55 protein-coding genes (2 of these 55 only partly in view) are annotated in these 57,065 nt (G+C 62.9%); 41 read left to right on the top strand and 14 right to left on the bottom strand.

Going from position 1 to position 57,065, the window contains the following annotated elements:
• From RIN56_08570 to RIN56_08540, 7 genes are all read left to right on the top strand, one after another.
• Window positions 1-648, top strand: partial view of a rhomboid family intramembrane serine protease gene (locus RIN56_08570; GenBank protein ID MDR7866862.1) — the final stretch only. The gene continues 816 nt to the left of window position 1, outside the view; the window shows 648 of its 1,464 coding nt (coding positions 817-1,464); its start codon lies beyond the left edge, outside the window; it ends in the stop codon at window positions 646-648.
• A 103-nt stretch (window positions 649-751) separates the two neighbouring features.
• Complete coding sequence (locus tag RIN56_08565; GenBank protein MDR7866861.1) at window positions 752-1,696, top strand: alcohol dehydrogenase catalytic domain-containing protein; 945 nt, start codon at window positions 752-754, stop codon at window positions 1,694-1,696.
• A 386-nt stretch (window positions 1,697-2,082) separates the two neighbouring features.
• Window positions 2,083-3,201, top strand: coding sequence for an alanine racemase (locus RIN56_08560; protein ID MDR7866860.1), 1,119 nt, complete (start codon window positions 2,083-2,085; stop codon window positions 3,199-3,201).
• A gap of 67 nt (window positions 3,202-3,268) precedes the next feature.
• Window positions 3,269-3,709: a hypothetical protein gene (locus RIN56_08555; protein MDR7866859.1), complete on the top strand. Its 441-nt coding sequence runs from the start codon at window positions 3,269-3,271 to the stop codon at window positions 3,707-3,709.
• Window positions 3,710-3,721: 12 nt separating this feature from the next.
• Window positions 3,722-4,054, top strand: a complete 333-nt coding sequence (locus RIN56_08550) for a hypothetical protein (GenBank protein MDR7866858.1) — start codon at window positions 3,722-3,724, stop codon at window positions 4,052-4,054.
• Window positions 4,054-5,286: a glutathionylspermidine synthase family protein gene (locus tag RIN56_08545; GenBank protein ID MDR7866857.1), complete on the top strand. Its 1,233-nt coding sequence runs from the start codon at window positions 4,054-4,056 to the stop codon at window positions 5,284-5,286. Before RIN56_08550 ends, RIN56_08545 begins: the two co-directional genes overlap by 1 nt.
• 31 nt (window positions 5,287-5,317) lie before the next feature.
• Window positions 5,318-5,752, top strand: coding sequence for a DUF350 domain-containing protein (locus RIN56_08540; GenBank protein ID MDR7866856.1), 435 nt, complete (start codon window positions 5,318-5,320; stop codon window positions 5,750-5,752).
• A 68-nt stretch (window positions 5,753-5,820) separates the two neighbouring features.
• Here the strand turns inward: RIN56_08540 and RIN56_08535 are convergent, their stop codons facing one another.
• Window positions 5,821-7,365 (bottom strand): DUF4127 family protein, encoded by a 1,545-nt coding sequence (locus RIN56_08535; GenBank protein ID MDR7866855.1) that lies wholly within the window; start codon window positions 7,363-7,365, stop codon window positions 5,821-5,823.
• A gap of 167 nt (window positions 7,366-7,532) precedes the next feature.
• Here RIN56_08535 and RIN56_08530 point away from each other — a divergent pair, with 167 nt between their 5' ends.
• The 7 genes from RIN56_08530 (at window position 7,533) to RIN56_08500 (ending at window position 13,377) form a co-directional block, all read left to right on the top strand.
• A complete protein-coding gene (locus RIN56_08530) occupies window positions 7,533-8,105 on the top strand; it encodes an Ada metal-binding domain-containing protein (GenBank protein ID MDR7866854.1) in 573 nt (190 codons plus the stop codon).
• Window positions 8,093-8,587, top strand: coding sequence for a methylated-DNA--[protein]-cysteine S-methyltransferase (locus RIN56_08525; GenBank protein ID MDR7866853.1), 495 nt, complete (start codon window positions 8,093-8,095; stop codon window positions 8,585-8,587). Before RIN56_08530 ends, RIN56_08525 begins: the two co-directional genes overlap by 13 nt.
• A gap of 123 nt (window positions 8,588-8,710) precedes the next feature.
• Window positions 8,711-9,838 carry an iron-containing alcohol dehydrogenase gene (locus RIN56_08520; protein ID MDR7866852.1) on the top strand — a complete coding sequence of 376 codons (1,128 nt, stop codon included), beginning with the start codon at window positions 8,711-8,713 and terminating at the stop codon, window positions 9,836-9,838.
• A complete protein-coding gene (locus tag RIN56_08515) occupies window positions 9,835-10,305 on the top strand; it encodes a DUF523 domain-containing protein (protein MDR7866851.1) in 471 nt (156 codons plus the stop codon). Before RIN56_08520 ends, RIN56_08515 begins: the two co-directional genes overlap by 4 nt.
• A 156-nt stretch (window positions 10,306-10,461) precedes the next feature.
• Window positions 10,462-11,592 (top strand): VIT1/CCC1 transporter family protein, encoded by a 1,131-nt coding sequence (locus tag RIN56_08510; GenBank protein MDR7866850.1) that lies wholly within the window; start codon window positions 10,462-10,464, stop codon window positions 11,590-11,592.
• Between the two features lie 34 nt (window positions 11,593-11,626).
• Entirely contained in the window at window positions 11,627-12,202 is a 576-nt protein-coding gene (locus tag RIN56_08505; protein ID MDR7866849.1) for a flavodoxin family protein, read from the top strand.
• 413 nt (window positions 12,203-12,615) lie between these two features.
• On the top strand, window positions 12,616-13,377 hold the full coding sequence (locus tag RIN56_08500) for a metal-dependent hydrolase (protein ID MDR7866848.1): 762 nt from the start codon (window positions 12,616-12,618) through the stop codon (window positions 13,375-13,377).
• A 96-nt stretch (window positions 13,378-13,473) separates the two neighbouring features.
• Here the strand turns inward: RIN56_08500 and RIN56_08495 are convergent, their stop codons facing one another.
• Window positions 13,474-13,734, bottom strand: coding sequence for a hypothetical protein (locus tag RIN56_08495; GenBank protein ID MDR7866847.1), 261 nt, complete (start codon window positions 13,732-13,734; stop codon window positions 13,474-13,476).
• 95 nt (window positions 13,735-13,829) lie between these two features.
• On the opposite strand from RIN56_08495, the gene RIN56_08490 reads away from it, so the two are divergent.
• Entirely contained in the window at window positions 13,830-14,528 is a 699-nt protein-coding gene (locus RIN56_08490; GenBank protein MDR7866846.1) for an HD-GYP domain-containing protein, read from the top strand.
• Between the two features lie 188 nt (window positions 14,529-14,716).
• Here RIN56_08490 and RIN56_08485 read toward each other — a convergent pair whose 3' ends face one another.
• The gene (locus tag RIN56_08485) at window positions 14,717-17,062 is read right to left on the bottom strand and encodes a PAS domain S-box protein (protein ID MDR7866845.1); all 2,346 of its coding nucleotides are present in this window, start codon (window positions 17,060-17,062) and stop codon (window positions 14,717-14,719) included.
• 339 nt (window positions 17,063-17,401) lie between these two features.
• Between RIN56_08485 and RIN56_08480 the strand changes: the two genes are divergently transcribed.
• From RIN56_08480 to RIN56_08445, 8 genes are all read left to right on the top strand, one after another.
• The gene (locus RIN56_08480; GenBank protein MDR7866844.1) at window positions 17,402-18,436 is read left to right on the top strand and encodes an AbrB family transcriptional regulator; all 1,035 of its coding nucleotides are present in this window, start codon (window positions 17,402-17,404) and stop codon (window positions 18,434-18,436) included.
• Between the two features lie 46 nt (window positions 18,437-18,482).
• Window positions 18,483-18,887 (top strand): VOC family protein, encoded by a 405-nt coding sequence (locus tag RIN56_08475; GenBank protein MDR7866843.1) that lies wholly within the window; start codon window positions 18,483-18,485, stop codon window positions 18,885-18,887.
• Window positions 18,871-20,067: a UxaA family hydrolase gene (locus RIN56_08470; GenBank protein ID MDR7866842.1), complete on the top strand. Its 1,197-nt coding sequence runs from the start codon at window positions 18,871-18,873 to the stop codon at window positions 20,065-20,067. The genes RIN56_08475 and RIN56_08470 overlap by 17 nt, the downstream gene beginning before the upstream one ends.
• 17 nt (window positions 20,068-20,084) lie before the next feature.
• Complete coding sequence (locus RIN56_08465) at window positions 20,085-20,366, top strand: UxaA family hydrolase (GenBank protein ID MDR7866841.1); 282 nt, start codon at window positions 20,085-20,087, stop codon at window positions 20,364-20,366.
• Between the two features lie 154 nt (window positions 20,367-20,520).
• Window positions 20,521-21,792, top strand: a complete 1,272-nt coding sequence (locus RIN56_08460; GenBank protein MDR7866840.1) for a four-carbon acid sugar kinase family protein — start codon at window positions 20,521-20,523, stop codon at window positions 21,790-21,792.
• A 30-nt stretch (window positions 21,793-21,822) separates the two neighbouring features.
• The gene (locus tag RIN56_08455; GenBank protein MDR7866839.1) at window positions 21,823-22,584 is read left to right on the top strand and encodes an SDR family oxidoreductase; all 762 of its coding nucleotides are present in this window, start codon (window positions 21,823-21,825) and stop codon (window positions 22,582-22,584) included.
• 34 nt (window positions 22,585-22,618) lie between these two features.
• A complete protein-coding gene (locus tag RIN56_08450) occupies window positions 22,619-22,966 on the top strand; it encodes a Smr/MutS family protein (GenBank protein ID MDR7866838.1) in 348 nt (115 codons plus the stop codon).
• 39 nt (window positions 22,967-23,005) lie between these two features.
• On the top strand, window positions 23,006-23,326 hold the full coding sequence (locus RIN56_08445; GenBank protein ID MDR7866837.1) for a hypothetical protein: 321 nt from the start codon (window positions 23,006-23,008) through the stop codon (window positions 23,324-23,326).
• 16 nt (window positions 23,327-23,342) lie between these two features.
• Here the strand turns inward: RIN56_08445 and RIN56_08440 are convergent, their stop codons facing one another.
• The gene (locus RIN56_08440; protein MDR7866836.1) at window positions 23,343-24,434 is read right to left on the bottom strand and encodes a mechanosensitive ion channel family protein; all 1,092 of its coding nucleotides are present in this window, start codon (window positions 24,432-24,434) and stop codon (window positions 23,343-23,345) included.
• A gap of 222 nt (window positions 24,435-24,656) precedes the next feature.
• Between RIN56_08440 and RIN56_08435 the strand changes: the two genes are divergently transcribed.
• The gene (locus RIN56_08435; protein MDR7866835.1) at window positions 24,657-25,799 is read left to right on the top strand and encodes a CDP-glycerol glycerophosphotransferase family protein; all 1,143 of its coding nucleotides are present in this window, start codon (window positions 24,657-24,659) and stop codon (window positions 25,797-25,799) included.
• Window positions 25,800-25,888: 89 nt separating this feature from the next.
• On the opposite strand, the gene RIN56_08430 is transcribed toward RIN56_08435, so the two are convergent.
• Window positions 25,889-26,209, bottom strand: a complete 321-nt coding sequence (locus RIN56_08430) for a DUF898 family protein (GenBank protein ID MDR7866834.1) — start codon at window positions 26,207-26,209, stop codon at window positions 25,889-25,891.
• 35 nt (window positions 26,210-26,244) lie between these two features.
• Entirely contained in the window at window positions 26,245-26,439 is a 195-nt protein-coding gene (locus RIN56_08425; GenBank protein MDR7866833.1) for a hypothetical protein, read from the bottom strand.
• Here RIN56_08425 and RIN56_08420 point away from each other — a divergent pair.
• From RIN56_08420 to RIN56_08400, 5 genes are all read left to right on the top strand, one after another.
• Window positions 26,432-26,812, top strand: coding sequence for a hypothetical protein (locus RIN56_08420; protein ID MDR7866832.1), 381 nt, complete (start codon window positions 26,432-26,434; stop codon window positions 26,810-26,812). The two genes, RIN56_08425 and RIN56_08420, sit on opposite strands and share 8 nt — an antisense overlap.
• A gap of 569 nt (window positions 26,813-27,381) precedes the next feature.
• The gene (locus RIN56_08415; protein MDR7866831.1) at window positions 27,382-28,545 is read left to right on the top strand and encodes a DNA cytosine methyltransferase; all 1,164 of its coding nucleotides are present in this window, start codon (window positions 27,382-27,384) and stop codon (window positions 28,543-28,545) included.
• Entirely contained in the window at window positions 28,538-29,260 is a 723-nt protein-coding gene (locus tag RIN56_08410) for a PmeII family type II restriction endonuclease (protein MDR7866830.1), read from the top strand. Before RIN56_08415 ends, RIN56_08410 begins: the two co-directional genes overlap by 8 nt.
• Before the next feature lie 633 nt (window positions 29,261-29,893).
• Complete coding sequence (locus tag RIN56_08405; GenBank protein ID MDR7866829.1) at window positions 29,894-33,121, top strand: S8 family serine peptidase; 3,228 nt, start codon at window positions 29,894-29,896, stop codon at window positions 33,119-33,121.
• Between the two features lie 129 nt (window positions 33,122-33,250).
• On the top strand, window positions 33,251-33,415 hold the full coding sequence (locus RIN56_08400) for a hypothetical protein (GenBank protein ID MDR7866828.1): 165 nt from the start codon (window positions 33,251-33,253) through the stop codon (window positions 33,413-33,415).
• Between the two features lie 216 nt (window positions 33,416-33,631).
• Here the strand turns inward: RIN56_08400 and RIN56_08395 are convergent, their stop codons facing one another.
• Genes RIN56_08395 through RIN56_08380 form a run of 4 tightly spaced genes read right to left on the bottom strand, consistent with a single transcriptional unit; the run spans window position 33,632 to window position 36,801 of the window.
• Window positions 33,632-34,186: a hypothetical protein gene (locus tag RIN56_08395; protein MDR7866827.1), complete on the bottom strand. Its 555-nt coding sequence runs from the start codon at window positions 34,184-34,186 to the stop codon at window positions 33,632-33,634.
• Between the two features lie 25 nt (window positions 34,187-34,211).
• On the bottom strand, window positions 34,212-34,646 hold the full coding sequence (locus RIN56_08390) for a PaaI family thioesterase (protein MDR7866826.1): 435 nt from the start codon (window positions 34,644-34,646) through the stop codon (window positions 34,212-34,214).
• Window positions 34,647-34,658: 12 nt separating this feature from the next.
• A complete protein-coding gene (gene feoB / locus RIN56_08385) occupies window positions 34,659-36,560 on the bottom strand; it encodes a ferrous iron transport protein B (protein MDR7866825.1) in 1,902 nt (633 codons plus the stop codon).
• A gap of 1 nt (window position 36,561) precedes the next feature.
• Window positions 36,562-36,801 (bottom strand): FeoA family protein, encoded by a 240-nt coding sequence (locus RIN56_08380; protein MDR7866824.1) that lies wholly within the window; start codon window positions 36,799-36,801, stop codon window positions 36,562-36,564.
• 417 nt (window positions 36,802-37,218) lie between these two features.
• Here RIN56_08380 and RIN56_08375 point away from each other — a divergent pair, with 417 nt between their 5' ends.
• Together RIN56_08375 and RIN56_08370 are read left to right on the top strand one after the other, a co-directional pair.
• Complete coding sequence (locus tag RIN56_08375) at window positions 37,219-38,121, top strand: DMT family transporter (protein ID MDR7866823.1); 903 nt, start codon at window positions 37,219-37,221, stop codon at window positions 38,119-38,121.
• 15 nt (window positions 38,122-38,136) lie between these two features.
• Window positions 38,137-38,910, top strand: coding sequence for a histidinol phosphate phosphatase (locus RIN56_08370; protein ID MDR7866822.1), 774 nt, complete (start codon window positions 38,137-38,139; stop codon window positions 38,908-38,910).
• 179 nt (window positions 38,911-39,089) lie between these two features.
• Here the strand turns inward: RIN56_08370 and RIN56_08365 are convergent, their stop codons facing one another.
• Complete coding sequence (locus tag RIN56_08365) at window positions 39,090-39,443, bottom strand: DUF4870 domain-containing protein (protein ID MDR7866821.1); 354 nt, start codon at window positions 39,441-39,443, stop codon at window positions 39,090-39,092.
• A gap of 444 nt (window positions 39,444-39,887) precedes the next feature.
• On the opposite strand from RIN56_08365, the gene RIN56_08360 reads away from it, so the two are divergent.
• Window positions 39,888-40,460: a nitroreductase family protein gene (locus RIN56_08360; GenBank protein MDR7866820.1), complete on the top strand. Its 573-nt coding sequence runs from the start codon at window positions 39,888-39,890 to the stop codon at window positions 40,458-40,460.
• Between the two features lie 48 nt (window positions 40,461-40,508).
• Here RIN56_08360 and RIN56_08355 read toward each other — a convergent pair whose 3' ends face one another.
• Both RIN56_08355 and RIN56_08350 read right to left on the bottom strand, forming a co-directional pair.
• Window positions 40,509-41,684 carry a cyclic nucleotide-binding domain-containing protein gene (locus RIN56_08355; protein ID MDR7866819.1) on the bottom strand — a complete coding sequence of 392 codons (1,176 nt, stop codon included), beginning with the start codon at window positions 41,682-41,684 and terminating at the stop codon, window positions 40,509-40,511.
• A gap of 257 nt (window positions 41,685-41,941) precedes the next feature.
• Window positions 41,942-43,594, bottom strand: coding sequence for a PAS domain S-box protein (locus RIN56_08350; protein ID MDR7866818.1), 1,653 nt, complete (start codon window positions 43,592-43,594; stop codon window positions 41,942-41,944).
• Window positions 43,595-43,778: 184 nt separating this feature from the next.
• On the opposite strand from RIN56_08350, the gene RIN56_08345 reads away from it, so the two are divergent.
• From RIN56_08345 to RIN56_08315, 7 genes are all read left to right on the top strand, one after another.
• Entirely contained in the window at window positions 43,779-44,582 is an 804-nt protein-coding gene (locus tag RIN56_08345) for a ThiF family adenylyltransferase (GenBank protein ID MDR7866817.1), read from the top strand.
• 122 nt (window positions 44,583-44,704) lie between these two features.
• Window positions 44,705-46,120 carry an FAD-binding oxidoreductase gene (locus RIN56_08340; protein MDR7866816.1) on the top strand — a complete coding sequence of 472 codons (1,416 nt, stop codon included), beginning with the start codon at window positions 44,705-44,707 and terminating at the stop codon, window positions 46,118-46,120.
• Between the two features lie 114 nt (window positions 46,121-46,234).
• Window positions 46,235-46,864, top strand: a complete 630-nt coding sequence (locus RIN56_08335) for a hypothetical protein (protein MDR7866815.1) — start codon at window positions 46,235-46,237, stop codon at window positions 46,862-46,864.
• Between the two features lie 82 nt (window positions 46,865-46,946).
• Window positions 46,947-50,729, top strand: coding sequence for a phosphoribosylformylglycinamidine synthase (locus tag RIN56_08330; protein ID MDR7866814.1), 3,783 nt, complete (start codon window positions 46,947-46,949; stop codon window positions 50,727-50,729).
• 149 nt (window positions 50,730-50,878) lie between these two features.
• The gene (locus tag RIN56_08325) at window positions 50,879-52,351 is read left to right on the top strand and encodes an amidase family protein (GenBank protein MDR7866813.1); all 1,473 of its coding nucleotides are present in this window, start codon (window positions 50,879-50,881) and stop codon (window positions 52,349-52,351) included.
• Window positions 52,352-52,599: 248 nt separating this feature from the next.
• Window positions 52,600-53,004, top strand: a complete 405-nt coding sequence (locus RIN56_08320; GenBank protein MDR7866812.1) for a hypothetical protein — start codon at window positions 52,600-52,602, stop codon at window positions 53,002-53,004.
• Window positions 53,001-53,603, top strand: coding sequence for a cytochrome b/b6 domain-containing protein (locus RIN56_08315; protein MDR7866811.1), 603 nt, complete (start codon window positions 53,001-53,003; stop codon window positions 53,601-53,603). The genes RIN56_08320 and RIN56_08315 overlap by 4 nt, the downstream gene beginning before the upstream one ends.
• A gap of 14 nt (window positions 53,604-53,617) precedes the next feature.
• Here RIN56_08315 and murE read toward each other — a convergent pair whose 3' ends face one another.
• A complete protein-coding gene (gene murE, locus RIN56_08310; GenBank protein ID MDR7866810.1) occupies window positions 53,618-55,090 on the bottom strand; it encodes a UDP-N-acetylmuramyl-tripeptide synthetase in 1,473 nt (490 codons plus the stop codon).
• Window positions 55,091-55,211: 121 nt separating this feature from the next.
• Here murE and RIN56_08305 point away from each other — a divergent pair, with 121 nt between their 5' ends.
• Window positions 55,212-56,030 carry a VanW family protein gene (locus RIN56_08305; protein MDR7866809.1) on the top strand — a complete coding sequence of 273 codons (819 nt, stop codon included), beginning with the start codon at window positions 55,212-55,214 and terminating at the stop codon, window positions 56,028-56,030.
• 40 nt (window positions 56,031-56,070) lie between these two features.
• Window positions 56,071-57,065, top strand: partial view of a SpoIID/LytB domain-containing protein gene (locus tag RIN56_08300; GenBank protein ID MDR7866808.1) — the 5' portion only. It continues 22 nt past the right edge of the window; the window shows 995 of its 1,017 coding nt (coding positions 1-995); its start codon is at window positions 56,071-56,073; the stop codon falls past the right edge of the window.

Below are 57,065 nucleotides of genomic sequence, written 5' to 3'. Positions count from 1 at the left end.
CTCGGCAATAAACAGGACGCCGTCGCCGCCGCCACCGACGCTCTCGCAAGGAACCCCGCCAACAGCCACATGTACTACCTGCGGGGCACCGTCCTCCTCGACGCCGGCCAGCCCGACGCCGGTCTCCGCGACCTCGCCCGCTACCTCGAAACAAACGGCAACAGCCACCGGGCGTGGTTCGCCGTAGGCCACGCCTACTACGAGCGCGGCCAGTACCCCGAAGCCCTCGCCCACTACAGCCGCGCCGTCGACCTCGCCCCCGACGACGTCCACTACCTCAACAGCCGCGGCTACGCCAACATCCTCGCCGGCCGCTACGCCGCCGCCCGCGCCGACTTCACCGCCATACTCGAAATCGACGACAAATTCGCCCCCGCCTGGGGCAACCTCGGCCTCGTCCACGCCTACGAAGGCGAATACTCCATCGCCATCGGCAAGCTAGAGCAGGCCTACCGCCTGGACAAATCCCAGGCGGCGCTCAAATACCTCATCGCCGGCCTCCGCGCCGAACTGCTCGGCCAGCGTCCCCAAGCCATCGAAAACTACGGCCGCTTCACCGGCGAAGTCGCCCAAGAACGCGCTAACTGGCTCGCCGAAATCACCTTCGCCGAAACCCGCGCCCGCACCCTCCGCAGCCTCGGGAAATAGCGTCGATCTCCGTCGCCTCCGCGGCGCGAGAACCTAAAGCCGGAGAAAAGCCGCCAATGAAGCCGAGATATTAAAGTTAAACGACTCAAAGGAGGTCCTCCCCATGCGCTGCCTCTACTTCGACGGCCAGCTCAAATACCGCGACGACTGCCCCGTTCCGACGCCCGCCCCCGGCGAAGCCCTCGTCAGGGTGCTCTACGCCGGCGTCTGCAACACCGACCGCGAAATCCTCGCCGGCTACAAAGGCTTCACCGGCATCCTCGGCCACGAATTCGTCGGCGTAGTGGAAGCAGGGGAGGGGTGGGCAGGCAAAAGAGTCGTCGCCGACATCAACCTCGGCTGCGGCGTCTGCCCCCGCTGCCGCGAAGGTCTCGCCAACCACTGCCTCAGCCGCCGCGTCCTCGGCATCACCGCCAAAGACGGCGCCTTCGCCGAATACCTCACCCTGCCGGTCGCCAACCTCCACGAGGTGCCGCTCGGCGTGAGCGACCTCGCCGCCGTCTTCGCCGAGCCGCTGGCCGCCGCCCTCGAAATCTGCGACCAGTGCCACATCAGGCCGTCCGAGCGCGTCGCCGTCCTCGGCGACGGCAAACTCGGCCAACTGATCGCCCAGGTGCTCAGCCTCACCGGCTGCGACCTTACCGTCATCGGCAAGCACCCCGCCAAGCTCGCCCTCCTCGCCGGCCGGGCGGCCACGGTCACGGCGGACGAGGCCGCCGCCCTCGCCCCCTTCGACACCGTCGTCGAATGCACCGGCAGCCCCGGCGGCCTCGCCTGCGCCCAGGCTGTCGTCAAGCCCCGCGGCCGCATCGTCCTCAAAAGCACCTTCGCCGCCGCCGCCCTCCTGTCGTCCACGCTGTGGGTCGTCAAAGAATTCACCCTCGTCGGCTCCCGCTGCGGGCCGACGGCCGCCGCCCTCCGCCTGCTGGCCAGGCGCCTCGTCGACGTCGAGCCGCTCGTCGGCGGCATCTTCCGCCTGGCCGACGGTTCGGCCGCTTTCGCCCCTCCGGGCGGCCTGAAAGCCATTTTCGACTGCCGCGCCACCTGAGAGCCTCTCAAAGGCATCGAAAATCGCCGTTGAGGGATTCGTTCTCAGACACACATATTCGCCCTTCCTGGGGCCTTCCAGACGGCCGGAAAAATCGGCCGCCCGGAAGGCCTGCCGCATTTTTCCGGGCATTTTTGCACGATAGCCGGCGGCAGGAGGGGAGAGGGGAGGGAGTACGACCGTCGGCCGATGGCAAAAACCGTCCAACTCACCACAGTCCGCCGCAAAAGTGAAGTTATATTATAATAATTGTAATTACAATATATACAATAATAAAGAAAATATCGTATTATGCGGCGTTAAAAAGCGCCATCCTAAAGGTGAACAGGCAGGCTATGTGGAATTTATCTCCAATTAACAGCCCATAATAATGTGAGGTGCCGTCCATGAACATCAACGACCTCGCCACCCCGAGTTTTCTGCTCGACCTCGACGCCTTCGAGGCCAACCTCCGCGCCATGGCCGCCATGTGTGAACAGACGGGGGTTCAGCTTTGGCCGATGGTCAAAACCCATAAAAGCACCGCCATCGCCCGCCGCCAGAAGGACGCGGGCGCGGCCGGCTTCCTGACCGGCACGCTCGACGAAGCCGAGCAGCTTGCCGCCGCCGGCTTCACCGACCTCATGCTCGCCTACCCGGTCGCCGGGCGCGCGAACGTAGGCCGCGCGCTCGCCCTGGCCCGCCAGGCCCGCGTCACCTTCAGCCTCGACGGCGTCGCCGCCGCCCGCGCCCTGGCGGCCGCCCAGCCCGCCGACGGCCCCTACCTCGACTACCTCATCATCATCGACAGCGGCCTGCACCGCTTCGGCGTGCCGCCCGCGCAGGCGGCCGAACTCGCCGCCGCCCTGTCCGGCTATAAAAAGCTCAGGCTGAGAGGCGTGGCCACCCATCCCGGCCAGGTATACGGCGCCAACGGCAGAGACGGCGTCGCCGCTGCCGCCGCGGACGAAATCGCCGCCCTCACCCAGGCCAGGGATGTCCTCCTCTCCCACGGCTATCCCGTAGACATCGTCGCCACCGGCAGCACCCCGACCGCTTCCCTGGCCGCCGCCAGCGGCGTCGTCACCGCCCTCCGGCCCGGCAACTACGTCTTCTACGACAACACCCAGGTCGCGCTCGGCGTCGTCCCCCAAGAGCGCTGCGCCCTCGCCGTCCTCGCCACTATCCTGTCGCGGCCCCGTCCCGACACCTTCATCATCGACGCCGGCAGCAAATGCCTCGGCCTCGACAAAGGAGCCCACGGCAGCTCGCTGCTTGCCGGCTTCGGCCTCGTCGCCGGCCACCCCGGACTCACCGTCGCCGGCCTGTCGGAGGAAGTCGGCCGCGTCGCCATAACCGGCGACACCAGCCTTGCCGTCGGCGACAAAATCGCCGTTATCCCCAACCACGCCTGCGCCGCCGCCAACATGACAAGCTGGCTCGTCGGCCACCGGCAGGGTCAAACGGAATGCGCCCTCGCGGTCGACATGCGCGGCAACGTCCGCCTGCGGCCGCCCCTGGCGTAAAAAACCATCGCCGTAAGCACCTTCTCCGTGGTAAAATAGCACCACAACGGGGCATAGGAGGATAACATTGGCCAACCTCGAATACCGGCTGCTCGACGAGCCCGCCGACTTTCCCGTCCTCTTCTCCTACGACGCCATCGGCGGCGGCGAAATCGCCGCCCGTTTCCTGTGCGACAAACTCATCAAAGACGGCAAAGTGTACGAACGCACCTCGACCGCCAGCGAACCCCTGACCTACGTCATCTACCTCCGGGAGGAAGGACCGGCCGCCCCCGCGGCCGCCGCCCCGCCGCCCGGCGACCGCGGCGTGAGAGTGGAGATCCGCCGGGACGCGCACAGCGATACTCCCGGCCTGCTCATTGAAGCGCGCCAGTTCACCGACCCCGTTGACGTCGTCCTGTGCCTCGGCAGCGACTACTTCTACTGGCTGGGCGACGAATGGCAGAAAACAATGACCGTCCTCGACGAGGACCGTAAGGTTTATATCTATTACGCCCACAAGATGTAAGGAGGGACAGCCGTGGAACGCACCGACAAAACCGCAAAACTGCTCGGCCTCTTCATGGCCGCCCTCCTCACCGTCACCGCCGGCTGCTCCGCCGGCAGCCAGGACCGCCCCGGCCACACCCACATCGACCGCAACAACGACGGCTACTGCGACGAAGACGGCGAGCAGATGCCGGCCCGCGCCGGCGGCGGCCACTTTTACGGCTTACCCTTCTTCTTCGGCGGCACCCGCACTGGCGTCGCCACGCCCGGCCAAACCGCCCCTTCCACCGGCCAAGGCGCCACCATAACAAGCGGCAAAGCCCGCGGCGGTATCGGCAGCAGCGGCATCGGCGGCGGCGGCTGATGGACTACGCGGCCGTCCGGGAAGAAATCTACCGGCCCCTCAGGGCCGAGGGCATTTTCACCTGGGACTGGCTCTACGGCCAGGAATACGCCCTCGCCGTGCCCTACGCCATCGGCGACCGCGAACTGGCCGACCTCCGCGCCGCCACCGCCGTCCTCGGGCGCGTTTTCGCCCGCACCGTCGGCGTCGTCCAGGCCGGCCCGGCCGAACTGCTCGCCGAGCTCGGCATCCCCGTAGCCGCCCATGACGCCGTGCGCCTGGCCGTCCTCCCCGACGCCGCCACCCTCATCGGCCGGTTCGACTTCGCCCGCACCCCGGCCGGCTGGAAACTGCTCGAATTCAACAGCGACACCCCCGGCGGCGTCGTCGAAGCCTTCCACGTCAACGGCCGCGTCTGCGCCCGCCACAACGCCGCCGACCCCAACGCCGGCCTCGCAGCCATGCTGCCCGCCGCCTTCCGCGCGGCGGCCGACACCTACCGCGCCCTCGGCTACGCAGCCGACCGCGTCGCCTTCAGCGCCCTCGACTGGCACGCCGAAGACGCCGGCACCGCCCGTTACCTGCTCAAAATCTCCGGCCTCGCCGGCCGTTTTGTCCCCCTCAAAGACCTGCGTGTCCAGGACGACAGCCTCTGCGCCCTCATTGATGGCGACCTCGCCCCCATCGACCTCTGGTACCGGCTCCACCCCTTCGGCCTCCTCGCCGCCGACCGCGACGACGACGGCTACCCCACCGGCGCCCACGTCCTCAGCCTCATCGCCCGCAGGCGGCTGGCCGCCATCAACCCCCCCGGCGCTCTCATCGCCCAGAGCAAAGCACTCCAGGCACTCGTATGGGCGCTCTGCGAAGCAGGCGGCTTCTTCACCGCCGCCGAACAGGACGCCATCGCCGCCCACATGCTGCCCACCTACTACGAAAACCGCTTCGCCGGCCGCTGTCCCCATGTCGCCAAACCCGTGCTCGGCCGCGAAGGCGGCGGCATAACCATCTGCGCCGCAGACGGCGCCGTCATCGACCGCGACCGCGAGACCCACTACTGGGACCAGCCCATGATCTACCAGCAGTACCAGGACCTCGAAACAGTAGAGTTGCCCACCCTCGCCGGCCCGAAAGCCGGACGCCTCGTCTGGGGCTCCTTCATCGTCAACGGCGCGCCGTCCGCTGTCGCCGCCCGCCTCGGCGGGCTGATAACCGACGACATGGCATACTTCGTTCCCGTCCGTCGCGCTTAAGTGACGGCGAACAACAAGGAGGCTGATCACATTGGGTAGCCAATGGGCAAACATCGTCAACTTCGTTAGCTATCTCGGCGTCTCGCTCCCCCTGCTGGGGCTAGGAATCTACCTCTTCATGCTCACCACCCCCTACAAAGAACTCAAGCTCATCGCCGACGGCGACGAAGCCGACCGCTGCAAAGCCTGCGCCGCCCAAGCCACCGCCTACGACCTCGGCGGCAAAATCCTCGGTCTGTCGCTCGTCCTCGCCTCGGCCGTCTTCCACGCCGTCAACTTCGCCGACCTCGTCATCTGGGGCCTCATCGGCATCATCTTCCAAGTCGTCGTCTTCTACATATTCGAACTCATCACCCCCTTCACCGTCGTCAAAGAAATCCCCCAGGGCAATATCGCCGTCGGCATATTCTCCGCCTTCCTCAGCGTATCCGCCGGCCTCCTCTTAGCGGCATTGATTAGCTATTAGAAAAATACCCCTAACACAACAAAAGCGGCTGGCGCACTGCCAGCCGCTTCTCGCATCTCAAGACGAAGCTACAAATCGATATCCACCTCAAACATCCTGTTCCACGGAAAGCCTACTTTCAGCTTATCCACAGGATATGCCGGGAATTTGGCCGCCGCGAACGCCTTCAGCCGCCGGTTCGCCTCCGTCGTCAGGCGGGGGGCCAGCTCGTTCAGATAAAACCAATCGCCCCCGGCCGGGTAAAGCACCTCTCTCCCTAAAGCCCCGCGCACATTCGCCTGATACGCCCAGTCGTCCAGCAGCCGCGTCGCCAACAGGCGGTCCTTAGCCGCCGCCGTCATCCGCGGCGCCAGCAGCCCCTGGCCGATCGCGTACCCCAGCGTATTGCTCGCCGTATTCCAGCCCGAATACGCATCCAGCTTAAAAAGCAGCCCGCGGCGGGCAAGCTCGGTCATCAGCGCGTTATCCGCCCCGTTCGCGTACGCCACATCCCCCACCGCCACCCGCTCGCCCCTGGCGACACTCGCCGCCACTTCGCCCGCGAAAACATACGCCGGCGCCGTCACCCGCCCGCGGTTCCCCGCGCTGTTCGCCTCATGCGTCACCCCGTCCTCCGGCGTATTCACCGCCAGCACCAGATCGGGCTTCGAACCGGTCAGCAGCAGCCCGCCGGCCGCCACCACATGCTCGTTCACCGTCAGGCCGATCGGCACATCCTCATAAGAAGGCACCGTATCCGGCCCCGCCCCCTGCGCATAAAAAACCCGCACAAGCGGAATACGCACCGCCGCATTATTCGTCGCCCGCACCAACATCAGCATCCCCAGTTGATCGGCGCCCGGAAAAGTCGCAAACTTCGAAGCCGGCAGCCCGACCGTCTCCGCCGCGATCATCCGCGACTCCATATGCGACTGCGAAAAAGGCGAACAATCGTCGCGCCCCAGCAGGAAAAACGCAAAAATTCCGTTCCGCGCATACTCCACCAGCCGCACATTCGCCGTAAAATTCTTATCCCGCCGCGCGAACCAGTCCTTCAGCACCGCCTCAGGCAGCCCGTGCCTGAGCGCGTTCAGCTCCGCCTCCTCGCCGCGGTTAAGCCCGGCCGTCTCCGCCCTGTCTGCGAGCGCCGTCAGACGGAAAATCCTCGGTCCGTGCTCCTCGTAATAATCCGGCTCCACCCCGCCCGCGCTCGCCTGCGGCGTCCGCATAATCGTCCCGAACACATACAGCCGCGTTCCCGGATTAGCCAGCTTCAGCGCATAAAAGCGGTCGAGCCGTTCCTTGATAACCTCCTCCGGCAAATGGTGTCGGCGCGACGCCACCAGGCTCCCGTACAGCATCGCATCGCTCGAAACCACCGCCGCATCCGCCGTGCGGATATTATCCGCCAGCCACGCCCACAGCGCCTCCGGATCCCCGGTGCTCGTCCGGCTCCCCAGCAGCGCCGCCGGCGGCGTCACAACCTCCACCCCCGCCGCCTTCGCCGTCTCCACCACATAATCCAGGCTCACCGGGCGGTTATCGAACGGCACAAAAACAATCGTCTGCGCCGCCGCCGTCGCCGTCGTCAGGCAGAAGCACGCCAGCATCACCGCAATAATCAACTTGCGCATATCGTCCTCCAAAGCTGCAAAAATGACTTCATTTCAGCTATTCTGTCCGTCACATGGCAAATCCTGCCTGCCTCCGCGGCGCGCCGCGAATAACACAGCACAAACCGGGACGAAAAACCAGCCGCTTTATGGTATGCTATAAACAGACAAACCAAGCGAGGTGCGCCATGAACACCTACCCCGAAGAAACAATGTGGCAAGCCGTCGCCGCCAGCGACCCGCACTACGACGGCCGCTTCTGCTACGGCGTAAAAACCACCGGCATCTTCTGCCGTCCCTCCTGCAAATCGCGTCCGCCGCGCCGCGAAAACACCGTCTACTTCACCGCCGCCGCCGCCGCCCTCGCCCAGGGCTTCCGGCCCTGCAAACGCTGCCGCCCCGACGCCCTTCTCGCCCCCGTCCAGGACATCGTCCGCGAAGCGTGCACCCTCCTCGAAAGCCAATACGACAACCCTGCCATCCTCGGCGAGCTCCCCGGCCGCATCGGCCTCAGCCGCTCCCACCTCACCCGGCTCTTCAAACACCACACCGGCAAAGCCCCGCGCGAATACCTCCACGCCATCCGCATCCGCAAAGCCGAAGCCCTCCTCGCCGGCGGCCTCGCCGGCGCCGGCGTCGCCTACGCCGTCGGCTTCGGTTCCCCTTCGCGCTTCTTCGCCGTCTTCCGCGCCCACACCGGACTCTCGCCCCGCGCCTGGCTCAGGCTCAAAACAGGGGAGGTAACGCCATGTCAGAACTAACCACCGCCTGCCTCGCCACCCCCATCGGCCCCCTCGCCGTCACCGCCGATCCCGCCGGCATCGTCGCCGTCCGCTTCGCCCCCGCCGCCGTCACAGCCAATCAGGCCGCGCCCGCCTGCCTCACGCAAGCCCTTGAAGAGCTCGCCGCCTACTTCGCCGGCGCCCTCACCGCCTTCACCGTCCCCCTCCGGCCGCGCGGCACCCCCTTCCAGCGCGCCGTCTGGGACGAACTCACCGCCATCCCCTACGGTGCAGTCATATCCTACAGCGCCCTCGCCGCCGCCGTCGGCAACCCCGCCGCCGTCAGAGCCGTCGGCGCCGCCAACGGCCGCAACCCGCTCCCCATCCTCATCCCCTGCCACCGCGTCATCGGCGCCGACGGCAGCCTCACCGGCTACGGCGGCGGCCTCGAAAATAAACGCTGGCTGCTGGCGCATGAAAAAAATACTCTCAGTTCCGGCAGCGCGGCAAACCAGCCATAAATTCACCCCCCGGTCATATTAAAAGAAGCAGCTCAGCCTGCTTCTTTTTCCGTATCCGGCAGGAATTTGCTTGCCGCATTGTGGAATAATCAGGAAAAGCCAACAATCGGGAGGTAAATCACCATGAAAGAAAACATCCTCGGCGGCCAGTCCCTCGTCTTCGGCCGCGGCTCCCTCGAGCACCTGTCCACCATCCCCGCCCGCCGCGCCGTCATCGTCACCGGCGGCTCCTCCATGCTCAAACACGGCGTCGTCGCCAAAATAGAAAAAATCCTCCAGGCCAAAGGCTGCGCCACCCTCGTCCACGCCGGCGTCCCCGCCAACCCCGACACCGCCGCCGTCCTCGCCGGCGTAGCCGCCATGCGCCCCTTCGCCCCCGACCTCGTTGTCGCCGTAGGCGGCGGCTCGGCCCTCGACGCCGCCAAAGTCATGACCCTCTTCACCGAATACCCCGACCTCGACTTCGCCGCCGCCCTCGCCGGCACCATGCCCGCCAAGCGTCAGGCCATCCGGCTCGTCGCCATCCCCTCCACCTCCGGCACCGGCAGCGAAGTAACCAAGGCCGCCGTCGTCACCTTCCACGACCAAAACCTCAAAATCGGCCTCCGCAGCACCGCCTTCATCCCCGACATCGCCATCCTCGACGCCGACCTCACCCTCACCATGCCGCCCAACGTCGTCGCCGAAACCGGCATGGACGCCCTCACCCACGCCCTCGAATGCTACATCAACCGCAACATCGACGACTTCACCGGCCCCATGGCCGCAGGCGCCGCCGCCGGCCTCCTCGAATACCTCCCCCTCTCCTACCGCGACAAAACCATTGAAAGCCGCGAAAAAGTCCACCACTTCCAGTCCCTCGCCGGCCTCGCCTTCGGCAACGTCGGCCTCGGCGCCGCCCACGGCATCGCCCACTCCCTCGGCGGCCTCTGGAACCTCGGCCACGGCCTCGTCAACGCCATCTTACTGCCCCACGTCCTCGAATTCAACGCCCGCGACCCCTGGGTCAGCGGCCGGATAAAACACCTCGCCGCCATCTGCGGCGTCCCCGACCTCGTCGCCGCCATCCACGCGCTCAACAGCACCCTGGGCATCCCCGCCTCCATCCGGGCCGCCGGCGTCGACGAACAAACCTTCGCCGCCGCCCTCCCCCAGCTCGTCGCCGGCTCCATGCTCGGCGCCACCCGCGTCAACCCCGTCCCCGTGACCCCCGCCGAAATGGAAGCCCTATTAAAGCGCGTCTACCAATGATCCTCGTCAGCGCCTGCCTCCTCGGCCTCTCCTGCCGCTACGACGGCGGCCACAACCTCTGTCCCGCCCTCGCCGCCCCGGCCGCCGCCGGCCTCTGCCTGCCGTTCTGCCCCGAGCAGCTCGGCGGTCTGTCCACCCCCCGCCCGGCGGCCGAAATCGTCGGCGGCAGCGGCAAAGACGTCCTCGCCGGCCGGGCCCGAATCCTCGGCCAGGGCGGCGTCGACCTCACCCCGGCCTTCCTCCTCGGCGTGCAGCAAACCCTCGCCCTCGTCCGCGCCATCCCCGTCGCCGCCGCCATCCTCAAAGCCCGCAGCCCCTCCTGCGGCGTCGGCGCCATCTACGACGGCAGCTTCACCCGCACCATCAGGGAAGGACACGGCGTCGCCGCCGCCGCCCTCGCCGAGCTGGGAATTCCGCTCTATACCGAAGAAAATATAACAGAGGAAATATTAAAGCATATTATGTAATATAGAATTGTGCGCAGGCCGTTCAGGGCCGCCAGATGCAAGGCGGCTCCAAGGGCGCGCCGCGACGCGTACTCGGAACGTACGCTAGCAAGCGCCCGCAGGAACAACGCCGCAGATGGCGGTCATCAACGGCCTGCCCCCTCCGGAGGCATAACCATGACCGTTACAGTAGACGATATAAACCGTTTCCAGGCCAACCGCGAAGACGAACTGGGCAGCGCCGCCCTCTACACCGCCCTCGCCGCCCGCGAGGCCGACCCCAGGCTTGCCGAAGTATACCGACGCCTCGCCGCCACCGAAACCAAACACGCCGACGAATGGGCCCGGCGCATCGCCGCCGCCGGCGGCGAAGCCAAGCCCTTCCGGCCCGACTGGCGCACCCGCACCCTCATCTGGCTCGCCGCCCGCTTCGGCCCCGAACTCATCGTCCCCACCCTCGCCGCCACCGAGCGCCAGGCCTCGGCCGGCTACGCCGCCCAGCCCGAAGCCGGCGGCATGGTCGCCGAAGAGCGCTCCCACGCCGTCCTCCTCCAGCAGATCAACCGCACCGCGCGCGGCCAAGGCATGGAAGGCAGCCTCCTCGCCCGCATGGAAGGCCGCCACCGCGCCGCGGGCGGCAACGCCCTCAGGGCCGCCGTCCTCGGCGCCAGCGACGGCCTCGTCTCCAACTTCAACCTCGTCATGGGCGTCGCCGGGGCCGAAATCGCCGGCAGCGGCATCCTCCTCACCGGCCTCGCCGGCCTCCTCGCCGGCGCCATCTCCATGGCCCTCGGCGAATGGATATCCGTCCAGAGCTCCCGCGAACTCTATGAAAAACAACTCGGCGCCGAGCGCTACGAAATCGCCGCCATGCCGGAAGAAGAAACCGAAGAACTTGTTCTCATCTACCAGGCCCGCGGCCTCGACGAACAGTCCGCCCGCCTCCTCGCCACCAAACTCATGGCCGACCCCGCCACCGCCCTCCAGGCTCTCGCCCGCGACGAACTCGGCATCGATCCCGACGAACTCGGCGGTTCCGCCTGGGAAGCCGCCATCACCTCCTTCCTCCTCTTCGCCGTCGGCGCCGTCATCCCCGTCCTGCCCTTCCTCTTCCTCGGCGGCCCCGCCGCCGTAATAACCAGCGCCGCCGCCAGCGCCGCCGGCCTCTTCGCCATCGGCGCCGCCATCACCCTCTTCACCGGCAAACCCGTCCTCCGCGCCGGCCTGCGCCAGACAATCTTCGGCCTGGCCGCCGCCGCCGCCACCTACGGCATCGGCCGCCTCGTCGGCGTCACCCTCATAGGCTGACAGGTCCTAATAAAAAAACGAAGGAGCGACAACCATGAAAGTAGTCGGCATCAGCACCAGCCCCCGCAAAGACGGCAACACCGCCACCCTCATCAAAACCATCTTCGGCGAACTCGAAAAACACGGCATCGAAACCGAGCTCCTCCAAGTCGCCGGCCAGCCCGTCCGCGGCTGCCGGGCCTGCTACGCCTGCTTCAAAAACCGCGACCACAAATGCGTCATCAAAGACGACTTCATCAACGACTACATCGCCAAAATGGAAGCCGCCGACGGCATCATCCTCGGCTCGCCCACCTACTTCGCCGACGTCAACACCGAAATGAAAGCCCTCATCGACCGCGTCGGCTTCGTATCGCGGGCCAACGACTACCTCTTCAAACACAAAGTCGGCGCAGCCGTCACCGCCGTCCGCCGGGGCGGAGCCACCCACACCTTCGACACCATGTACCATTTCCTCCACTACAACCAGATGTTCCTCGTCGGCGCCACCTACTGGAACATGGGCTACGGCCGCGAAATCGGCGAAGTGGAGAAAGACGACGAGGGGATGGCGAATATGCGCGCCATCGGCGAAAACATGGCCTGGTTGCTAAACAAAATCGGCCGGTGATAAGCCCCCATCTGCGGCGTTGCTCCTCGGCTGCCATCCTCAGCGTACGTTCGTGTACGCTTCCGGTGTCAGCCTCCGGTGCGCCTTGCATCTGGAGGCTTCTGACCGGCCGCGGCAATCCATTATAGCGTTGGTAAGGTTAGAGAAGAGGGCGGAGGTTGCCGCGCAAGCGAGCATTGGCGTAGGATGGTACGCGCTGTTGACACAGCAAGCCGCGAACGAAACCGTACGCCCGACCATGGACGGTCGGGCGAGGCGACAACGGGCATGGACGCCCGTTTGGCGCCGGTACGGCTGAGTCGGCGCAAGTCTTACAGCGCGTACATCCGCAGACACGCGAGTGGCGTGGCGGTCTCCGCCCGACAACGTATTGTCCGCAAAAGCTAAAACAAATACATAAAGGAGGATCAGTCATGCGCAAAATGATGCTCGCCCTCGTCCTCGGCCTGGCCCTTCTCCTCGTCGCCCTGCCGGCAGCAGCGGCCTCCGGCTGGAGCGACGGCAAAACCGCCGTCACCTTCCTCGGCCACGCCGCCTTCCAACTCACCAGCGGCGACACCACCATCCTCATCGACCCCTACCTCACCGGCAACCCGCAGGCCGCCGCCGCCCCCGACGTCATCAAAGCCGACTACATCCTCGTCACCCACGCCCACGGCGACCACCTCGGCGACACCGCCGCCATCGCCAAACGCACCGGCGCCAAAGTCGTCGCCACCGCCGAAGTCGCCCGCATGCTAAAAGACCAGGGCTGCGACGTCGTCCCCGTCCACATCGGCGCCAAGAAAGCCTTTGACTTCGGCTACGTCCGCGTCACCCCCGCCTTCCACGGCTCCGGCGTCGCCGGCGGCCACGCCGCGGGCTTCATCGTCAACCTCCGCGGCGCCACCGTCTACCACGCCGGCGACACCAGCCTCTTCGGCGACATGGCCCTCCTCGGCAAGCTCGAGAAAATCGACTGCGCCCTCCTGCCCATCGGCGACAACTACACCATGGGCCCCGACGACGCCGTAGAAGCCGTCGGCATGCTCAAAGCCAAAATCGTCGTCCCCATGCACTACAACACCCACGCCCTCATCAAACAAGACCCCGACGCCTTCAAAAAAGCCGTCGAAACCCGCTTCAAAGGCGTCAAAGTAGAAATCATGAAACCCGGCGCAGTTCTCGTACTGTAGCCTCGAGTCGCAGGGCACGCAGGCTGTGCGCCCAAGCCACAGCCTGCGGTCTCCGTCATAACAACAGCACCCGCGAAACACCTGCGGGTGCTGTTGTTATTCTTTGCTTGCGCCGCAAGCCTTGAGCTTCTTGACTTGCCCCTCCAGCTCATCGAGCCTCGCAGCCGTTTCCTGCTCCGATTGTCGGGCTTCCTGGCAGCCGACGACAGCCTGGACTAACAAAACAAGGGCGCCGACAGTGGAAAGAAAATTGCCGATCAAGTTCAGCTCATCGGAATTCTTTCCCTTGGACAAAGCCAGAGCGGCCAATGTTGCGGTAAGGACCAGTTCATCTGCGTCACCACAGTCTGAAGCCACAGGCAACACCTCTTCCCCCTACAGGATATGCGGCCCGGCACCAAAAAATTTGCCTGGTAGCTTTTTGTCGAATTGTGCAGGAAATAGCATGCTAAATGTTGAATCGCTTCCTTTGTGCAACCGACTCCCGTAGCCCCGACCAGCTTTCGGGCCGCGGTACGAAAGGTGAAGACGTGAAGCGTAATAAGCCGTCCGGCCGCCCGCTCATCGAGCAGGTCAACATGGAAGCCATCGAAGACTTCTGCCGACAGATTTACTACTGCGACCCCAGCACCGCCATGCACGCCGAGCACGTCGCCGACCTCATGGCCGGGCTGGCCAGCCAGATGGGGATGGACTCGGACGAAATCAACCTCGCCTACATGGTCGGCGTCGTCCATGACGTCGGCAAAATAAAGACCCCGGAAAACATCCTCACCAAGCCCGGCCGACTGACGGCCGAAGAATTCACGGTCATGAAACTCCACGCCGCCGACGGGGCCGCCATGCTCAAAGGAATCGACGGCGTAGACCCCATCGTCGGCATCATGCGCCACCACCACGAACGCTGGGACGGCACCGGTTATCCCGACAGCCTGGCCCACGACGAAATCCCGCTCTTCAGCAGAATGCTGGCCCTCTGCGACGCCTTCGACGCCATGACAGCCTCCCGCTGCTACCGGACGCCCGTCCCCCTTGGCGAATGCGTCCGCGAGATATGGCGGGGCGCCGGCAGCCAGTTCGACCCGGTCATTGCGGCGGTGTTCATCGAATTCATACGAGAGAGATTTGGCTACTCAATGGACGGCGGTTAAGCCGTCCAATTTCGTTTTGGGCAGGCTGTTGATGACCGCCATTGCGGCGTACCCGCAAGAGGCGGGCCCTGAACGGCCTGCATATATTTTTCCGAAGGTCCTGCCTAAAGGTAACCCCGTTAGACAAAGGAAATGCCTCCAGACAGCGGTCGCCGGAGGCATTTCCTCTATTGAGTTCCTAATCGTGTTTAAAATATGATTTTGAAGGTCGTTCCTGACGGGGATGTTTGAACGCCAATCTTTCCACCGTGCCGCTCGGCGATACGGTAGCAGACCGGCAGCCCCAGCCCCGTGCCATTTTCTTTTGTCGTTACAAAAGGCGTCCCCAATTTATCGACCAATTCCTGGGGCATCCCGTGGCCGGTGTCGCGGACAGTCAGCACGACCCGGCCCGCTTCGGCGCCGGTGGCGATTGTCAGCCTGCCGCCAGTCTCCATGGCTTCGAAAGCGTTGCGGGCGAGGTTCAGGATAAGCTGACGGATTTCCTTGTCGTCAGCTTGGATTGCGGGTACCTCACCCAAGTCGGCCTGGATATCATAGCCGGTACGGAGGGCCTCGGCCCGCAGGAGGGGTAGCAACGCGTCGATAATCTCGTTCAGGCTGCGGCTTTCTAGGGCAACAGCCTTATTCTTGGCCAGAGAAAGAAAGTCGCTGATGATCACATTGGCCCGGTCGAGCTCCCCGATCATGGTTCTGAACTGTTCTCCATACCCCGCGAGCTCCTGCTTGCGCTCCAGCATCTGCAGATAGCCGCGCACCGTCGTCATGGGATTTCGGACTTCGTGGCCGATGGCCGCCGCCATCTCGCCTACGAGGTTCAGCCGGTCCAGTCGCATTAGCTCGGACTCCGTTCTCTTCCTCTCGGTGACATCCAGGCCGACCGACAGAAGCGACTCTACTTGTCCGGCCCCGTTTTTCTCCGGCACTATACGGAGGAGGAGATCCCTGATTTCACCGTTCTGGTTAGGATATTGTGTCTCGAACTCCAATATGCGGCCGCTGCTCAGGGCCTCGTTGAACTTCTTTTGCCACGGCCGGTATGTAGTTTCCGGGACACCCAAATCCGCCCACGTTCTACCTACGACCGAAGTGTTTTCCCGCCCGAGTTTATAGGTCTCGCCCTGTAGACTGCGATAGATAAAGCGCAGATCCTTATCGTACCTGGATATAAAGACCGGCAGGTTCTCCACCAGCGTCCGGTAGTGTCGCTCGCTGTGCCTCAGTTGCTGTTCCATCAGCTTGCGAGTGGTGACATTCTCGCTTACGATTAAGAATGACTCGACCTTGCCCAGTTCGTCCTTCTCCGTGACTACTTGCGCTTCATAGTATTGTTGAGAGCCAGTCTTATTATCAGACAGCTCAAATTCGAACTTTACAGCCATACCCGTTTCAGCGGCCTGTTCGAAACACTTTCGCCACTCGCCGACTTTGGCTTCATCATATCCCAGCTCATCCCAGCTCTTGCCGATTATCTGTTCGCCTTTTGTACCGTAGTCTTTCTCCGTAGCCGGACTTAGGTAGCGATACCGGTAATCCCTGTCCATACGGCAAATGGTGATAGGAATGTTTTCGACTAAAGTCCGATAGAGTCGTTCACTACGCTCCAGTTGCCTTGTACGCTCCTCTACTAGGCGTTCCAGACTTTCGTGGTGCTCCCGCAGTTTCAGCTCCAGCTGCTTGCGTTCGGTGATGTCGGTGAAGATGACGGCGAACCTGTTGTCCCGATGCAGCGGATAGGCGTGAACCTCGTACCAGCGATCCAGCGAGACATTATATTCCTCGAATATTTTCGCCTCGCCGCTCGTGACCACTTCGCCGTAACGCTCGAACCAGACAGGTTCGACCACCGGCAGAAATTCGGTCACCCGCTTGCCCAGGATGCGCTCCTTGCTGATGCCGGCCTGGCGCTCCCACGCAGGGTTGAGCTCCCGCATAATATAATCTACCGGCCGGCCGTCATCGTCAAAGACCATTTCAATAATGGCGAATCCCTCGTTCATCGACTCGAACAACTGGCGGTACTTTTCCTCGCTCGTTTTCAGTGCCTGTTGGGCCTGAACCTGGGCGATGATGTCGGCAGCCTGGCTTGCCAGCAGGTCGAAGAAGGCGAGATTCATGTCAGCGGCCGGGCGCGGCGCGCGGTAATGCGTGGTCAGCATCCCCACAAGCCGCCCCTCCCGGCTGACGAGCAGCGTCGACTGGACCGCCCCCACACCAGCCGCCTGCATCACTGCGAGATTGGGTGTGCCTACGAAATTGGTTTTTTTGCCGACGTCCTCGACCACTACCCGTTGCCGCAGCGCCAGCGCCTCGCCGCAGACCGCCCCCTGTCCAGCGCGGACATCGGCGAAAAAGTCGAGGAAGGGCTGCGCGAACCCGCGCTGGGCAGCGATCTTCAGCCCACCGGTCGTATTGTCCCAAAGCTGCAAAGTGCCCATGTCGGCTTCTGACAGAATGATCGCGATATCGAGAACATCCTCCATTACTTCGGCCAGGTTATTCGTACTGACGTTGCGGACGCTGAGGTCATACAAGAGTTTTAAGGCGGCAAATTCGCCCTGTTGAGACCTCCGTCTTGTTTTCCTTTGTTTCAAGCAGTCTGTACCGAAAGTCCGGGCCAAATCCAGTCAGCTCCCATCATGCTGATTATAGGCATCTGTTCATCCTAGGCTGACCTTCGACAGCATCCAACATATTCCTCCATTGGCCGATGCGGCCCAGAAAACGCCGTTGCCGGCGTCGAATATACCGTTATCTATAACATTCCGTTTCCTTTTTTTCCTATAGGGGCGCAGGAGTTTGGGCCTGCGGGCCAAAATAGTATAGAGAGTAAGCTATCGCCCAATAATGTAAGGCAAACATACGGTGATCACATGCTGAAAAATATCCTTGTCACTCTGGCCGCGGGAGCCGCGGGCGGCCTGGCGTTCTTTTACATCCACAGCCCGCTGCCCTGGCTGCTCGGCCCCCTGGCCGCCACCATCCTCCTCGGCCGTTTCAGGCCCGGCCGCGTCTGCTGGCCGGAAGCGCTGCGCAATACCGGCCTTCTCGTCCTCGGCTACATCATGGGCCGTCCCTTCACCGCCGAAGTCGGCCGCTTCATACTCTCCCAGCTGCCGCTCATGCTCGCCATGACCGTCGTCCTCATCCTCGCCAGCCTGGCAGCCGGCTACGTCACCCACCGCCAGACAGGACTCAGCCTCGCCACCTCCGTCCTCGCCACCGTCCCCGGCGGCCTGTCCCAGATGGTTCTCCTCAGCGAGGAAATCGCCGGCGCCGACGTCGCTGTCGTCACCCTCATGCAGACGCTCAGGATGCTGTCCGTCGTCTTCACCGTCCCCTTCCTGACCATTCACGGTCTCCCGGCGGGCGCCGGAGCCGCCGCCCCGGCCGCCGCCGCCGGTCCCGCCGAAGCCCTGCCGTTTGCCGCCGCCGTCATCGCCGGCGGCCTGCTCGCGGCGCGTCTTAGGTTTCCCACCCCCTACCTTCTCGGTCCGGTGCTCGCCACCGCGCCGCTCGTCATCGCCGGTCTGCCTGCGCCCGCCGTGCCGCAGCCCCTGCTCACCGCCGCCCAGATCGCCGTAGGCGCCTACATGGGCAGCAACATCGACCTCGCCGGCCTGGTCGGCTGGCGAAAAATACTCGGCGCCACCCTCCTCAACGTCGCCGTCCTGCTCCTCGTCACCCTGCTCATCGGCTATTACCTCGCGGCCGCCATCCCCGCCAGCCCCGCCACCGCCTTTCTCAGCACCGCCCCTGGCGGCATGGCCGAGATGGGCCTCACCGCCATCCTCGTCGGCGCCGACGTATCGGTCGTCGTCGGCTACAACCTGTTCCGCGTGCTCTTCATCCTGCTCGTCATGCCGATTTTCCTCCGCCGCTGGCTGGGGGAAGGGAGAAAGCCATGAAAGTCCGCTACCGCGACACGCTCATAACCGCAAGGAGGAAAACGGAATGAAAATCAAACGGGTCGACTCCACCATCAGCACCCACAAACTCCGCGAATCAAAAGAATTTTACATGAAACACTTCGCTTTCCAGCTCGTCTTCGAAAGCGACTGGTACATCGAACTCCTCGCCCCCGGCGCGCCCGCCATCGGTGTCAGCTTCACCCTCCCGCAGCGGGAAGCGGGCGAATTCTTCAACAAGGGACTCATCATTTCCTTCGAAGTCGACGACGCCGACGCCGAGTACAACCGCCTCAAGGCCGCCGGCCTCGAGATCGTCCAGGACCTCGTCGACAAACCCTGGGGCGAACGCGGCTTTGTTGTCGACGATCCCAACGGCGTCCACCTCTACATCTACAAATCCATACCGCCGACGCCGGAATACAAAAAAATCTATGATTCCTTCAAATAAAGGCGAGGTGAAAACAATGCATTTTCAGGGCTACCGACGCCCGGACGGGTCTGTCGGCATCCGCAACCACGTCCTCGTCATCCCCTCCGTCGTGTGCGCCAACCGCGTTGCCAGGGGCATCGCCCAGCAGGTCGCCGGCGCCGTCTGGGTCGAGCACCAGCACGGCTGCGCTCAGCTCGGCGCCGACGCCGACCTCACCGCCCGCATCCTCACCGCCCACGGCGCCCACCCCAACGTCTTCGGCGTAGTCGTCGTCGGCCTCGGCTGCGAAACAATCCGCGCCCAGGACGTCGCCGCCGCCATCAGGCGGCAGTGCCCCTACAAGCCCGTCCACCTTGTCGTCATCCAGGACGAGGGCGGCTCGGTCAAAGCCACCGCCGCCGGCGCCAGCGCCGCCCGGGCGATGGTCGGCGCGGCCTCGCTGCTCGTCCGCGAACCTATTGACGCCGGCGAACTCATCCTCGGCACCGAATGCGGCGGCTCCGACGCCTGCTCGGGCATATCCGGCAACCCCGCCCTCGGCGTGGCCAGCGACCTCCTGATTGACGCCGGCGGCGCCGTCATCCTCGCCGAAACCACCGAAATAATCGGCGCCGAGCACCTCGTCGCCGCCCGGGCGGTCAATGACCAGGTCGCCAGGCGCTGCTACGAAGTCATCGAACGCTGCGAGTCCCTCGCCACCGGCATGGGCGTCGACATGCGCGGCGGCCAGCCCACCCCCGGCAACATCGAGGGCGGCCTGTCCTCCATCGAGGAAAAATCCCTCGGCTGCATCTACAAGGCCGGCTCCCGGCCCCTCAGGGACGTCATCGAATACGCCGCTCCCATCACCGGCAAAGGCCTCATCTGGATGGACACCCCCGGTCAGGACATCGAGCAGATCACCGGCATGGTCGCCGGCGGCTGTCACCTCGTTGTCTTCACCACCGGCCGGGGCACCTGCTGCGGCTCGCCCATCGCCCCCACCATCAAAGTCTCCACCACCACGCCCCTTTTCCACAAAATGAACGACAACATCGACCTTGACGCCGGCGCGATAATCACCGGCGACGAGACGGTCGACCAGGTCGGGAAGCGCATCTTCGCGGAAATGCTCGCCGTCGCCTCCGGCAAGCTCGCCAAAGCCGAAATCCTCGGCTTCAACGACTTCGCCATCAACCGCGTCGGCCCGACCATGTAACGGAAGGGGAGAAAGAAATGCGAGCGATAGTCATGAATCCCGCCGACAACGTCTGCACCGTCGTCGAAGCCGTAGAGCCGGGCGCCTCCGTCGCCGTCGACAGCGGCGACGGCCGGTTGGCCGTCACCGTCGTCGACAAAATTCCCTTCGGCCATAAATTCGCCCTCCGCGCCATCAAGCGCGGCGAGGCGGTAAAAAAATACGGCGAAACCATCGGCCTCGCCACCCGCGACATCCTGCCCGGCCAGCACGTCCATGTCCACAACCTCGAAAGCTGCCGCGGCCGCGGAGATAAGTAAACTGGGATTTTACATAAAATTGCCGGCGGACGTTGTCCGCCGGCTGTTCTGCCATAATGCCGGGTACTTTCATAGATGATGATAGATAGTTTTGTCAGAGAAAATGCCAGAGAAAATGTATGCTAATGTACGAAAATGTCAGAGGGGTGAAACCATGACCAAGATCGCGATAATCGCCGACGACCTCACCGGCGCCAACGACACCGGCGTCCAGTTCGCCAAGCAGGGCCTGGCCACCGTCGTCATCCTGGGAGCCCGCCAATTCAGCAGCGGCGCGGCTTCCGACGTTGTCGTCATCGATACCAACAGCCGCGCCCTCCCGCCCGGCGAGGCTTACGCCAAGGCGGCCGAAGCCGCGCGGCGGGTGAAGTCCGGCGGCGTCGACATCGTCTATATGAAGATCGACTCCACCCTCCGCGGCAACCTCGGACCGCAGCTCGACGCCATCATGGACGAGTGCGGCCTGAAGCTGGCGGTGGTGGCGCCGGCCTTCCCCAAGAACGGACGGATAACGGTCGGCGGGCTGCACCTTCTGAACGGCGTGCCCATTGAAGCCAGCGAGATCGCCCGCGACCCCAAGATGCCTGTCAAGGAGTCCTATATCCCGGCGCTGCTGGCGACCCAGACCAAGCGCAAGATCGGGCATCTGGGGCTGAAGGCGATGCTCGCCGAGTCGGCGAGCATCGCCGCCGAGCTGGCGCGGCTGGCCGGGGAAGGGGTGGAGGTCGTTGTCTGCGATGCCTGGCGGGACGAACAGCTGCGGGAGCTGGCCGCGGCTATCGCGGCCGGCGGCCGCGGGACGCTGTGGGTGGGGTCGGCCGGCCTGGCCGAGTATCTGCCCGCCGCCCTCGGTCTGAGCGGCGCGAAGCGTGCCGCCCCGGTCGCGGTCATCGCCGGCAGCGTTTCCAATGTCACCCGCAGCCAGGTCGCCAAGCTCAGCGAGCGGCCCGACGTCGCGTATATCATGGTCAGCCCCGCCGCCCTGCTGACGGCGGGCGGGCGGAAAACCGAGATCGAACGCTGCTGCGCCGCCGCTGAGGCCGCTATCCGGGACGGGAAAAACGCCGTGCTGGCGTCAGGCTACAGCGAGGACGTCGTGACCGCTACCCGTCAGGAGGCCAGGCAGCTCGGCCTGGACGGCCAGCAGGCCGGCGACCTCATCGCCGCCGGCCTGGGGGAGATGGGCGCACGGCTGGCCGAGGACGCGTCGCTCGGCGGGCTGGTGCTGACCGGCGGCGATATCGCCGTGGCGGTGTGCGCCGCCCTTGGGGCGACCGGCCTCAAGGTGATCCGCGAGGTGGCGACCGGCGTTCCGCTGGGCGAGCTGCAGGGCGGTCGCCGCGACGGCCTGAGGGTCGTCACCAAGGCGGGGGCGTTCGGCAGCCCGGATGTGCTGGTCGCGGCGCTCGAAGCCTTGCGGCAGTAATTTTGGCGGCTGGATTGCGAGGAAGAAATAATGACCGACAATAGGCAATACGTCCTCGTCACCGGCGGGGGGCAGGGGATCGGCCGGGCGGTTGCGCTGGCGTTCGCCGGCCGGGGCTGGGGCGTCGCGATTTTCGAACGCGACGGCGAGGCCGGGGAGGAGGCGCGGGCGGAGATTGCCGCCGCCGGGGGCGACTGTCTGCTTTACAGCGTCGATGTGAGCGACGAGCAGGCGGTGGTTGCTGCCTGCGAAGACCTCGCCGCCCGCGGCGTCAGCCTGGGCGCGCTTATCAACAACGCCGGCATATCGGGCGCGACGCCGCTCGACGCGCCGCTGGCCGCCTGGGACGCGGTGATCGCCGTCAACCTGCGCGGGCCGTACGTCGTCGTGAAGTACGCCCTGCCGCTGCTCGCGGCGGGGGCGGCGATCGTCAATATCGCCTCCACCCGCGGCCTCATGTCCGAGCCGGACTGGCACGCCTACGACGCGGCCAAGGGCGGGCTGCTGGCTCTGACCCGCTCGCTGGCCGTCACCCTGGGGGCGCGGCGCATCAGAGTGAACGCCGTCAGCCCCGGCTGGATCGACACCAGCATGCTGAAGAAAAACCGGGCGCGCCGGCCGGCGGCCCTGCGCGCCGTCGACCACGGGCAGCATCCCGCCGGCAGGGTGGGGCGGCCGGAGGATATCGCCGCCGCCTGCCTGTTCCTCGTTTCCCCGGACGCGGGCTTTATCACGGGCGCCAATTTGGTTGTCGACGGCGGTATGACGGTGAAGATGATCTACGAGGAATAGGAGAAGCTGCTTTAAAGCGGGCGCACAAAACAGCATGGCTACGAAGATGGTAATCATCAATCTGGAGCTCGGCATGCCGTCGGTCGAGCAGGCGGCCCACCGGCTGGGCGGGGAGCTCATCCGGGCCCGTGCCCAGGGGGCGAAGGCGGTCAAGATAATCCACGGCTACGGCTCCTCGGGCGTGGGCGGCAAGCTGAGGGTCGGCATCCGCGCGGCTCTGGCGGACCGCAAGCGGCGGGGCGAGATCAAGGAGGCGGTGGCGGGGGAGAACTGGAGCATTTTCGACGCCGGCGCCCGCAAGATACTCGACACTTATCCCGACCTTAACCGCGACCGCGATTTCGAGCGCGGCAACGCGGGGATAACGATCGTGCTGCTGTGAAGGGAACCGAGATTATATTTTCTAAGGAGTGCGTCAGTAATGGTCAAGATACCGAAGAACCGGCAGGATTCCGAGATGGTCGGCAATATGCCGGAGCAAGTCAGCTTCGAGCATTTGAGCGACGGCACGGAGAGTGCGCCGGCCGCGAGGCCGGCGGCCAAAAAAGAGGCGCCCAAGCCGGCCTGGGCGGAGTTTTTCACCCCCGAGTTGCAGGAGGACGTCGGCAAGGCGCTGTTGACGCTGAAGCTGAACCTCTATAAGCAGGGTATCGTCGATTTTTCGCTGAAGGTGGCGTGCGAGGAAGATAAAGTGGTGCTGAAGGCGGCGCCCAGGCAGCCGAAACAGCCCAAGCAGCGCTGACGCGCGGCGGCTGTTATCAGGCGCCGGGCAGGTGCCGCAGGCGGGTGTCTTCAAGGCGCTGCGCCTGCTCGAAGTTGACGGTGGTGGTCGGGAAGGGGATCTTTATCCCTTCCTGCTGGTAGCGGGTGTGGAGGCTTTTGAGGAATTCGTGGCGGACGAGGTGCTGGTCGGTTACGCTTTTTACCCGCAGGATGACGTTGAAGGTGATGCTGGATTCGGCGAAACCGACGTAGCGGACGACCGGGTCGAAGCTGCCGACGCCGCCTGCCGTGCCCTGGAGGATTTCCCTGGCGACGGCGACGGTGACCCGTTCCACATGATCGAGGTCGCTTTCGTAGCTGACGCCGATGGGGATGGCGACGGAGCATTCGGCGAACGGCTGGGCGTAATTGGTGATGGTGGTCGAGGCGAATTTCTGGTTGGGGATGACGATCATGTTTTCGGCGCCGGTTTTAATGGTGGTGTTGCGCCAGTTCATATCGACCACCTGACCTTCTTCGCCGGTGGACAGTTTGACGAAGTCGCCGATTTTGATCTGTTTGGCCACGAGGATGTTGATGCCGGAGAAGAGATTCGCGAGGGTGTCCTGCAGGGCCAGGGCCGCGGCGAGGCCGCCGACGCCCATGGCGGTGAGCAGCGGCGAGATCGAGACTCCGAAGGACTGGAGCAGGAACAGGATGCCGATGGCGTAAACGGCGAGGTCGATCGTCGTGACGAGGATGGAGGTGGACGCGAAGGCGGAGGTTTTGCCGAACTTTTGCTTGAGATAGCCGGAAGCGAGGCGCGCGACCAGAAGGGTCAGGGACATGATGACAAGGGAATTGAGCGCCTTTTGGAGAAACAGCAGCGCCCGCGGCGGAATGGTGAGGATTTCCATTGAGACGTACAGGCCGATGAGCATGCCGAGCAGCGTGGGGAGCCCTCTGAAGGTCTGCCGCAGGAGGGAGTAAGGGATGTCGGTCTTAGTGGCGACTATTTTGAGCAGTCTGTAAAAAACCAGCTTAATTATTATGATGCCTAACGCCATACTTACTATGTAAACAGCAAGGCGCGTTCTGAAGCCGCCGGCTATTATCTTGTTTGCTAAGTCGGTGAGTGTTTCAAACATTTTTGCCTCCTATAATATGTAAATTAAATTTACATAACAAACATAAATTCGCCAAATGAGCCTCTTTTCCCTGCCACAGCAGACTAATGACTGTGGTTTTTTGTTTGTGCGGACAGCGCTATAAGAAAAAGCCGACCGGGAAAAGCCCGGCGGCTTATTTTTTTGTAAAATATTTCCAATAAAAACAATATATGGTAAAATATGGAAAAGGAGGGCGGCAGAATGCTGGCAGGCAAGTTTGCGAGAGAAATCAAGCGACTGTGGATGCAGATCACCAATGTTTTTCCGTACGTACTTGTCTGGCGCTGGAAAAAGTGGCGCGGCGAAACGGACGGCACGGTTTTCTTTCTGCTGCTGCCCATCCACTATGTGATGTTCGCGAATATCCACCGCTGCCTGCCCGATGTCCGCATCGTGGCCGGCAACGAAAAGACCTCTCAGTATCTGAAGGCGCGCGGCATCGCCCACTTTACCGACAGACTGTACCCGGACGCGGTGATTTTTGCCGATTACAACCAAAACAGGTACCCGGTCGGGAGCATTAAGAAGATCCAGATATATCACGGGGTGGGGACAAAAAACTATTATTACGCCAAGGGCGCAAAAGAGATGCATTACCTGGCGCCGGGCCGCTATGCGGCCGAACGGCTCAGGGCGGAGGGCAAGGGAAATGTCCGGGTTGTGGGGTACCCCAAGACGGACGGCTTTTTTTCCGGACGCCTGGCGAAGGAAGATATCTGCCGCAGGCTGGGCGCCGATCCGGGGAGAAAGACGCTGCTCTACACGCCCACCTGGGGGAGCGCCAGCACCGCGCCGGTATTATACAGGGAGCTCAGCCTGCTGGGCGAAAAATACAATGTGATCGCCAAGCTGCACGACCACTCCCCCGAGGAGTGGCGCGTCCTGTACCGCAGCCTGCCCAACGTCATATTCTGCGAGGACGCCGACCCGACCCCCTGCCAGTATATCGCCGACCTGCTGATCAGCGATTTCAGCAATAGCATCTTCGAATACGCCCAGCTCAAGCGGCCGGTGATCGCCTACGGCGTCAGCGACGGGACGCTGCGCGAGAACGCGACCGACCCCCGGTGGTGGGATATAACCTGCCGGGCGGCCACGCCGGGCGAGCTGGAAGAGAAAATCGCCGAACTGCTGGCGGGCGGCTGGCAGCCGAGCGAATATTACCTGCGGCTGGTAGCGGATATTTTCGCCTACAGCGACGGGCGGTGCGCCCAGCGGGCGGCCATGGCGATCGAGAGCATCGCCGGCCGCAGCGCCGCCGTGGCGGGGCGGGAATACGGCCGGGACGCGGAACTGAGACCGCCGCTCGGCGAGGGCGCGGCGACCCTCAAGCCCCGGCAGTGACGAACGCGCGCAAAGACGCATTGTCCACGGCCGGGGTTTGGGTTAGATAGCGGAGGCGCCGGGTATTGCGGCGTCTCCGCTTTTTGGCTTTATTCGCCGCGCAGTTCGTCGGCGAAGACGGTGTTGTCGACCTCCCAGCGCTTGAGGCGGCAGTAGGCCCAGGGCGTGTAGAGGCCGAAGGTTATGAAGGTAAGGACCATGATGAGCAGCCAGTGACCGAGCAGGCCGAGGCCGCTGCCGACGAACGCCTGTTGCCGGCCGCCGACGTAGGTGTTGGCGGCGATCCACCGCTGCTGGGCGGAATAGGCCCACGGGAAGAAGAGGCCGAAGGTGACGATGCTGACGAGGGATGTCCAGACGAACAGCCAGAAATAGCCCAACCCCGAACCGCGGAACTCGAATTTCGACATATGATGCCCTCCCGAGAATAAATGCGCTATTATCGTTAATTCGCTAATAGCCGGTCGCGCGCCTGCGCGCCCTCCAAATAAACGAGCCCTGGCGACAGAACAAGCCCTTCACCGTGACATACGGAAAAAATTGTCTTTTTTGCGGGGGAAAAGGCAATTTTTAATGGAAATCCAATAATCTTTTGCGATAATGAGAATGAGTTATGCCGTAGGAGGATGAAGATGAGCATAGCGGCCATTTCCGGCTGTAGTTGGATCTCGCAGGAGCAGACGCAGCAGCAGAGCAATAATTCCGCCGCCAACAGCACGGGCGGCGGCGCAACGCGGATAGGCGCCAGCGCGGGCGCAGCGGCGATACTGGAACTGTCCGGGGCGGCGCAGAGCGCGGCGGCGCAAGGCGGGGGGAGCAGCGCAGCAGCCGGCGGCACATGCCCGCAGGGCAACGCCGAATGCACGGGGTGCGGCCAATGCGGCAAGATCACCGGCAGCAGCAGCGGCAGCAGTCTGAACGGAAGCGCGGCGAATGCCCAGACAACCGCGACCGCCGATTATCAGACGATTACCGCGATCAACGCGTACCAAAACGCTTCCCGTTACGTGTGATACATGAAAATAGACTTTGCTGGCCCCCCGGCGCTCCCGTCGGGGGGCTTTTCAGCGTGGGCAGAGAAATGACAGACAGATGACGGAGAAGCGGCGGAAGAATGGCAGGGAAGCGCCGGAGAAAGGGCAGAGAAACGCCTGAAAAATGAGAGAGAAGGGGTAGAGGATGAGAACTCCCGGCCGGGAGGCCAGGGGTTTGCCGTGCGGGGGAAGGGTGCCAGCGGTTCTGGAGTGGTGGTGCTGGCGATGATACAAAAGAACCGTCCCCTTGTATCTGCCGCCGTTGGCGTCGGTAACGAGAGTCAGACGGAGTGTACTTTTTGTTTTCCCAACACATAGGCAGAATTGCTGTTTCACTCTTATAGAAACCAATACATTATTTGATGAAAGTGGGTTATCTATATCTAGTATTTTTCATTGCAAGAGAAAGGACAAAACCACAAATTGGCGAAATATCAAATATAACTAAGTTTCAAGCAGGAGAAAGCAACCAAAATACGGAACGTGTGTTTGCATGGGCTTTTGAAGTAGTGTATATGAGATAATTCTCTAAATAAGGATGAATAATAATGAATCTATTTCCTGTTATTTCTCTTTTTAGTGGTGCTATGGGATTGGATCTTGGACTTGAAGCAGCGGGTCTAAATGTGCGTGTATCTACTGACTTTGACCCATTTTGCTGCAAGACAATGCAAATTAACGGTCGAAATTTTGTTCCAGGAGATATTCGCAAGCTTATCGCGTATGATCCTGAGTGTTCTTTTCTTATGCGAAAAGCTGATTTATTACCCGGAGAAGCGTTTTTAGTTGTAGGTGGCCCCCCCTGCCAACCCTTTAGTACGGCTGGCAAGAGACTTGCAATTGCCGACCCGCGTGGTAGTTTATTTCGCGAATTTTGCTATGCAGTGAGAAAGGTTCGCCCACGATTTTTTGTAATGGAGAATGTTAAGGGAATACTATCAGCGGCACTACAACCAATTAGGAACGGAAGTAAGCCGACTTGCGAGGAAGAGTTGCCGGGTTCCGTCTTTAATGTTATTAAGAATGAGTTTGCCGAATTGGGCTATAAGGTTACTTATGGGATTCTCGATGCAGTTCACTATGGCGTTCCCCAATTTCGGGAGCGATTAATAATAATCGGCTCACGTGACCATGAAGACATATTTCTTCCCGTGCCCACGCATTTCCCAATGCACCAAAACCGAGCTTATAGATGGAGGACTCTTTTTGAAGCAATTGGTGATTTAGAAAACTCCGCCGGAGTGTGCGGTTCCTTTTCAAAAGACCGATTAAGCTATTTACGACTAGTACCACCTGGTGGGAACTGGCGTAGCTTACCAGAAGATGTTAGGTCAGAAGCAATGGGAGGAGCCTTCAATTCTGGAGGAGGCAAAGTTGGCTTTTATCGTAGATTGGACTATAATCAACCTTCGCCAACTTTAATTACTAGTCCTGTCCAAAAAGCAACTATGTTATGTCATCCGGTTCATGACCGGCCTCTTTCTGTGAGAGAATACGCTAGGATTCAACAATTTCCTGATGATTGGGAAATTGCCGGAAGTATCACAGACTGCTATAGGCAAATTGGAAATGCAGTACCAATTGGATTGGGTAAAGCAATTGGTGAAGCGATAGTAGCAACCGCAACAGGTGCTACTTTATCGAAGGTAAAACGTTTTAGAGGTACATCTGTTCATTCTGATTTGTTTGGGGGGCTGGTTGTTGGTGATTAATCCGGTTGAACTTGAAATAATTATTGAGAATTTATTAGATAACTTCTATTCTCGCCGTATTTCTGGATTAAATGGACTGGATTTAAATAAGGCGTTAAAGCGAAAAAATCCATATCTTTATCGAGCGGTCGGCGTTAATAAGGCCTCTGAGATAGTGGAGGGAATGCTACTCGCATACACTTCATCATCAGATGAGGGTATTTTTGGTGACGCTTTTTTTGAGCCTTTAGCTAAGTCTGTAAGTGGCGGTGTTGTTTCTCCATCTGAAGGCGTGGATGTGGCCATCGAGACAGACATAAAATATATGGCAGTTGCAGTGAAATCTGGGCCTTCGGTATTTAATGCTCAGAGTAGACGCCGACAAGTTGACGAATTTAAAAAACTTAAGGCCCGCTTGCTTAAACTTCAAAAGCTATTTGATCCCGTTGTTGGTTATAGCTATGGCAAGAAGAAGCAAAAAGAGGGTTCAGCTGCTGCAGCCGATTTTAGAGAACTCGCAGGGCAGGCATTTTGGACAGAGTTAACAGGCGACCCAGACTTCTATTTAAAAATCATTCGATTAATGAAAAATAAACCGCAACAACATGCTTTAGAGTATAAAGTTGCATGGGACACAGCAGTTAACCGCTTTACAGCAGCATTTATCAAGGATTTTTGTAATGAAGAAGGACAAATTCTGTGGGAAAAAGTAGTCGAGTTTAATAGTGGGAAATAGTATCATTATTAAGTACACAAAAGCAAATAAGTAAAATGTAAGCTGGCGTTTTTCCCGTCCGCTTACATATTTTCAAGACTTCGATAGAGGGACGGCGATAGACAGGGAACTAAGTTTAGGGGACAAGTGACTAGAAGAAAATAAGTAAAAGTGGTGCATAAGCCTGTTTATATATACTATTGCTCAAAACATTGAACAGTGGACACATTGTAACGCAATTTGGCATATTTTCCGCAGGGGCGCAGACGGACGGCGACTTTGTGGAGGGCGAATACGCGCCGTTGGCGAAGCAGAGCAGCGCCGCCACACGCGAGGCCATGGACGGCCGAGCGAGGAGTCTACTGACACGGATGTCAGTTGACGACGGTGTTCGCGGGAGCGCGGCGCGAGCTTACGGCGCGTTCGCATGGAGCATCGGAGCCGGAGTTTGCGGCCCTGCGGGGAACGGAATAAATTAATCAGGCAAATGCCCGGCTGTTCAGATAGAGCGGCCGGGCTGATTTTATGGCGGAAAATAAACAATTTGGTAATAGATTGGCGGGATAAATGCATTTTGTGTCGAAAAACACCAAAATAGGAAAAACGAGGAATGGGCTGGCGGCGATTGCGCTTGAGCCGGCGGGAGGTTTGCGGATGGGACTGAAAAGGTATTTTAGGTATTGGTTAAAGGTTTTTGTGTGCGTGTGGCTTTTGACGGGCTGGGGCGGCCAGAGCGCGTGGGGCGCGGATGCGGAGTCTTTTAAGACGCCGGAGTATAACGCGAGCACGGGCCTGACGCTGATAAACGCGGCGAATGCGTATGCGCTGGGGTATACGGGCCGGGGGATTACGCTGGGCGTTTGCGACGATTATGTGCAGTTTTATCATGCGGAGTTTGCGGGCAAGAGTTATTTGGTGTATGTCGGCGGTCCTCCGCAAGGCTACGACTGGGTTGAGAACAATCATGGCACGCATGTGGCCGGTATCATGGCCGCCGTCAAGAATAACGCGGGGATGCATGGCTTGGCTTTCGACGCGAATCTTTTGTCGGGAAACTTTCAGACTACTGAATCCTCGTATGACGGGTTTAACCGGAATGCCAGCGTGCGGGTAATCAACAATAGCTGGGGTGTGGGTTTTTATATAGATTCGATCGCCGAAGGCAAAAACAGCTTCCTGACGTTTTTTAATAACAGGTCTGACGATTATGCTATTTTGCGGGAGAGCATCGTCAGTTACGACAAGGTACTGGTTTTTTCGGCGAGCAATGCCGGCCATACGACACCGGGCGCCGTATCGCTGCTGCCGTATATGTATTCGGATACGGCGGGCAATTTTATCAACGTGATCGCTTTGAACAGCGGCGCTTTTACCGCTAACGCCGCTTCGGCGGGGACGAACGCGGTGGCGATATTCAGCGATTTGAGCAAGTATGTGGAGGAGAACAGTATTTCCGCGCCGGGGTGGAATATTAATTCGGCCAATGCCGGCAACGGCGGCTATGTGCTGATGTCGGGGACTTCGATGGCGGCGCCTTACGTTACCGCCGGGGCGGGCCTGGTGCAGCAGGCGTTTCCTTATATGACCGGCCGCCAGATCGTGGATACGGTGCTGTCGACGGCCAACAATAGTTTTACGCTGCCGAAATTTACCCTTACGCTGCAGGAAGATTACCTCAATCCCAAGGTGATCAATCCGGATACGAAGATTGTTTCCAAAGTCAATTTGTTTTATTTCGGCGCCAAGCCGGCCATGGCGGCGGAGATCGAGAACGATTTGCGGGCGTATTACAGCGCGAACAGCGCGTTTCTTAGCAGTCAATACGGGCTGACGACGGTCGATCAGTTTCTGGCGGTGACGCAGAATGTTTATGGCAATACGCCGCGGGAGATGGTTTTCGGGCAAGGCCTGCTGGACGCGGGCAAGGCGGTGAAGGGGCCGGCGCTGCTGAACGCCCGGCGGCTGGAGGCGAGCAGCTACAGCCCGGCGACGGCTTACGGAAGAAACCAGGCGCTGTATAAGATCAATACGCAGGGGTATGACAGCGTGTGGAGCAATAATATCGCCGAGAAGCGCGTCGGTCTGCTGGCGGCGGGCAGCGCTTATGAGGATTTGCGCAATATTTACGCTTATTATAAGCAGGGCGATGTGATCAACGGTTTTACTCAGGGACAGGATTATATCGACGAGTATAACGCCAAGGCGGCGGCCAGCGGCCTGCAGGATTTGCCGGTGGGGCTTTATAAGGAGGGGGCCGGTACGCTGGCGCTGACGGGCGCTAATACGTACCAGGGCAGCAGCGTGGCGGCCGGCGGGGTTTTGCAGATCGACGGCTCGGTGGCCGGGGACGCTTATAGTGTGGCGGACGGGACGATCGCCGGGGCCGGGACGATAACGGGCAATCTGAATAACTTATCGGTGGTGCGGGCCGGCAGCTACGGCGCGCCGGGGACGCTGCGGGTGGGCGGCAATCTGGTGAGCAGCGGCCAGTTCGCGGTGGCGGTGGCGAATAATGTCGCCGGCAAGGTCGCGGTGACCGGCACGGCCAATGTCGAGGGCTCGAGTTTTAAGGCGGTGTCCGGCAGCGTTTATCGCCCGGACGGCGTTTATACGGTGCTGACGGCCGGCGGCGGTATCAGCGGCAATTTTGTTTCGTCGGCGTTTACGGGGATGCTGAGCGCTGCGGGTTCGCATGACGGCGCGACGGCATCGATGAGTCTGACGCGCGAGAATAATGTCGTTTCGCCCAGCCAGCGGCAGCAGGGTACGTATACGCAGATGAGCGATATGTATGACGCGCTTGCCGGGACGGCGGCGCAGCGGCAGATGGACGCGTTGTTCAGTTTGGACGCCGCGGCCGCGGGGACGGCGCTGACGGAGATTTACGGCGGGGCTCAGCTGAACCAGGCGGCGATGATTCAGCGCAGCACGATGATGGGCGGCGCTCTGTCGGCGCGACTGAGCCAGGCCAAGCAAAGCTATAATGTCGCGGTGGAGATTCCGATACCCGGTTTTGCCGCGAGCGATTTGACGGTGAAGACGGTTATTCCGCTACAGCTTGACGCGCAGAACAGCTGGTGGATGAAGCTGAGCCGCAATGGCGGCGCTTTGAACGCTTACGCGGAGATTCCGGAGCTGAAATCGCAGAGCTTCGGGATGACGGTGGGGCGGGACTGGAAGAGCGCGGCGCACTGGCGGACGGGCTGGCTGTTCGCTTATGAGAAGAGCGATGTTACGTCTTCGGCGGCGAGAAGCAAGATTTACGATTACCGGCTGGGGGTGTACGGCGGCTATAGCAAGGATGCTTTCGATTTGCAGACGTTTCTCGCCTACGGGCAGCAGAACAACGCGGCGACCCGCTATTTGCAGCAGCTGGGGCTGACGGCGGACAGCCGCTATAACAGCAATACGCTGAGTTTGGGCATCGAGGCGAAGTATAATCTGCAGCACGGGAAGGAGACGGCTTGGCAGCTGAGCCCTTACGCCGGCCTGGAGGTGACCCGCTACAGCCAGAATAGCTATGGCGAGAGCGGCGCGGGCGTGTATAACCAGGAGGCGGACGGCCTGACGAATACTTATAGCGCGGGGGAAATCGGCCTGGAGCTGAAGCGTTCCCTGGACAAGGGATATTATACTTTCAATGTGGGCTATAAGAAGATTTTCGGCGGCTATAATCCGGAGATGACGGTGGCGTATAGCGGCAATCCCGGAGAGAAGCTGAAGATCGGCGGCAGCCGGCAGGACAGGGAGTTTTTGACCTGGGGCCTGGAGGCGGAGGGGCGCATGGGCCCTGTCTGGACGATAAGCGGCCGGGTGGGCGGCGAGATGGGCAGCCACAGCCGCTACTGGAACGCGTCGGTCATGGTCAGGCGGGTGTGGTAGGAGAGGATCAGGCGCTGCCGCAGGCCGATGAGCGGAGGGGTGTGCGGCAGGGAGCTTTCGTGGTACAATACGTGTACGGAATATGAGGCGCTGCCGGGTTTGCCAACGGCGACAGGGGAGGGTAAGAAGGTGGAAACGACGACGATGATTCAGATTGCTCTTCTGGCGGTCGCGGTTGTGGCCGGTATCTTTTCGGTGGTGTGCGTGAAGAAGTACCACAGCCAGTATGTGGAGGGCTGTATCTTCGCCGGGATAGTGGCAATCGGGCTGGCGATCATGATCGGCATCGGGTAGAACCTCAGGCGACAAACAAAGCCCCGTCAGGCGCTACGGACGCCGGACGGGGCTTTTTGGCAGGCGATTTATGCGTTGGGGGGATCGATGCGCAGGCCCATGAGGCATAGGGCGAAAAAGACGCCGTTACAGCAGAAGTCTCCGGTGATCAGCCCCTCGTGCATGCTATGCGGATACCGAAGCCCCGGCGGGTTATTCGCCGGGGCTTTTATCGTGTCAGCATTTGTTTTTGTCTTCGAGGAAGCAGGCGACGACGGCTTCGCCGGCGTGGGCGACGATGTCGGCGCCGAGGGCGGCGAGGAGTTTTTCGTCGTTTTTGAGGGCGCGGATTTTTTCGGCGGCGGCGCTGTCGCCGGCTTTGCGGGCGGTCTGTTCGAGGAGCCAGGCGGCAACGATGGCTTCGGCGCTGGCGGCGGTGATGTTGAGTTTGCTGAGGAGGTGGTGGGCGTCATTGCCGTAGGATTCGCGCCGCCAGCTCTCTAACTCGCTTTTGATGGCTTCGGTGGTGGGGCGGCGTTTGTGCTCGGGGAAGTACATGTTGGCGCCGAGGAGGCCGATGACGGCGAAGGCGACGGTGTAGTGGTAGTCGCAGGCTTCTTTGAGATGGCGGGGGCCGTCGGCGAGGAGCCGCAGGGCAGGGTGGCGGGCGCAGAGGGGGCTCAGGCCGGATATAGCCTGGCGGCGGCCGGCGGCGAGGAAGCTGCGGGCGGCGTCGCGGTCTTTTTGGGTGCAGGGGAGGAAGCGGTAGGTGAGCCAGTCGCGGATGTTCATAGGTACCTCCAGGCGTGTGCCGGGTTTATTGCGCCTCGGGCTGGGGCGGTTTGATCGGCCCGCGGATGAAGTAGCTGCCTTGGGCTTTGACGAGCAGCCGCTGCCGTTTGTCGCGGATTTCCGCCTCGGTGATGATGGTGTCTTTGCCTTTGTGGATGATCCGCCCCGACGCGGTGAGGATGTTGCCTTTTTTGGCGTTGGTGATGAACCTGATGCTGATGTCGCTGGTGACGACGAGGTTGCCGGTGGTCAGGCCCGCGATGCCCATGACCGAATCGACGAGGGTGAAGAGCGAGCCGCCGTGGACGAAGCCGTAGACGTTGGTGTGTATGTCGCCGCCGACCGGCATGGTGAGCGTGACTTCGCCTACGTCGAGGGCGGATATGCGGATATCCATCAGCGACGAGAGCGGGTTGTCGCGGAAGATTTCGCCGATACGCTCGGTTAACCAGTTTTCCATTGGTACCTCCGGTTATATGAAAAGCTTGCCGATGTTATATGACAGCAGTCCCAATAGCACCGACAGGAGGATGCTGCCGTAGACGCTGGCGATGGCGACCGACCAGTTGCGCATTTCCTGGTAGATGGTGATGACGGTGGCGAGGCAGGGGATGTAGGTCATGTAGACGACGAGGAAGGTGAAGGCGGCTAAGGGGGAGATGTGGCTGGTGAGGACGGTGGCGAGGCCGCCGTCGCCGGTGGTCTGGTAGATGACGCCGAGGGTGGTGAGGGCTGATTCCTTGGCGGGGATGCCGGCGATGAGGGCGACGATGAGCTGCCAGTTGAGCCCGAAGAGGGCGCCGACCGGCTCGAGGGCGAGGCCGATGCGGGCGAGGTAGGTGCCTTCGAAGGGGCCGGCGGGGAAGGAGGAGAGGTACCAGACGAGGACGGAGGAGAGGATTATGACGTTGCGGATGCGCTTTAGGAAGTGGAGGGTGCGGACGCCGGTGTCGAGGAGGAGGTGCTTCCAGTCGGGGAGGTGGTAGACGGGGACTTCGGAGAGGAAGGGGGAGGCTTCGTCGTCGGCGGTGACGAAGAAGCGGGCGACGAAGCCGACGGTGGCCATCATGGCGACGCTGATGGCGAGCAGGCCGAGCATGACGAGGGTGGCGTGGCCGGAGGGGAAGAAGGCGGAGACCATGAAGACCATGACGCCGAGACGGGCGGAGCAGGGGGCGTAGGAGCTGGCGAGGACGGCGACGAGGCGGTCGTAGCGGCTGGTGAGGATGCGCGAGGCGAGGATGCCGCTGACGTTGCAGCTGTAGCCGGCGACGAGGGGGATGAAGATTTTGCCGTTGAGGCCGATGGCGCTCATGACGCGGTCCATGAGGAAGGCGACGCGGACGATGTAGCCGGTGTCCTGGATGATGTGGTAGACGAGGAAGAACATGGCGATCTGGGGGAGGAAGCCGAGGGTGGCGCCGAGGCCGCTTAATAGGCCGTCGCTGACGAGACTGACGGCGAGCTCGGGGACGCCCCAGGCGGGCAGGTAGGTGCGGGCGGCTTCGGTGAGCCAGTCGAAGGCGGCGCCGATGAGGTCGGACAGCGGCCGGCTGACGGAGAAGGTGAGGTAAAAGAGGGCGGCGAAGACGACGAGCATGATGGGGACGCCCCAGATGCGGTGGAGCGCCCAGTGGTCGAGCTTGTCGGTGACGGATTCGGTGGGGTGGTGGACGAGGCACTGGTCGGCGAGGGCGGCGGCGGCGGCGTAGCGGGCGTTGATTATTTCGACCTGGAGTTCTTCGTCGGCTTCTTCGACGGCTTCGACGGCGCGCCAACGGGCGAGGCCGGTGCGGTCGCTTTCGGCAGCGACGGCGGCGATGGCGGCTTCGACGACGGGAGGATAGGGGACGGCGTAGGCGGGGGCGGCTGCGCGGTCGGCGACGGCGAAGAGGGCTTGATATAAAGCGGCGGCGTCCAGTTGTCCTGTCGCCACCGCGGGGATTACCGGTATGCCTAGCAGCGCGGCTAGCCTAGCGTGGTCGATGACCATGCCGTGTTCGTCGGCGGCGTCGATTTTGTTGAGGACGACGACGACCCGGCCGTAGCGCTCGAGGGCTTCGAGGGCCAGGTAGAGGTTGCGCTGGAGGTTGAGGGCGTCGATGATGACGAGGACGACGTCGGGCGGGTCGGCGCGGAGGTGCTTGTCCACGAGCGTTTCGGCCCGCGAGGCGTGGCCGAAACCGTAGACGCCGGGCAGGTCGGTGAAGCTGACCTCGCGGCCGCCGTAGGCGACTTTGGTGGTGCAGGCTTCGGTGGTTTTGCCGCACCAGTTGCCGATGAGCTGGGCCGCGCCGGTGAGGGCGTTGAAGAGGGAGCTTTTGCCGACGTTGGGGTTGCCGACGAGGTCGACGGACAGGGATTTTTTGGTCATATCAGCCTTCCTTGACGACGGCGATGTTTTTGGCTTCTTCCTGGCGGAGGGCAAGTTTGGCGCCGCGGACGGCGATCTCGACCGGGTCGGCCAGGGGGGCGCGGCGGAGCACTTCGATGGGGGTGCCGGGGGTGATGCCCATTTGCAGCAGGCGCAGGCGCGCTTTGCCTTTGCCGATTATGCGGGTGACTTTGAGGGCGTCTTTTTCTGCTGCCATGTCGAGGGTTATTTCGACGCTCATCGGTTGCCTCCCCAAATGAAAAACATTATCAATATCTTACATTAATATTATACCGCAAATGCGGGTTAGGATAAATGGGGGACGGAAAAATTTTTCACGGGCGGGATATCAGGCGGAGCGTGGACTGGTGGTGATGGGAGGCGCGGGGGCGCGGGGGGATGGCGGGGGGGATTTGCCCGGCCGGGGGAATGATAGGCGCCGGTAGGCCGGGGGTGAGCGGCGCTGGGGGCGCGGGGGGCGAGGTGGGGGGAAGCGCCGGTAGGCCGGGGGGGAGCGGCGCGGGCATAAGGGAGGCCAGGGGAGCCGCGGGGAGGCGGCCCAGGGAGGAATCGGCGGGGCGGACCAGGAATAATATAGGGCATACCGGCGGCTATTGTCGCCCGGTGTGAATATTGTCGGCCTACAGGCGGGGGAAAAATGCAGGGTAAAAATGTTGTTTTCGTCGAGCTGGTGCTGTTTTCCGTCGCCTTCATCTGGGGGATTCATGCTGCGATTATGAAGCTCGGGCTGGTGGCTTTGCCGCCGGTGCCGTATAACGCCCTGCGCCTGCTGCTGGCGACGGCGGTGGCCTGGGCGGTGGTGTTCGCGACCGGGACTTACCGCCCGCTGGCCGGGGAGGACGTGAAGCCGATGGTGCTGGTCAGCCTGGCGGGGTTTTTCGTGTTCCAGCTGGGGTTCGCCGCCGGGGTGGAAAAGACGACCGCCGGCAACGCTTCGCTGATGACGTGCCTGCTGCCGGTGAGTGTGGCGATTATCAACCGCCTGTGGCGGATCGAGCCGCTGACCGGCCGGATGGCGCTGGGGATCGCGGCGTCGCTGGCGGGGGTGGTGCTGATCGTGCTGGGTTCGGGCAAGGAGGTGAGCCTGGAGAGCCGGCACTGGCAGGGAGCGCTGCTGCTGTTGGGCGCCCAGATGGGCTACGGGTATTATACCGTTTTTTCGCGGCGGCTGCTGACGAGGTATTCGGCTTATCAGGTGACGGCGGTGGTTGTGTCGATTTCGGCGCTGCTGTTCGCGCTGATCGCCCTGCCCGAGCTGGCGGCCATCCGCTGGGGCGACGTGCCGCGGGTGGCGTGGCTGAGTCTGGCCTATTCGGGCGTGTTCGCGATATGCGTGGGCAATTTCCTGTGGGTGTGGGGCGTGGGCAGGATCGGCAGCGCGCGGACTTCGCTTTTTAACAATATTTCGCCGGTTTTCGCGGTGGCGGCTGGATATTATCTCCTCGGCGAGGAGTTCGGGCTGATGCAGCTGGCGGGCGCGGCGGTGATTTTCTGGGGCCTGTATTTCGCCCGCACCAAGCCGGTGGCGCGGGAAGACTGATTACGGAGGCTGGGAATGCTGTACGATACTCATATGCACACTACTTTTTCGACCGATTCGCGGATGACGATCGAGGCGGCGGCGGCCAGGGGCCGCGAGCTGGGGATGGGCATCATCGTGACCGAGCACCTCGACCTGGATTATCCCAAGCCGAAGGCGTTTATTTTCGATACGGACGAGTATTTCCGCGCGTACGGCGACTGGCGCAGCGATACGCTGCTGCTGGGGATCGAGATCGGGATGCGCGCCGACCTTGTGCGGGAGAACGCCGCGGCGGTCGCCGGGCACCCGTTCGATTTCGTGATCGGTTCGATCCATGTTATCGACCATATCGATATTTACCAGGAGGATTTTTATCTCAACCGCACCAAGGCGGAGGTGTATGGCCAGTATTTCGGGCAGATGGCCGATTGCCTGGGATGCTACGATTTTATCGACAGCCTGGGGCATATCGATTATATCGCCCGCTACGCGCGGTTCGACGACCCTGAGCTGCATTACGGGGAGTTCGCGGCCGCCCTGGACGCGGTGCTGGGCCGGGTGGCGGAGCGGGAGAAGGCTTTGGAGATCAACACGCGTCGCATGGGCGACGCCGATGTTGTGGCGGCGCTGCTGCCTATTTACCACCGTTTCCGCCAGTTGGGCGGGAAGCTGGTGACGATCGGTTCGGATGCGCACCGGCCGGAGGAGATCGGCAAGCATTTTGCGGTGGCGACCGATATGGCGGCGGCGTGCGGGCTGAGGCCGGTGTATTATGTAAATCGTAAACCTGAATATGTGAAGCTTTAACAAACGAGGCTGCCTAGAAAGACTAGGCAGCCTCGAGTTTTTCTTACAATGGATTGTGCAGGCCGTTCAGAAGCCTCCAGATGCTAGGCGGCCCGAGGACGCGCAGCGACGCGTACTCGGGCGTACGCTAGCAAGCGCCCGCAGGGCCAACAACGCAGATGGGGGCTTATCAACGGCCGCTACTGAAGTTTGGCGACCAGGCCTTGGATGAAGGGGTATTGGTAGTGTTCCCCGTTCAGGGCCTTGAAGGCGGCGATGAGCGAGGTGACGACGAGGACGAGGCCGAGGACGGCGAGGACGGGGATGAGCAGGAAGCCGATGAGGACGGTGCACAGTAGGCCGACGACCAGCCCGGCGACGAGGAGGGCGAGGTGGGCGACGAGCGCCTGGCGGGCGTGTTCGTAGACGAAGGGGTCGTCTTTTTTGAGCAGGAAGATGAGAAGCGGCGCGATGATGAATCCCAGGCCGCCGAAGAAGTAGGCGAGGTGGGCGATGATGGCCAGCAGTTTCTGCTCGCCGGTGACGGTGTCCATGGGCATCCCTCCTGTTGTTATTGTAGCCGATAAGGGCGTTTGCTACAATATATGCTTTTGGCGGCCCGGCGACGCCTGGCGCGGAGGAAACGCCGCCGGGGACGGAGAATTTGATGAGGAAGGATTAGGCCGTTCAGAAAGCCCCAGATGCACGTCCTGTTTACCCAAACATTGTCAGCGCATCTTGTTCGTAGGCGATAACAGCTACGAACGATGTGCGGGGCGCACCGGAGGTTGCCACCACCGTTTCCTCCGCGACAACGGCTATATGCATTGTTTGCACAGGATCTGTTTAACAGCATCGCGCGTACACGGGCGTACGCCGAGGATGGCAACCGAGGAGCAAGTGCGCCACTCTTAGCGCTTCAGCGGTTAGAGTGGCGGCCTGCCCCTTGCGGGTGCGCCGCAGATGGGGCTTTATCAACGGCCGAAGTGGAGGTGGATATGATGGAGTTGCTTGAGGCGATTAAAGGAAGGCGGAGCATTCGCAGGTTCAAGCCGGAGCCGGTGCCGCGCGCGCTGCTGGAACGGCTGATCGGCGAGGCGCTGTGGGCGCCGTCGGCGATGAATACGCAGCCGTGGCGTTTTTTCGTGCTGACGGGAGCGAAGAAGGACGAGCTGGTGGCGATCGCCGGCAAGAGCATCGCCCAGCTGGATACGCGGCTGAAGGCGTTGTTCAAGGAGAATATGCGCACCCTCGTGCACGGTTATTTCAAGGATTTCGGCGGTGCGCCGGCGGTGGTGGTGGCGCTGGCCAAAGTGCCGGAAACGGAAGGGTATATGGACGGCAGTTTCCAGTCGGCGGCGGCGGCGTTTTATAATTTTCAACTGCTCGCCCACGAGGCGGGACTGGGAACGTGTTGGATGACGGGGCCGTTGTGGGTGGAGGGCGAGCTGCTCGAGTTCCTCGGCCACCGGGAAGGCTGGCGGCTGCTGGCCTTGACGCCGGTGGGCTGGCCCGACCAGACGCCGCCGGTGCCGCCCAGGAAGCATACGGATATTTTCTGGCTGGAATAGGAAAAAAGAAGGGCTTGCAGATTGCGCTGCAAGCCTTTGCTTTTTGTATCAGGCGTATTTTCTCGCTGTCCGGGCGCCAATGTTGTTAAGCAGTTTGGCGGCGACGACCGGGTGCCGGAGTTTGAGGCGCTCCAGCGCGTTGCGCGGCAGGATGAGGAGGTCGGTGTCGGTCTGGGCGACGACGGTGGCGTTATGCCGCGCGTGGGCGACGAAGGTTTTTTCGCCGTAAGCTTGGCCGGGGCGGAGAATCGTCTGGCGGCGGCCGGCGAACTGGCTGCGTACGACCAGTGCGCCGGCTACGACGACGAAGATTTCGTCGCTTATGTCGTCGGGGTAGACGGCCGTATCGCCCTGATCGAAGGAGACGATGTGGCCGGCATGGGCGCAGATGCTGGCCTCCGCTTCGGACAGGCCGCGGAAGATCCCGACCGTGGTTTCCGGGGGCTGGCCGAGTTTTTCGCCGATGATCCGCCACAACGCTGCTTCGTCGGTAAGTTGTTTGTTGATGAAGCGGGCGGAGGCGCGGGGGAATTGGCGCGCGAACCAGGCGGCCGATTCAGCGGAAGCGGGCCATTGGCCGGCGACTTCGCCGAACGGCGAGCGAACGCGGCGGAGATGACCGATGTCGTCGAGCAGGGTAACGAACGGAACCATGCAGCCGTAGTCGGGTACGAAGAAGTTGCTTTTGTAGCGCCGGGCGCCGAGGTGTTCGTGCATGGCTACCAGCGACGGAGCGCCGCCGCTGAAATGGAAGAGTACGCCTTGGCTGCGGCAGGCCTGATAATAATGGGTGCAGAGCAAGTGGTGGGCCCGCGATTTACGGTAGTGAGAGGCGATCATTCCTTTGGAGGCGAAGGAGAGGGGATGCGAGGCCCCGTCACCGGACCGGAATTCATGGAACATGTCCATCGCCATGGGCGCGACCAGTTCCGGCGGGAAATCGCCGCTAAGGCCGATGTGAAGGCGGACGGTGCCTACAAATTCTCCTCCGGACCGGGCGTAGAAGAGGAGACCCCAGTCGTCCATGTCGTCGTACAGCAGCCTGCGCCGGTGGTTGACGCGGGATATCCGCCGCCCCATCTCCTCAACATATATTTGGTAGCGGAGACGGTATACTTTTTCTTTTTCTTTGGCGGTTGTGGCCAGGCCGATATGTATTTGGTCCGTTATGCGATGTTCGCACAGAGAGCGCTGGGGTTCCGGCCGCGGCAGAAGCTGTTTCATGCGACGGGTCACGCCCTTTCACCTATTGTTGACGGTATGCTCTCCCCATAATATGACAAAAATTTCAATTATATGCCAATATTTTACTCTATATTGCATTAAATGTCAAAATAGTGGATTATTGGATAAAAATCGACAAATTGACAAAAAAGGAAAAGAGCCGCCGTAGGCTCTTGTTTTCGGAATAGTTCATAATATTTTGCGAATTGGACAATTGTAGTTCGTTGGGGTGGCCGGAGAAGGATAAAGAGGTGGCTTTAGGTGCGCCGGAAGACGACGGAGAAGGTCGTCCCGCAAGGGCCGGTGTCGATATGGATCTTGGCCCGGTGGCGGTTGGCGATGCTGTAGCAGATGGCGAGGCCGAGGCCGGTGCCGTTATCTTTGGTGGTGAAGAAGGGAATGCCCAGTTTTTCCATGATTTCGGGGGGGATTTCCGGTCCCTCGTTCTGGACGGCGAGGATGACGGCGGCGTCGTCCGCCGAGGTCCTTATTGTCAGCGTTTTGCCGGGCTGCATGGCTTCGAGCCCGTTGCGGGCGAAGTTGAGGAGCAGCTGGCGGATTTCCTTTTCGTCCACCGGCAGCTCCGGCAGGTCGCCGAGCTCCAGGCGGACGACGTGGTTGGTGATGGCGGCGTCGGCGAGGATGAGGGGGAAGAGGGATTCGACGATGGTGTTGAGGTTGCGGGGCTGCTGGTCGGTGAGGCGGTTTTTGCTGAGGGAGAGGTATTCGGTGATGAGGGCGTTGGCCCGGTCGAGTTCGTCGAGGAGGAGGCGGAAGTTGTCGCCGTACTGCTCCAGGTCCTGTTTGCGGGACATCACTTGCAGGTAGCCGCGCACGGTGGTGAGCGGGTTGCGGATTTCGTGGCCGATGTTGGCGGCCATCTGGCCGACGATGTTGAGGCGGTCGAGGCGGAAAAGCTCCTGCTCCAGCTCCTTGCGGGCGGTGGCGTCGCGGATGATGCCCTCGACGGCTGTGAGGCCGCCATTTTCGTCGCGGATGGGGACGAGGTGCTGTTCGACCCATATCTGGCTCTGGTCTTTGCGGATAAGGCGGAAGGCGACAGGGGTTTCCGTGGGCGTGAGCGATTGGTCGAACTTCGGGATGGAGGATCTGTCCTCGGGATGGATGGTCTCCGTGATGAGGCGGGGGTTCGCGTAGTATTCTTCCGGCCTGTAGCCGGTGATGTCTTCGGCGGCCGGGCTGATGTACTCGCACGCGAGCGAGGGCTTAAGCCGGAAGCGGTAGATTATGTCCCTGGCGTTTTCGGCGAGCAGGCGGAAGCGCGCTTCCTGCCTTTCGAGGTCGCCGCGGGTTTTTTCGAAATAGGCGAGCAGGAAGCCGACGCCGATGATCAGCCGCAGGAAGGCGTCGAGCAGGTAGCCCCAGGGCGCCATGTCGGTAGGCCGGAAAATCGGGAAGTCCAGTTGGTGGAACCCGTTGAGGATGAAGGCGTAGGCGGTTATGATTTTTCCTATGCCCTGTGTGTCAAGGTGGCGTAGGACCACGATGCCGGTATGGATATAGATGGAGCCGAACAGGAGCGAGGTGGGGATTATGAACCAAAGCGGCGGTAAGTTGGCGATGACGCAGACGAAGGAGAAGATCGCCAGGGTAAAGACGGAGTAGAGCCATACTTTCGGCAGTTTCTGACCGACGAACTGGCAGGTGCCCCAGGCGATGAACAGGAGACTGCCGATTGCCGTCGCCTGAAGGAAGATAAAAGTGGGGATGAAGCTGGCGGAGTCGAATATGAACGGGTCCATGGCGGATTTAAGGGCAATGAGTCCCCACGCCAGCGTCCAGTAGCCGAGGAACCGCTCCCGGTAGCGCCAGTAAAGAAAAAGATAAATTAAGAAGACGACGGTTTTGATTCCGGCCGCTACGACGATGGCAAACGTCAAATTACTCATAGTTGTCTCCTAAACCAGGACATGTCCCCGCATAAAGGAATTAAACATAATACGGCAAAATCCTCCCATATTTCGCCTTACCTTACAATATCTACAATTAAAGCTTGGCTTTGCAGGGTTTAGGGGGTATTATGCTAAATATTGTAACAACAATGTTGCCGGAAGGGAAAGGGAGGGGCGAAAGATGGATTATTGGCAGGTGTACCAGCGGAATATCGGGCTGTTTAGCCGCGAGCAGCAGCAGAAGCTGAAGGAGGCCAAGGTGTTCGTGGCCGGCGCGGGCGGCGTGGGCGGCATCGAGGCGGCAACGCTGGCCCGTTTCGGGGTGGGCGAGCTGGTGGTGATGGACCCCGGCGTTTTTGACGAACCGGATATGAACCGCCAGTTCGCGGCGATGGCGAGCACGATCGGCGAGAACAAGGCCGGGGCCACCGCCCGGCTGCTGCGGGATATCAATCCTTTTATGAAGGTGACGGCGCTGGAGTACGCGCCCCAGGACGACGCGGAGCTGGCCGAGCATATGGCCGGGAGCGCGCTGGTGATCGACGCCATCGATGCCGGCGGGTTCGATTATAAGGCGAGGTTCGCCCGCATAGCCCGTTCACTGGGCGTGCTCAACGTTACGGCGCCCATTCCGGGGTTCGGCACGCTGATGGCCATTTTCGACCCCGAGGGCATGACGCTGGAGGAATTTTACCGGGCGCCGGCCGACCCGGCCTTATGGCCGATTTTTCGCATCCCCATGGACCGCATCCTGGGCGAGAAGCGTTACGCCCACATCGTGCGGAGGTTGTACAGCGGCGAATGCACTTATCTCACGACCTGCGCCGGGGCGGGGGCGTTGAACGGCGGCCTGGTGGCCACCGAGATCGCGCTCATCATCACCGGCCTGCGGGCCAGGGACGAGATTGTCGTGGCGCCGCGGGTGACATATATAGATATGCTCAGCCGGGTTTTCGAGGTGTACACTGCCGACGGCGGCGACTGAAGGGGCTGACGGAGCCGGTGAACCGATTGCGGCGGTAAACTGTATAGCGCGATTCGATTTGCAGATGATAACACCAGGATGCTCAGCCGTTTGGCACTATGACTTGCAGGAGGGATCGCGCCATGCCGCAATATAATCCCGTGACCCCGGCTACCATTGAGGAACTGAAGAATATCGTCGGCGACAAGGGTGTCATAGTCGACCCCGACAAGCTCCACCCCTACAGCCACGACGAGGTGACTGAAGCGCGCTACCATCGCATGCCCGAGGTAGTGGTGTATCCGGAGACGGCCGAGCAGGTAGCGGCGGTGGTCAGGCTGGCCAACCGGGAGCTTGTCCCGGTGGTGCCGCGAGGAGCGGGCACTGGCCTGGCCTGCGGCGCGGTCCCGGTGCATGGCGGCATCGTGGTGGCGGTGGAGAGGATGAACAGGATTCTGACGATCGACGCGGCTGCGATGTATATGGAGGTGGAGGCCGGTGTCCGCACCGAGGATGTGCAGCGGGCGGCTGGCGAGGCGGGGCTTTTCTACGCCGGCGACCCATGCAGCGGCGACAGCTGCTTCATCGGCGGCAACGTGGCCACGAACGCGGGCGGCAATAAGGCGGTCAAGTACGGGACGACCCGCGACCAGGTGTACGCGATTGAGGTGGTGACGCCCACCGGGGAGATCACGACCCTCGGCGGGCGGCTGAAGAAGAGTAGCACCGGCTACCCCCTGGAGCAGCTTGTGATGGGGGCGGAGGGGACGCTGGGCATTATCACCAGGGTGACGCTCAAGCTGCTGCCGCTGCCCCAGCATGTGATGGATTTTCTGCTGGTCTTCCCCGATATCGAGCTGGCGATCGGCGTTATTCCCAAGCTGGTCAAGGCTGGGGTTACGCCGACGTGCGTGGAGTTTATGGATAACGACGCGATCAGGAGTGTCGAGGCGTTCACCCAGGAAAAACTGCCCCACGACGAGAACGGCAATTACCTTATCCTCCAGGTGGAGGCCAGCAGCGAGGAGGAGCTGGAGGACAAGGCGGTGGCTATCGACGAGGTGGGAAGGGAGAACGGGGCGTTCGCCGTGCTGGTGCCGGATTCGCAGAAGATCTGGAGGGCGCGCAAGTCGTTCGCCGAGGCGGTGCGGCACGAGACACTGACTCACAGCAACGAGGATATCGTGGTGCCGGTCGACCTGATGCCCCAGGCCATCCGCGAGCTCGACGCCATCTGCAAGCGGCATAGCGCGGTGGCCCGCACGGTCAGCCATGCCGGCGACGGCAACATCCATCTGTCGATTCTCCAGGGCAGCATCCCCGACGAGTTCTGGTGCGAGAAGTTGAACGAAATCCATCGTGACATCTACGAGTATGTGTATTCTGTCGGCGGCAAGCTTTCGGGCGAGCACGGCATCGGTTACAAGCGCCGCCACCTGATGGAGGAGTACGCCGACCCGGTGGAGCTGGGGCTGATGAAGGCGGTGAAAAAAGCCTGGGACCCCAACCTGATCCTGAATCCCGGCAAGATTTTCGATATGGACCAGCCGCAGCAGTAGCGGCGGCAGTGGTCAAGTTGGCCCCCCGGGCGTGCGGGCGTCCGGGGGTCTTTTAGTGTGTAAGGAGGATTTTGGCGGCCGCGGGGCAAAACCAGACAGGGGAGGAATACAACGATGTTTATCGATTTTCACACTCATCCCCTCAATCACCGCTACTATTACGACGGCCTGCGGCCGGAGACGCTGACGGCGCGGGACAGGGAGGACATCCGCGGGCTTTTGGCCCAGGGGGTGGAGCGGGGCCTGGACGCGATTGCGGTGACCGACCACGATCTGGCGCTGTCCGGCCTGTGGGCGGCGGCCGAGGCGCGACGCCTGGAGCTGCCGATAATCGTCGTCGCCGGCTGCGAGTGCGAGCTGTATCACAACGGGGAATGGGTCCATATTCTGGCGCTGGGACTGAAGGCGCCGCTGGCGTATACGCCTTATACGCCGGCCGCCGAGCTTGCCGCCCGCATCCGCGGGCAGGGGGCGGTGGCGGTGCTGGCCCATCCGATGGCGTATAATCTGGCGGCTTACCATAGCCTGAAGGCGGTGGTGGACGGGGTGGAGTACCGCAACGGCGCCCAGGCGCGCCGGGGGGCGGACGATTTCACCGCCGTGTTGGATGTCGACGGCTACAGCGGCCTGCGCCTGTGCGGCAGCGACTGCCACTGGCCGGATAAGCCGGCGGCGGAGCAGTGGGCAGCGCGGACGGATATGGACGAGGCCGAGTTTTTTCGCCTGTTCGGGGGCGGTCGGTGATAGGTCGGGTTTTGACCCTGGCGTCGTTATTTGGTACAATATAATAATTAACTTGTAATATATGTGACGAGGAGCGGACAGGATGGCGGAACAGGTCAAACGCATATATGTGGAGAAGCGGCCGGGGTTCGATGTCGAGGCCCGGAGCCTTCTGAACGAGTTCAAGCACAACCTGGGCATTGACGGCCTGACGGCGGTGCGGGCGATCAACCGCTACGACGTGGCCGGCCTCTCGGATGAGGAGTACGCCCGCTCGAAGAAGACGATTTTCGCCGAGCCGAACGCCGACTACGTGTACGACGAGCAGTTCCCGCTGGAGCGGGCCGACCGGGTGTTCGCGATGGAGTACCTGCCCGGCCAGTACGACCAGCGGGCCGATTCGGCCGCCCAGTGCGCGCAGCTGCTGACCCAGAAGGAGCGGCCGGAAGTCGCCACCGCGAAGGTGGTCGTGCTGAAGGGCGTCATCAGCGATAGCGATTTCGCGCGTATCAAGGCGTATTGCATCAACCCGGTGGAGTCGCGCGAGGCGTCGCTTTTAAAGCCGGCGACGCTGGCGATGAAGACGGAGACGCCGCCCGATGTGCCGGTGCTGGATGGGTTTACGGCGAAGGGCGCGGACGCGCTGGCGGGGCTGCGGGACGGGCTGGGGCTGGCGATGAGCGCCGAGGATCTGGCGTTTTGCCAGGGATATTTCCGCGATACCGAGAAGCGCGACCCGACGCTGACCGAGCTGAGGGTGCTTGATACATACTGGTCGGATCACTGCCGCCATACGACTTTCATGACGGCCATCGAGCAGGCCGAGATCGAGGAGGGGCGGTTCACCTCACCCGTCAAGGCGGCCTACCGCGAGTATCTGGACGCCCGCGAGGCGCTCTACGGCGCGGCGAAGAAGCCGCTGTGCCTGATGGATATCGCCACAATCGCCATGAAGGAGGCGAAGCGACAGGGGCTGCTGGACGACCTGGAGGAGTCGGCGGAGATCAACGCCGCCAGTATCGTCGTGCCGGTCGAGATCGACGGCCGCAGCGAAGAGTGGCTGGTGATGTTCAAGAACGAGACCCATAACCACCCGACCGAGATCGAGCCGTTCGGCGGGGCGGCGACTTGCCTGGGCGGCGCCATCCGCGACCCGCTGTCGGGGCGGTCGTATGTTTATATGGCCCTGAGGGTGACGGGCAGCGGCGACCCGCGCGCGCCGATCGCCGATACTCTGCCCGGCAAGTTGCCGCAGCGTAAGATTACGATTGCGGCCGCGACCGGCTACAGCTCGTACGGCAACCAGATCGGTCTGGCGACCGGCCAGGTGGCCGAGGTGTATGACGAGGGCTTTGTGGCCAAGAGGATGGAGATCGGCGCGGTTATCGGCGCGGCGCCGCGCGCCAATGTGGTCCGGCTGGAGCCGGCGCCCGGCGACGCGGTGCTGCTGGTAGGCGGACGTACCGGCCGCGACGGGTGCGGCGGCGCGACCGGCTCGTCGAAGGAGCATACCGAGGAGTCGCTCGCGAGCTGCGGGGCCGAGGTGCAAAAGGGCAACCCGCCGACCGAGCGGAAGATCCAGCGGCTGTTCCGCCACCCGGCGGTCAGCAAGATGATAAAGAGGTGCAACGATTTCGGGGCCGGCGGGGTGTCGGTGGCCATCGGCGAGCTGACCGACGGCCTGGCGATCAATCTCGACGCCGTGCCCAAGAAGTACGAGGGCCTGGACGGCACCGAGCTGGCCATTTCCGAGTCCCAGGAGCGGATGGCGGTGGTGGTGGCGGCGGCCGATGTAGCGGCTTTCGGGGAGTACGCCCGCGCCGAGAATGTCGAGGTGACGCAGGTGGCGACAGTGACCGGCGATCGGCGGCTGGTGATGCGCTGGCGCGGCAAGACGGTCGTCGATATCAGCCGCGATTTCCTCGACACGAGCGGCGTGCGCCAGACGACGAGCGTGGCGGTGGCCGCGCCCGCGCCGGAAGACGACTTTTTCGCGGCGACGCCGGCGGCGGTGCGGGACAAAAGCGATATAAAGGCGGCGTGGCTGGCCAACCTGGCCGATCTGAACGTTGCCAGCCAGAAGGGGCTGGTGGAGCGGTTCGACAGCAGCATCGGCGCGGCGACGGTGGTGATGCCTTACGGGGGCGCCCGCCAGTCGACCCCGGCCGAGGGCGCGGTGGCCAAGCTGCCGGTGCTGGAGGGCGAGACGACGACCGGCACGATCATGACGTATGGCTATAACCCATTGATCGGCAGGTGGAGCCCCTTCCACGGCGCGCTGTACGCGGTGGTGGAGGCGGTGACCAAGCTGGTGGCCATGGGCGGCGACTGGCGCACGGCCCGGCTGACGCTGCAGGAGTATTTCGAGAAGCTCGGCAGGGACCCCGTCCGCTGGGGCAAGCCGTTCAGCGCGCTGCTGGGGGCGTACCGCGCCCAGAAGGAGCTGGGCGTGCCGGCTATCGGCGGCAAGGACAGCATGTCGGGTACCTTTATGGATATGAATGTGCCGCCGACGCTGGTGGCGTTCGCGCTTTGCCCGGTGGATGTGCGGCGGGCGGTTTCCCAGGAGTTTAAGCGGGCCGGCAGCCGGGTTGTCCTGATCGCCGCGCCGCGGGACGGGGATGAGCTGCCCGATTTCGCCGCCCTCAAGGCCAACTACGCGAAGATTTACGAGCTTATATCGGCCGGTCTGGCGCTGGCTTCCTATACGGTGAAAACGGGCGGCGTGGCCGCGGCGGTCAGCAAGATGGCGTTCGGCAACCAAATCGGCTTCGCGTTCGTTGACGGCGCTGACGGGGCGGACCTGTTCGCGCCCGATTACGGCGGGGTAATTCTGGAGCTGCCGGGCGATACCGACCTGGCGGCCGTGTTGGCGGGCGTGAGTTGGCGCGAGTTGGGGCGCACCCAGGAGCGGCCGGTGATCAGCGTCGGCGGGACGGAGATATCGCTCGACGAGGCGTACGTCGCATGGGAGAAGCCGCTGGAGAGCATTTTCCCGACCCGCACCCAGGAATGCGCTGCCCCGCAGCCGCCGGTGGCGAGCTATGCGAAACGCGGCGCTGCTAAGCCGGCGGCGCCGGTGGCCAGGCCGCGGGTCATCATCCCGGTTTTTCCGGGCACAAATTGCGAGTATGACAGTGTGCGGGCGTTCGCCAAGGCGGGGGCGGTGGCGGAGACGCTGGTCTTCCGCAATCTGACGGCCGCCGATATCGAGGAGTCGGTCGCCGCGCTGGTGCGCGAGATCGGCCGCAGCCAGATCATCATGCTGCCGGGCGGCTTCAGCGCCGGCGACGAGCCGGACGGTTCGGCGAAGTTCATCGCCACGGTGTTCCGCAACCCGCGGGTCCGGGAGGCGACGACCGCCTTCCTCGAGCGGCGGGATGGGCTGATGCTCGGCGTGTGCAACGGTTTCCAGGCGCTCATCAAGCTGGGACTGGTGCCTTACGGCCGGATTGTCGACGAGCTGGGCGAGGCCGACCCGACGCTGACGTTCAACAAAATCGGCCGCCATGTGGCCTGCCTGGTGAGGACGCGGGTGGCGTCCGTGCTGTCGCCCTGGCTGGCGGGGGCGGCGGTGGGCGATATCCATACGATTGCGGTGTCCCACGGGGAAGGGCGGTTCGTCGCCCCGCCCGCGGCGGTGGACAAGCTGATCGCCGGCGGCCAGATCGCCACCCAGTATGTCGACCTGGCCGGCAACCCGTCGAACGATATCCGCTTCAACCCGAACGGTTCGATCGCCGCGGTGGAGGGCATCACCAGCCCCGACGGCCGTATCTTCGGCAAGATGGCCCATTCGGAACGGACGGGGCCGTATGTGGCGATGAATGTACCGGGAGAGAAGGAGCAGGGGATATTCGCTTCAGGCGTAAAGTATTTTCGGTAGAAACAGGGGAAGCGGTCTATAAAGTCCATCTGCGGCGTTGGCCTTGCGGGCGCTTGCTTGCGTACGTTCCGAGTACGCGGCGCGGCGCGTCCTCAGGCCGCCTTGCATCTGGAGCTTTCTAGACCGCTTCGTGTAAGGAGGGAACGGTTATGGCTTTCTCCGTAGAAAACGCGACGATCGGGTCGTATCACGCCGCGCTGCTGGCAGGGGAGATTACGGCCCGCGAGCTGGTGGCGGCGTATCTGGCGAGGATAGCGGCTTACGACAGGCGGGGGCCGGCGGTGAACGCGGTGATCGCCGTCAATCCGCGGGCGTTGGAGACCGCCGACGAGCTGGACGCCAGGCAGCGCAGGCATGGCCTGACCGGACTGCTCCACGGGGTGCCGGTGCTGCTCAAGGATAATATCAATACATACGATATGCCGACGACGGCCGGCTCGCTGAGCCTTGAGGGCTGGCGGCCGCGCGCCGACGCTTTTGTGGCTGAGCGGCTGCGGGCGGCGGGGGCGATAATCCTTGCCAAGGTCAATCTGCACGAGTTCGCGGTGTGGGGGGAGACGGCCAGTTCGCTCGGCGGGCAGACACTCAACCCGTACGACCTGACCCGCACGCCCGGCGGCTCAAGCGGCGGCACGGGGGCGTGCCTGGCGGCCGCGTTCGGTCTCGCCGGGCTGGGGACGGATACCGTCAACTCGGTACGGTCGCCGGCTTCGGCCAACGGGCTTGTCGGCATCAAGCCGACGCTGGGGCTGGTGAGCCGCAGCGGCATCGTGCCTTACGCCCTGACCCAGGATACCGCCGGGCCGCTGGCTTATACCGTGGCCGACGCGGCCAGGGTGCTGGACGTCATCGCCGGCTACGACGAAACCGACCCGGTAACGGCCTGGAGCGCCGGCCGGGATGCGGACGCCGGGCGGGGACTGGACGAGGGCGGGCTCAAGGGGGCGCGGCTGGGGGTGGTGGAGTCGCTGTTCGGCGGCGACGCCGCCCACCGCGAGGTGAACGCGGTGATGGACGCCGCGCTCGCCAGGCTTAAAGAAGGCGGCGCGACGCTGGTGACGGTGAGCCACCCCGACCTGGACGCGGCGAAGCTGATCGCCGCGACGAGCGTCCATATCCACGAGTTCGCCCGCGATCTGAGCGCTTTTCTGGCCGACCCGGCCGCGGCGCTGCCGGTGAAGTCGCTGGCCGCGGTGGCCGCCGGCGGGCGGTATCATCCCGGCATCGCCGACAATATCAGGCAGGCGCTGGCCGTGGCCGGCGATGGGGACGAATACCGCCGGCGGCTGGCGGCGCGCAGCGCGCTGCAGCAGACGGTGATGCAACTGCTCGCCCGCCACCGGCTCGACGCGCTGGTGTACCCGCACCAGAAGCGCCTGGTGGTGCCGGTGGGCGAGACGCAGGTGGATCGCAACGGCGTGGTGGGGGCGGTTACCGGCTTCCCGGCGATTGTGGCGCCGGGCGGCTTTTCGCGGCCGACGGAGACGGCGCCGCTCGGCGTACCGGTGGGGCTGGAACTGCTCGGCCGGCCGTGGAGCGAGCCGCTGCTCGTCAGGCTGGCCCATGCGTTCGAGCAGCTGGATAATGTGCGGCGATTGCCGGTGAGCACGCCGCTGCTGTAAGCTACGACCGTCGATAAGCCCTCATCTGCGTTGTTGTTCCGCCAAGCGCTTGCTAGCGTACGTTCCGAGTACGCGTCGCGTCGCGCCTGACGGAGCCGCCTAGCATCTGGGGACTTCTCGACGGTCTTGAATTTGATGAAAACCCCCTTGCCTCCGAGGCGAGGGGGTTTTTGCGCGGCGCGGCGGGGAATAAAGGAGCGGGGGGCAAGGGATACTGGGGGTGGGAGTACAATAAGGGAGGTTTTTGTATGCAGGCCGAGATGACTGATGTTGACAGGCTGGTGGTCGAGGGGTTGGTGCCGTTCCGCAACAGGCTCACCGCCGTGTTCCGCGACAAGCACCCGTATCTTTTCGGGATGGCGTCGGCCGCGCTGACCGGCAAGGAGAGCAAATTCGGCGTCCAGGTGACCGAGGGCGGGCGGGTGGCCGGCGAATACACCCTGCACGTGAGCGGGGTGGAGATCACCGGCGCCGAGCCGGGTAAGCTGGAGTCGGGCGTTCAGCTGCCTTATGCCGGTACGATCAAGCCGTATATGGTCATCGAGCGGTCCGGGCTGGAGAGGATCCTCGGCGACGAGGCCGCGATCATGGCCGACCCGTTCCCCGCGATGCTGAAGCATCTGCCGGAGTTGACGGTGAAGTTTTTGCGATGAAGCTGCTGCTCCATCCCCTGCCTGTCCGGATTTTCCACTGGGTGATGTTCGCGGCGGTGATGACGCTGCTGGCGACCGGGCTGTATATTCACGAACCGCCGGCGTGGCTGACTCTGCCGATGGGCCTGATGCGCAAACTCCACGGCGTGGCCGCGGCCGCCCTCGTAGTCAACATGGTTGTCCATGTTTACTATTACGCCCGAACCGGCAAGCACACCGAGATCCTGCTGCTGCCGGGCGACTGGGCCAATGTGCGCAGTTTCCTGCGCTATTACCTGTTCATTACCGCCCACCATCCCAACTACGGCCGCTACAACCCTGGGCAGAAGGCGTTGTTCACCGCCTGGGGGCTGGTGGTGATCGTGGCGGCGGTGACAGGGACGGCGCTGATGTTTCCGGACGACACGACCCGCCTGCAGCGTATGCTGGGCGGCCTGAACGCCATTCGCAGCGGCCATTTTTTTGTCGCCGCCTTCTTCGCCGCCTCCGTCCCTTTCCATCTCTACCTTGTTTTCACCGAGTCGCCGGCCAAGCTGCAGGCTATTTTCACCGGCTATGTCCAGAAAGAGCCCAAACCGCCGCCGCCCAAATCGCCCTGAGTACGCCAGGCGAGCTACGCCGGGCAGCCGGCCATTTCCGCGCCGGACGGCGCGGCGGCGGCTTCGGTGAGCCGGCGGCGCAGCAGGCGGTAGCCGTCGTCCATGCCCTGGGCGCCGAGCAGGGCGACGAGGTCGCCGGGGCCGGCGGCTTCGGCGGTTGTTTCCATGGCCGCGATCAGCGTTTCGCGGAACAGGTAGTTTACGTTTGCTTTACCGAGCGCCTCGCAAAAGGCGCTCTTTTCGTCGTTGTCCACGGCGTCGGCGACGCTTACGCTGCCGGCGCCGGCGGTGACGACGAGGGTGAAGGGGACCGCCTGCCACCAGCGGGCGAGGGCGGCGGCGCAGGCGGCGTTGATGGCCGGGCCGCGGCAGCCGCGGATGGCGAAGGCCACGACGAGGCGGCGGCGGCTGAAGGCGGCCAGGGTGTGGAAGACGGCGTCGACGCTGCCGGGGTTGAGGGCGGTGTCGTCGACGACGGTGAGGCCGGCGAGGCGCGAGACGGCGAAGCGGCGCGGCACGCCCCGGAAGGATGCGAGGGCGGCGGCGGCCGTTTCGGGGGCCACGCCGCTGGCGATTGCGGCGGCTACCGCTAACAGGGCGTTCTCCACGTTGTGCCGGCCGGGCAGCGGAAGGCTGACGGCAAGAGGTCCGGGCGGGACAGCGCAGCCGGGGAGCGGCCGGGCGAAAGCGAGGGTGAAGCTGCTGCCGCCGCAAGAGAGGTGCGCGATGCGGGCGGCGACGTCGGCTGGCGCGTCCACGGCGCAGGCAATGGACGGAGCGGCGGCGGCCATCGCCCGGCAGAGGGGGTCAGCGGCGTTGACGACGAGCGGGGCCGCCGGCCCGAGGAGGCCGGGGAAACCCTGCTTGGCGGCGCAGTAGGCGTCGAAGCCGCCGGGGAAGTCGAGGTGGTCGGGGCTGATGTTGGTGACGACGCCGCAGGCGAAGGCGACGTCGTCGACCCGCCCCTGCCCGATGCCCTGGGCGGAGACTTCCATGGCGGCGTGGCTGACGCCGGCGGCGCGCATGGCGGCGAGGTGGGCCTGGAGGCTGGCGGCGTCGGGGGTGGTGAGGGCGCTGGGATAGGAGAGGTCGCCGACTTTTACGCAGACGGTGCCGATGAGGCCGGCGCACAGGCCGGCCTGGCGGAAGATGTGGTCGAGCATGAAGGTGACGGTGGTTTTGCCGTTGGTGCCGGTGACGCCGACGAGGGCGAGCGACCGGGAGGGGTGGCGGTGGAAGGCGGCGGCGAGTTCGCCGAGGGCGCGGCGGGCGTCGGCCACGGCGGCGACGGGCACGGTGAGGGCGGGCAGGCTGCCGGGGCGGTCGCTGACGACGGCGAGCGCCCCGCGGGCGACGGCGTCGGCGGCGTATGTATTGCCGTCGCGGCTGGCGCCGCGGACGGCGACGAAGATGAAGCCGGGCATAACCTGGCGCGAGTCGCAGGTTATGCCGGCGGCGGATGCGAGCAGCCGATCGATGAGTTCCACGCTTTACCCTCCCTGGCGGTCGTAATCAGCGCTATATTTTATGCGTCCGTCTGCCATCGGTGAGTAAAAGAGTTTATCCGGCCGGATACTAGCAGGGAATACGCTTGCTGGAGGAGAGACGGTGAGGATAGCGCTGACTTTGGCGATTATCGGCTGTTTAGTGGCGGCCGCCTGCGGCCTGCAGCCGGCTCCGAAGCCCGAGCCGCGGGTGGCGGCGGCGGTGACGGTGGAGGGGGCGGCGGTGGGCGGGCTGACGCGGGCCGAGACGGCGGCGGTTTTGCAGGGGCTGGCGGCGGAGCGGTATAAGCCGCCGGTCGACGCCAGGTTCGCCGACGGGGACGGGTCGGTGGCGGCTGATGAAGACGGGCGGATGCTGGATGTGGCGGCGACGGCGGAGGCGGCGCTGGCCGCGCCCGCCGGCAGCGTCCTGGCCGCCTCGTACCGCCCGCTGACGGCGGCTCTGACGGCCGCCGAGCTTGCCGCCGCCCGGCAGGCCGGCTCGTATACGACGACCATCCTCGACTCCAGTCCGGGACGGCTGGAGAATATCCGCCTGACGGCCGCGCTGCTGAATAACGCGGCGATCGCCGCGGGGGCGGAGTTTTCCTTCAACAGCCGCACCGGCGAGCCGACGCGCGAGCGGGGCTTCCGGCCGGCGGTAATTTTCGTGGATGGGGGGCACGGGGAGGAGCTGGGCGGCGGGATGTGCCAGGTGTCGAGCACGCTGTATAACGCGGTGCTGGCGGCCGGGCTGAGGGTGACGGAGCGCCATGCCCACTCCCGGCCGGTGAGCTATGCGCCGCCGGGGCGGGACGCGACCACCTATACCGACAAGGATCTGCGCTTCGTCAACACCACCCGTCGCACGCTTGTGCTGCGCTCTTATGTGGCCGGAAGAAAATTAACTGTCGATATTTTCGTTCTCGCCGGCGGCGCATAGGAAGGGGGTTGCCGGCCCATACTAGCAGCGAGGTGGGAGGATGCGTAAATATTCGTATTTCAATATCGCCCTTGTCGCAGTCGTCGCCGTAGCATTAATCGCGGGAGCCTATACACTCTTACGCCCTCCCGCCGCCAAGCAGCCGGGCGAGCCGGCGCCGACGCCGGCCGCGCCGTTGGCCCAGGCGCCCGAGCCTATCCCCGGCGTGCCGCAATTCGACGCGGCCAAGTACAAGAACGAGCCGGTGATAACGGTGTGGCGGGCCGACCGCGGCACCCGGGAAAGGATGCCGCTGGAGAAATACCTCGAAGGGGTGATCGCCCGTGAGATGGAGCCCGACTGGCCGCCCGAGGCATTGCGGGCCCAGGCGATCGTTTCCCGTACGCTGACGGTGCACGCCATCGAGGCCGGCACAATCCGGCGACTGCATGACGCCGATGTGAGCACGTCCAAGGAGGAGCTACAGGCTTACGCCCCCGAGCGGGTCAACGACCGGGTCCGCGAGGCGGTGCGCTCGACGCGCGGCCAATTGCTGCTGTATGCGGGCAGCCTGATAAACGCCATCTACAGTTCGAGCAACGGCCAGATCGCCGCCACCCGCGAGGAGAGTTTCCCGAAGGAGATTCCCGAGCCGACGCCATATTTCCAGCCGGTGACCGATGACAGTTACCGGTATACGCCGCCCCATCTCCAGTACTGGACGGTGGTCATCCCCGGCCGGGAGGTGGCCGCGGCGGTGGGCTATAACGGCAACCCCGGCGACGTGAAAATTCTCGAAAAGGGGCCGTCGGGCCGGATACTGTGGATCGGCGCGGGCGAAAAGAAAGTTTACGGGGCGGAGTTCCGCAAGGCGGTCGGGTTCGATTTGCTGAAGTCGACGCTGGTGGATGAGATGAGTTACGCCAACGGTTCGTTCACCTTCAAGGGCCGCGGCTGGGGCAACGGCGTCGGCATGGCCCAGTGGGGCGCGTTCACGTACGCGCAGGACGGCTGGAAGGCCGAGGATATTGTGCGGCATTATTATGTGGGCACCGA

The organism is Sporomusaceae bacterium (assembly GCA_031460455.1).
Lineage (GTDB): Bacteria > Bacillota > Negativicutes > Sporomusales > UBA7701 > Anaeroselena.
This window is presented reverse-complemented; position numbering and strand designations above follow the sequence as displayed.

Excerpts from the sequence above, each read along its gene's own strand:
- RIN56_08560 (MDR7866860.1), top strand. The coding sequence starts at position 2,083 with ATGAACATCAACGACCTCGCCACCCCGAGTTTTCTGCTCGACCTCGAC.
- RIN56_08325 (MDR7866813.1), top strand. The coding sequence starts at position 50,879 with ATGGCTTTCTCCGTAGAAAACGCGACGATCGGGTCGTATCACGCCGCG.
- RIN56_08315 (MDR7866811.1), top strand. The coding sequence starts at position 53,001 with ATGAAGCTGCTGCTCCATCCCCTGCCTGTCCGGATTTTCCACTGGGTG.
- RIN56_08370 (MDR7866822.1), top strand. The coding sequence starts at position 38,137 with ATGCTGTACGATACTCATATGCACACTACTTTTTCGACCGATTCGCGG.
- feoB (MDR7866825.1), bottom strand. The coding sequence starts at position 36,560 with ATGACCAAAAAATCCCTGTCCGTCGACCTCGTCGGCAACCCCAACGTC.
- RIN56_08520 (MDR7866852.1), top strand. The coding sequence starts at position 8,711 with ATGAAAGAAAACATCCTCGGCGGCCAGTCCCTCGTCTTCGGCCGCGGC.
- RIN56_08565 (MDR7866861.1), top strand. The coding sequence starts at position 752 with ATGCGCTGCCTCTACTTCGACGGCCAGCTCAAATACCGCGACGACTGC.
- RIN56_08335 (MDR7866815.1), top strand. The coding sequence starts at position 46,235 with ATGTTTATCGATTTTCACACTCATCCCCTCAATCACCGCTACTATTAC.
- RIN56_08490 (MDR7866846.1), top strand. The coding sequence starts at position 13,830 with ATGTTGAATCGCTTCCTTTGTGCAACCGACTCCCGTAGCCCCGACCAG.
- RIN56_08480 (MDR7866844.1), top strand. The coding sequence starts at position 17,402 with ATGCTGAAAAATATCCTTGTCACTCTGGCCGCGGGAGCCGCGGGCGGC.
- RIN56_08460 (MDR7866840.1), top strand. The coding sequence starts at position 20,521 with ATGACCAAGATCGCGATAATCGCCGACGACCTCACCGGCGCCAACGAC.
- RIN56_08545 (MDR7866857.1), top strand. The coding sequence starts at position 4,054 with ATGGACTACGCGGCCGTCCGGGAAGAAATCTACCGGCCCCTCAGGGCC.
- RIN56_08515 (MDR7866851.1), top strand. The coding sequence starts at position 9,835 with ATGATCCTCGTCAGCGCCTGCCTCCTCGGCCTCTCCTGCCGCTACGAC.
- RIN56_08380 (MDR7866824.1), bottom strand. The coding sequence starts at position 36,801 with ATGAGCGTCGAAATAACCCTCGACATGGCAGCAGAAAAAGACGCCCTC.
- RIN56_08430 (MDR7866834.1), bottom strand. The coding sequence starts at position 26,209 with ATGTCGAAATTCGAGTTCCGCGGTTCGGGGTTGGGCTATTTCTGGCTG.
- RIN56_08500 (MDR7866848.1), top strand. The coding sequence starts at position 12,616 with ATGCGCAAAATGATGCTCGCCCTCGTCCTCGGCCTGGCCCTTCTCCTC.
- RIN56_08375 (MDR7866823.1), top strand. The coding sequence starts at position 37,219 with ATGCAGGGTAAAAATGTTGTTTTCGTCGAGCTGGTGCTGTTTTCCGTC.
- RIN56_08350 (MDR7866818.1), bottom strand. The coding sequence starts at position 43,594 with ATGAGTAATTTGACGTTTGCCATCGTCGTAGCGGCCGGAATCAAAACC.
- RIN56_08535 (MDR7866855.1), bottom strand. The coding sequence starts at position 7,365 with ATGCGCAAGTTGATTATTGCGGTGATGCTGGCGTGCTTCTGCCTGACG.
- RIN56_08450 (MDR7866838.1), top strand. The coding sequence starts at position 22,619 with ATGGCTACGAAGATGGTAATCATCAATCTGGAGCTCGGCATGCCGTCG.
- RIN56_08475 (MDR7866843.1), top strand. The coding sequence starts at position 18,483 with ATGAAAATCAAACGGGTCGACTCCACCATCAGCACCCACAAACTCCGC.
- RIN56_08425 (MDR7866833.1), bottom strand. The coding sequence starts at position 26,439 with ATGCTCATCTTCATCCTCCTACGGCATAACTCATTCTCATTATCGCAA.
- RIN56_08440 (MDR7866836.1), bottom strand. The coding sequence starts at position 24,434 with ATGTTTGAAACACTCACCGACTTAGCAAACAAGATAATAGCCGGCGGC.
- RIN56_08465 (MDR7866841.1), top strand. The coding sequence starts at position 20,085 with ATGCGAGCGATAGTCATGAATCCCGCCGACAACGTCTGCACCGTCGTC.
- RIN56_08510 (MDR7866850.1), top strand. The coding sequence starts at position 10,462 with ATGACCGTTACAGTAGACGATATAAACCGTTTCCAGGCCAACCGCGAA.
- RIN56_08395 (MDR7866827.1), bottom strand. The coding sequence starts at position 34,186 with ATGAACATCCGCGACTGGCTCACCTACCGCTTCCTCCCCTGCACCCAA.
- RIN56_08360 (MDR7866820.1), top strand. The coding sequence starts at position 39,888 with ATGATGGAGTTGCTTGAGGCGATTAAAGGAAGGCGGAGCATTCGCAGG.
- RIN56_08435 (MDR7866835.1), top strand. The coding sequence starts at position 24,657 with ATGCTGGCAGGCAAGTTTGCGAGAGAAATCAAGCGACTGTGGATGCAG.
- RIN56_08530 (MDR7866854.1), top strand. The coding sequence starts at position 7,533 with ATGAACACCTACCCCGAAGAAACAATGTGGCAAGCCGTCGCCGCCAGC.
- RIN56_08365 (MDR7866821.1), bottom strand. The coding sequence starts at position 39,443 with ATGGACACCGTCACCGGCGAGCAGAAACTGCTGGCCATCATCGCCCAC.
- RIN56_08355 (MDR7866819.1), bottom strand. The coding sequence starts at position 41,684 with ATGAAACAGCTTCTGCCGCGGCCGGAACCCCAGCGCTCTCTGTGCGAA.
- RIN56_08420 (MDR7866832.1), top strand. The coding sequence starts at position 26,432 with ATGAGCATAGCGGCCATTTCCGGCTGTAGTTGGATCTCGCAGGAGCAG.
- RIN56_08415 (MDR7866831.1), top strand. The coding sequence starts at position 27,382 with ATGAATCTATTTCCTGTTATTTCTCTTTTTAGTGGTGCTATGGGATTG.
- RIN56_08525 (MDR7866853.1), top strand. The coding sequence starts at position 8,093 with ATGTCAGAACTAACCACCGCCTGCCTCGCCACCCCCATCGGCCCCCTC.
- RIN56_08340 (MDR7866816.1), top strand. The coding sequence starts at position 44,705 with ATGCCGCAATATAATCCCGTGACCCCGGCTACCATTGAGGAACTGAAG.
- RIN56_08320 (MDR7866812.1), top strand. The coding sequence starts at position 52,600 with ATGCAGGCCGAGATGACTGATGTTGACAGGCTGGTGGTCGAGGGGTTG.
- RIN56_08505 (MDR7866849.1), top strand. The coding sequence starts at position 11,627 with ATGAAAGTAGTCGGCATCAGCACCAGCCCCCGCAAAGACGGCAACACC.
- RIN56_08405 (MDR7866829.1), top strand. The coding sequence starts at position 29,894 with ATGGGACTGAAAAGGTATTTTAGGTATTGGTTAAAGGTTTTTGTGTGC.
- RIN56_08445 (MDR7866837.1), top strand. The coding sequence starts at position 23,006 with ATGGTCAAGATACCGAAGAACCGGCAGGATTCCGAGATGGTCGGCAAT.
- RIN56_08470 (MDR7866842.1), top strand. The coding sequence starts at position 18,871 with ATGATTCCTTCAAATAAAGGCGAGGTGAAAACAATGCATTTTCAGGGC.
- RIN56_08390 (MDR7866826.1), bottom strand. The coding sequence starts at position 34,646 with ATGGAAAACTGGTTAACCGAGCGTATCGGCGAAATCTTCCGCGACAAC.
- RIN56_08345 (MDR7866817.1), top strand. The coding sequence starts at position 43,779 with ATGGATTATTGGCAGGTGTACCAGCGGAATATCGGGCTGTTTAGCCGC.
- RIN56_08455 (MDR7866839.1), top strand. The coding sequence starts at position 21,823 with ATGACCGACAATAGGCAATACGTCCTCGTCACCGGCGGGGGGCAGGGG.
- RIN56_08330 (MDR7866814.1), top strand. The coding sequence starts at position 46,947 with ATGGCGGAACAGGTCAAACGCATATATGTGGAGAAGCGGCCGGGGTTC.